This is a genomic window from Streptomyces sp. NPDC050704 (assembly GCF_040654355.1).
In the GTDB taxonomy this organism is placed as follows: domain Bacteria; phylum Actinomycetota; class Actinomycetes; order Streptomycetales; family Streptomycetaceae; genus Streptomyces.
This window is the reverse complement of sequence record NZ_JBFAHW010000086.1, coordinates 1-44,712: the sequence shown is the minus strand read 5'-3', so window position 1 is coordinate 44,712 and position 44,712 is coordinate 1. Positions and strand designations below refer to the sequence as shown.

General features: G+C 70.0%; 33 protein-coding genes and 3 pseudogenes. 19 read left to right on the top strand and 17 right to left on the bottom strand.

The features are described from left to right. Positions 1 to 189: 189 nt before the first annotated feature. From AB0I18_RS36830 to AB0I18_RS36820, 3 genes are all read left to right on the top strand, one after another. Positions 190 to 1,122: a glutaminase gene (locus tag AB0I18_RS36830; RefSeq protein ID WP_363110051.1), complete on the top strand. Its 933-nt coding sequence runs from the start codon at positions 190 to 192 to the stop codon at positions 1,120 to 1,122. Between the two features lie 116 nt (positions 1,123 to 1,238). Further along, on the top strand, positions 1,239 to 2,672 hold the full coding sequence (gene mptB / locus AB0I18_RS36825) for a polyprenol phosphomannose-dependent alpha 1,6 mannosyltransferase MptB (RefSeq protein WP_363110050.1): 1,434 nt from the start codon (positions 1,239 to 1,241) through the stop codon (positions 2,670 to 2,672). Further along, positions 2,669 to 4,105: a glycosyltransferase 87 family protein gene (locus AB0I18_RS36820; RefSeq protein ID WP_363110049.1), complete on the top strand. Its 1,437-nt coding sequence runs from the start codon at positions 2,669 to 2,671 to the stop codon at positions 4,103 to 4,105. Before mptB ends, AB0I18_RS36820 begins: the two co-directional genes overlap by 4 nt. 11 nt (positions 4,106 to 4,116) lie before the next feature. Here AB0I18_RS36820 and AB0I18_RS36815 read toward each other — a convergent pair. Next, positions 4,117 to 5,037 (bottom strand): annotated as a pseudogene (locus tag AB0I18_RS36815) (serine hydrolase); the annotation flags it as partial. 225 nt (positions 5,038 to 5,262) lie between these two features. After that, a complete protein-coding gene (gene rho / locus AB0I18_RS36810) occupies positions 5,263 to 6,405 on the bottom strand; it encodes a transcription termination factor Rho (protein ID WP_363110048.1) in 1,143 nt (380 codons plus the stop codon). A gap of 364 nt (positions 6,406 to 6,769) precedes the next feature. Here rho and AB0I18_RS36805 point away from each other — a divergent pair, with 364 nt between their 5' ends. The 5 genes from AB0I18_RS36805 (at position 6,770) to AB0I18_RS36785 (ending at position 10,674) form a co-directional block, all read left to right on the top strand. After that, entirely contained in the window at positions 6,770 to 7,960 is a 1,191-nt protein-coding gene (locus AB0I18_RS36805; RefSeq protein ID WP_363110047.1) for a flavin-dependent monooxygenase, read from the top strand. A gap of 101 nt (positions 7,961 to 8,061) precedes the next feature. Then, positions 8,062 to 8,817 carry a nuclear transport factor 2 family protein gene (locus tag AB0I18_RS36800; RefSeq protein ID WP_363110046.1) on the top strand — a complete coding sequence of 252 codons (756 nt, stop codon included), beginning with the start codon at positions 8,062 to 8,064 and terminating at the stop codon, positions 8,815 to 8,817. Continuing rightward, positions 8,814 to 9,155 (top strand): YciI family protein, encoded by a 342-nt coding sequence (locus AB0I18_RS36795; RefSeq protein WP_363110045.1) that lies wholly within the window; start codon positions 8,814 to 8,816, stop codon positions 9,153 to 9,155. Before AB0I18_RS36800 ends, AB0I18_RS36795 begins: the two co-directional genes overlap by 4 nt. Continuing rightward, on the top strand, positions 9,152 to 10,417 hold the full coding sequence (locus AB0I18_RS36790; RefSeq protein ID WP_363110044.1) for an RNA polymerase sigma factor: 1,266 nt from the start codon (positions 9,152 to 9,154) through the stop codon (positions 10,415 to 10,417). Before AB0I18_RS36795 ends, AB0I18_RS36790 begins: the two co-directional genes overlap by 4 nt. A 50-nt stretch (positions 10,418 to 10,467) precedes the next feature. Then, positions 10,468 to 10,674 (top strand): hypothetical protein, encoded by a 207-nt coding sequence (locus AB0I18_RS36785; protein WP_363110043.1) that lies wholly within the window; start codon positions 10,468 to 10,470, stop codon positions 10,672 to 10,674. Positions 10,675 to 10,748: 74 nt separating this feature from the next. On the opposite strand, the gene AB0I18_RS36780 is transcribed toward AB0I18_RS36785, so the two are convergent. Beyond that, a complete protein-coding gene (locus tag AB0I18_RS36780) occupies positions 10,749 to 12,350 on the bottom strand; it encodes an alpha-amylase family glycosyl hydrolase (RefSeq protein WP_363110042.1) in 1,602 nt (533 codons plus the stop codon). 269 nt (positions 12,351 to 12,619) lie between these two features. On the opposite strand from AB0I18_RS36780, the gene AB0I18_RS36775 reads away from it, so the two are divergent. Further along, positions 12,620 to 15,439: an AAA family ATPase gene (locus AB0I18_RS36775; RefSeq protein WP_363110041.1), complete on the top strand. Its 2,820-nt coding sequence runs from the start codon at positions 12,620 to 12,622 to the stop codon at positions 15,437 to 15,439. Between the two features lie 126 nt (positions 15,440 to 15,565). Next, positions 15,566 to 16,552, top strand: a complete 987-nt coding sequence (locus AB0I18_RS36770) for an NADP-dependent oxidoreductase (RefSeq protein WP_363110040.1) — start codon at positions 15,566 to 15,568, stop codon at positions 16,550 to 16,552. 680 nt (positions 16,553 to 17,232) lie between these two features. Here the strand turns inward: AB0I18_RS36770 and AB0I18_RS36765 are convergent. From AB0I18_RS36765 to AB0I18_RS36755, 3 genes are all read right to left on the bottom strand, one after another. Further along, a complete protein-coding gene (locus tag AB0I18_RS36765; RefSeq protein ID WP_363110039.1) occupies positions 17,233 to 18,753 on the bottom strand; it encodes an amidohydrolase family protein in 1,521 nt (506 codons plus the stop codon). Between the two features lie 70 nt (positions 18,754 to 18,823). Beyond that, positions 18,824 to 19,744, bottom strand: a complete 921-nt coding sequence (locus tag AB0I18_RS36760; protein WP_363110038.1) for an HAD family hydrolase — start codon at positions 19,742 to 19,744, stop codon at positions 18,824 to 18,826. 196 nt (positions 19,745 to 19,940) lie between these two features. Further along, positions 19,941 to 20,612: a hydrolase gene (locus AB0I18_RS36755; protein ID WP_363110037.1), complete on the bottom strand. Its 672-nt coding sequence runs from the start codon at positions 20,610 to 20,612 to the stop codon at positions 19,941 to 19,943. Positions 20,613 to 20,726: 114 nt separating this feature from the next. Here AB0I18_RS36755 and AB0I18_RS36750 point away from each other — a divergent pair, with 114 nt between their 5' ends. After that, positions 20,727 to 21,194, top strand: coding sequence for a MarR family transcriptional regulator (locus AB0I18_RS36750; protein ID WP_363110036.1), 468 nt, complete (start codon positions 20,727 to 20,729; stop codon positions 21,192 to 21,194). 156 nt (positions 21,195 to 21,350) lie between these two features. Here AB0I18_RS36750 and AB0I18_RS36745 read toward each other — a convergent pair whose 3' ends face one another. Further along, a complete protein-coding gene (locus AB0I18_RS36745; protein WP_363110035.1) occupies positions 21,351 to 24,404 on the bottom strand; it encodes a S8 family peptidase in 3,054 nt (1,017 codons plus the stop codon). 510 nt (positions 24,405 to 24,914) lie between these two features. On the opposite strand from AB0I18_RS36745, the gene AB0I18_RS36740 reads away from it, so the two are divergent. The 3 genes and pseudogenes from AB0I18_RS36740 (at position 24,915) to AB0I18_RS36730 (ending at position 27,185) form a co-directional block, all read left to right on the top strand. Further along, positions 24,915 to 25,868, top strand: coding sequence for an NmrA/HSCARG family protein (locus AB0I18_RS36740; protein WP_363110034.1), 954 nt, complete (start codon positions 24,915 to 24,917; stop codon positions 25,866 to 25,868). Between the two features lie 29 nt (positions 25,869 to 25,897). Next, a pseudogene (locus tag AB0I18_RS36735) lies at positions 25,898 to 26,023 on the top strand (SDR family NAD(P)-dependent oxidoreductase); the annotation flags it as partial. A gap of 175 nt (positions 26,024 to 26,198) precedes the next feature. After that, positions 26,199 to 27,185 carry a catalase family protein gene (locus tag AB0I18_RS36730; RefSeq protein ID WP_363110033.1) on the top strand — a complete coding sequence of 329 codons (987 nt, stop codon included), beginning with the start codon at positions 26,199 to 26,201 and terminating at the stop codon, positions 27,183 to 27,185. 640 nt (positions 27,186 to 27,825) lie between these two features. Here AB0I18_RS36730 and AB0I18_RS36725 read toward each other — a convergent pair. From AB0I18_RS36725 to AB0I18_RS36715, 3 genes are all read right to left on the bottom strand, one after another. Beyond that, entirely contained in the window at positions 27,826 to 28,206 is a 381-nt protein-coding gene (locus AB0I18_RS36725; RefSeq protein ID WP_363110032.1) for a RidA family protein, read from the bottom strand. Between the two features lie 347 nt (positions 28,207 to 28,553). After that, the gene (locus AB0I18_RS36720) at positions 28,554 to 29,366 is read right to left on the bottom strand and encodes an LLM class flavin-dependent oxidoreductase (RefSeq protein WP_363110031.1); all 813 of its coding nucleotides are present in this window, start codon (positions 29,364 to 29,366) and stop codon (positions 28,554 to 28,556) included. Then, positions 29,363 to 30,217, bottom strand: a complete 855-nt coding sequence (locus AB0I18_RS36715) for an alpha/beta fold hydrolase (RefSeq protein ID WP_363110030.1) — start codon at positions 30,215 to 30,217, stop codon at positions 29,363 to 29,365. The genes AB0I18_RS36720 and AB0I18_RS36715 overlap by 4 nt, the downstream gene beginning before the upstream one ends. Positions 30,218 to 30,288: 71 nt before the next feature. Here AB0I18_RS36715 and AB0I18_RS36710 point away from each other — a divergent pair, with 71 nt between their 5' ends. Then, positions 30,289 to 31,218, top strand: coding sequence for a LysR family transcriptional regulator (locus tag AB0I18_RS36710; protein ID WP_363110029.1), 930 nt, complete (start codon positions 30,289 to 30,291; stop codon positions 31,216 to 31,218). A 302-nt stretch (positions 31,219 to 31,520) separates the two neighbouring features. On the opposite strand, the gene AB0I18_RS36705 is transcribed toward AB0I18_RS36710, so the two are convergent. Beyond that, complete coding sequence (locus AB0I18_RS36705) at positions 31,521 to 33,110, bottom strand: phosphodiester glycosidase family protein (RefSeq protein ID WP_363110028.1); 1,590 nt, start codon at positions 33,108 to 33,110, stop codon at positions 31,521 to 31,523. Between the two features lie 812 nt (positions 33,111 to 33,922). Between AB0I18_RS36705 and AB0I18_RS36700 the strand changes: the two genes are divergently transcribed. Then, positions 33,923 to 34,936 (top strand): helix-turn-helix domain-containing protein, encoded by a 1,014-nt coding sequence (locus tag AB0I18_RS36700; protein WP_363110027.1) that lies wholly within the window; start codon positions 33,923 to 33,925, stop codon positions 34,934 to 34,936. Positions 34,937 to 35,083: 147 nt separating this feature from the next. Here AB0I18_RS36700 and AB0I18_RS36695 read toward each other — a convergent pair. Next, a pseudogene (locus tag AB0I18_RS36695) lies at positions 35,084 to 35,394 on the bottom strand (IS5/IS1182 family transposase); the annotation flags it as partial. Positions 35,395 to 35,817: 423 nt separating this feature from the next. On the opposite strand from AB0I18_RS36695, the gene AB0I18_RS36690 reads away from it, so the two are divergent. After that, positions 35,818 to 37,116: a DNA/RNA non-specific endonuclease gene (locus AB0I18_RS36690; protein WP_363110026.1), complete on the top strand. Its 1,299-nt coding sequence runs from the start codon at positions 35,818 to 35,820 to the stop codon at positions 37,114 to 37,116. A 52-nt stretch (positions 37,117 to 37,168) separates the two neighbouring features. Continuing rightward, on the top strand, positions 37,169 to 38,134 hold the full coding sequence (locus AB0I18_RS36685; protein WP_363110053.1) for a hypothetical protein: 966 nt from the start codon (positions 37,169 to 37,171) through the stop codon (positions 38,132 to 38,134). A gap of 286 nt (positions 38,135 to 38,420) precedes the next feature. On the opposite strand, the gene AB0I18_RS36680 is transcribed toward AB0I18_RS36685, so the two are convergent. After that, positions 38,421 to 39,221 carry an alpha/beta hydrolase gene (locus AB0I18_RS36680; RefSeq protein ID WP_363110052.1) on the bottom strand — a complete coding sequence of 267 codons (801 nt, stop codon included), beginning with the start codon at positions 39,219 to 39,221 and terminating at the stop codon, positions 38,421 to 38,423. 297 nt (positions 39,222 to 39,518) lie between these two features. Further along, the gene (locus AB0I18_RS36675; RefSeq protein ID WP_363110024.1) at positions 39,519 to 40,094 is read right to left on the bottom strand and encodes a CGNR zinc finger domain-containing protein; all 576 of its coding nucleotides are present in this window, start codon (positions 40,092 to 40,094) and stop codon (positions 39,519 to 39,521) included. A gap of 103 nt (positions 40,095 to 40,197) precedes the next feature. On the opposite strand from AB0I18_RS36675, the gene AB0I18_RS36670 reads away from it, so the two are divergent. After that, on the top strand, positions 40,198 to 41,370 hold the full coding sequence (locus tag AB0I18_RS36670; RefSeq protein WP_363110023.1) for an epoxide hydrolase family protein: 1,173 nt from the start codon (positions 40,198 to 40,200) through the stop codon (positions 41,368 to 41,370). 269 nt (positions 41,371 to 41,639) lie between these two features. Here the strand turns inward: AB0I18_RS36670 and AB0I18_RS36665 are convergent, their stop codons facing one another. The 3 genes from AB0I18_RS36665 to AB0I18_RS36655 form a co-directional block, all read right to left on the bottom strand. Next, positions 41,640 to 42,104, bottom strand: a complete 465-nt coding sequence (locus AB0I18_RS36665) for a hypothetical protein (protein ID WP_363110022.1) — start codon at positions 42,102 to 42,104, stop codon at positions 41,640 to 41,642. Positions 42,105 to 42,283: 179 nt separating this feature from the next. Beyond that, entirely contained in the window at positions 42,284 to 43,309 is a 1,026-nt protein-coding gene (locus AB0I18_RS36660; RefSeq protein WP_363110021.1) for a hypothetical protein, read from the bottom strand. A gap of 115 nt (positions 43,310 to 43,424) precedes the next feature. Then, positions 43,425 to 44,564 (bottom strand): hypothetical protein, encoded by a 1,140-nt coding sequence (locus tag AB0I18_RS36655; RefSeq protein WP_363110020.1) that lies wholly within the window; start codon positions 44,562 to 44,564, stop codon positions 43,425 to 43,427. Positions 44,565 to 44,712 lie beyond the last annotated feature (148 nt).

Genomic DNA, 44,712 nt, shown 5'->3' with positions numbered 1-44,712 from the left:
GGCGTGAGGGGTCGTGTCGGGGTGTCCGATCGCCGCGGCAACGTGCCATGACTGGATATCCCAGAGCGGCGATCGGATATCCCGTCGCGGCACCGCCCACCCACACACCCAGGGGCGCGAGGAACTGCGCGACCAGCCACAACGCACCCGCACCAGAACAACCGCCCAACCGCCGGAGGCACCGGCAGAATGGTGATCATGACCTCGCCCCCAACCTTCCAGCCCCTCCTCAACCGCATCGCCGCCGAAATCGAGAACACCCCAGGCCGCGGCCGCCCCGCCGACTACATCCCGGCCCTCGCGGCATGCGACCCACGCCGTTTCGGCATGGCCGTCGCGGAGCTGGACGGCACGGTCTACGGAGTGGGTGACTGGCGCCACCCGTTCTCCGCCCAGTCCATCACCAAGGCCTTCACCCTCGCCCTCGACCTGGCACGCGAGGGCGACACCCTGTGGGAGCACGTCGGCCGTGAACCCTCCGGCAACCCCTTCAACTCACTCGTACAGCTGGAGTACGAGAACGGCATCCCCCGCAACCCGTTCATCAACGCCGGCGCACTCGTCGTCACCGACCGCCTCCAGACCCACACCGGCGACGCGGCAGGCACCCTCCTCGACTTCCTGCGCGCGGAGAGCGGCAACGCCGACCTCGCCATCAACAAGGACATCGCCGCCTCCGAGGCCGCCCACGGCAACCGCAACGCCGCGCTCGGCCACTTCATGGCGTCGTACGGGAACATCGACAACCCGGTCCCGGTCCTCCTCGACCAGTATTTCCGCCAGTGCTCCGTCGAGGCATCCTGCGCCGACCTCGCCCTGGCCACCGGCTTCCTCGCCCGGCACGGCGTCCGAGCCGACGGCACCCGCCTCCTGACCCAGAGCCAGGCCAAACACATCAACGCGATCATGCTCACCTGCGGCACGTACGACGCGGCGGGCGACTTCGCCTATCGCGTGGGCCTGCCCGGCAAGAGCGGCGTAGGCGGCGGCATCATCGCCGTCGTCCCCGGCCGCTGCACGCTGTGCGTATGGAGCCCCGGCCTGGATGAGCGCGGCAACTCGGTGGCGGGCGTGGCGGCCCTGGACCGCTTCACGACCCTCAGCGGGCTGTCGGTGTTCTAGAGAGTTCTTCGGTGTTCTAGAGAGCTCCAGAGACATAAGACGCCGGACACACCACGGCTGCCGCTCCGAGAGAAGTGCGTCGCCTTCCGGCCACCCCGCATTGACACGCTTCCCGAGTGTTGGCCAAGGGTTTCACCGTCGATCTACGTCGCTGTCAGCTGCTCGGGCTCGCCGGATCGGGCGTACTCGCGGCAGGCGGCGAGACGGCCGGAGCCCTGCCCGTACGGGAGTTGCTGGCTCCCGCGTCCGCGCGGGCGGCACTCGGACTGGTCGGCGTGTACTTCGGGGTCGTGCTGCTCATCGCCGCCTGGGCCCTGCTGGGCCGGGTGATCCGGCGGCCCGAGCCGCCCAGCCCCCGGTCACTGCTGGTGGTACTCGCCCTGTGGGCCGCACCGCTGCTGCTCGCACCACCCCTGTTCAGCCGGGACGTCTACAGCTATCTGGCGCAGGGCGCGATGGTCGACGCGCACATCGACGTGTACACGCACGGGCCCGCGATGCTCGGCGGCCCGCTCGCGGACGAGGTGGCGCCGGTGTGGCGGCAGACCGCGACACCGTACGGCCCCGTCTTCCTCGCCGTCGCCTCCGCCCTGTCCGGCCTGACGCGGGGCGAGGTACCGGCCGGACTGTTCGGAATGCGGGTCGTCGCGCTGCTCGGCGTGGCGTTGATGGCGGCCGCGCTGCCCCGGCTGGCCCGGCACAGCGGCGCCGATCCGGCCGCCGCGCTGTGGCTCGGCGCGCTCAACCCGCTCGTGCTGCTGCACCTCGTCGCCGGAGCGCACAACGACGCCATCATGCTCGGGCTGCTGGGCGCCGGCCTGGTGGCCGCACTCGGCCGGTGGGCGGTCCTGGGCGCCGTGCTCGTCACGCTCGCCGCCCTGGTCAAGGCCCCCGCGGCGCTGGGCCTCGCGGCCGTCGTGGTGCTCCAAGTGCGCGCGGGGCGGGGGACGGTGAAGGCGCTCGCGACGACCACGGCCGCCGCCCTCGCCACCACCGTCGCCGCAACTGCCGCCGCCGGTACGGGATATGGCTGGGTCAGCGCGCTGAAGACGCCGGTGTCCCCGCACAACTGGTCGCCCACGAGCGTCCTCGGCCGTGCCACCGGTGCTCTCCTCCGGGACCTGGGCAGCGATCTCGCCCCCTTCGCCCTGCCGGCCTGGCACGCCCTCGGCCTCGCGGCCACGGCCGTCGCCGTACTCGTCATATGGCTACGGCGTCCCCGGCCGAGCCCCGTCTACGCACTGGGCCTCAGCCTGGCGACGGTGGCGGTCCTGGGCCCCGCCATCCGGCCCTGGTACGCGCTCTGGGGACTGTTCCTCATCGCGGCGGCCGCGCCCAGCACGTCCGTGCGGCACGGTGTCGCCGCCGCGACCGGGGTCCTCGCGCTGGGCGTCCTGCCCGGCGGAGGCCCGCCGAGCACCGAGCAGTTGGCGCTGGCGGTGTCGGGCGGAATGCTCGCGCTGGTCGTGCTCTGGCAGGCCCACCAGACGTCGACGGCGCCCGGCCTGGAGAGACCGGAAAAGCTGGAGCAGTTGGAGAGGACGGCATGAGGCTCCCGCGCACCGACCGCGGCCGGCTGCTGACCGTGCTCGCCCTCGCCACCACCGTGGCCGTCTTCACCGCGACCGTGCCACTCCTGCGGGACTGGTTCGACCTGCGCGTCTACCACGGCGCCGTCGACGCCTGGATCCACCACGGCGGCCGCATCTACGACTACCGGGTGCCGGGAACGGAGTACGGCTTCACATATCCGCCGTTCGCGGCGGTCAGCATGCTGCCGATGGCGCTGCTCGGGCTGCCCGCCGCGATCGCCGTCGGGCTGCTGCTCAACCTCGCCGCGACAGCCTTCGTCCTGCACGTCCTGGCCCCGTACGGGCTCCGCCGACACGGCTGGTTCGGCTTCGCCGTGGCCGTCTGCCTGCTCGCACTCCTCGAACCGGTCCGCGACACCTTCAGCTTCGGCCAGGTCAACCTCCTGCTGCTGGCCCTCGTACTCATCGACGCCCGGCTCCTGTCCACCGACCACAGCCGCGGCCGCGGCGGCAGCCGCTGGGCGGGTGTCGGCATCGGCCTCGCCGCCGCGATCAAACTCACGCCCGCGATCTTCATCGTGCTCCTGCTGCTCGCCAGGCGCCCCCGCGCGGCCGCGACCGCGACGGCCGTCGCCGCGGCCGCCACCGCTCTCGCGGCCTGGGCGGCGCCGGACGCCTCCCGCTTCTACTGGACGGAGGCGGTCTGGGACACGACCCGTATCGGCCGCCTCGCCTACGTCTCCAACCAGTCGCTGCAAGGCGTACTGGCCCGGCTCGCCGCCCCGGCCGAACCGAGCCACGCAGCCTGGGCGTTGGCGGCGCTGGCCGTCCTGGCGGTGTGGGCCTGGCGCGCGCACCGAGCCCTCGTCGGCGACGACCTGCCCGGCGCCTTCGCGCTCACCGGGCTCGCCGCCTGCCTCGTCAGCCCCATCACCTGGGTGCACCACCTCGTCTGGCTGCTGCCGTCGTTCGCGATCCTGGCCGAGGCGGGGCTCAGGCGCAGACGGCTGTGGTGGCTCGCGGGTGCCGCGTACGGGCTGCTGTGCAGCAGCGTGGTGTGGCTGTGGTTCGACGACGCGTCGGGCATCGACGGCTTCGTCGGCAGCAACGCGTACGTGTGGATCACCCTCGGTCTGCTGCTCGGCCTGCCCGTCGGTCAGCCGCGGGTGAACCGCCCGCCGTGGAGCCGCAGCGCCAGGACCACGACACCCGCGCCCAGACCGGCGGCGCCCGCGATCACCCCCGCCTGCGACAACCAGCCGTCGGAGCCACCGGAACCGGTGGCGCCCGCATCGGCCGCGATGGCCGCGGGCAGCGCCGCCGGGCCCGCCTGCGGTACAGGGCGCGGCGGGGCGAGTGAGCCCACCGGGTCGACCCGCCCGGCGGCCCCGAAACCCCAGTCGAGCAGCGAACGCGCCTCCTCGTACACGGCGAATCCGCCGCCCGACTGAGGGTCCATCACCGTGACGACGAGGGTGCGCCCGTCCCGGCGCGCGGCGGCGACGAGCGTGTTGCCCGCGTGGGAGGTGTAGCCGTTCTTGACGCCGATGAGCCCCCGGTAGGGCTTGACCCCGCTGGCGCCGGTCAGCAGGCGGTTGGTGTTCTGGATCTCGTACGAACCCCCCTTGGCCGGGAACTTCGCCCGGACGGTGGCGCAGTACCGTGCGAAGTCCGCGTTGCGCAGCCCGGCCCGCCCGAAGACCGCCAGGTCGTACGCGGACGACACCTGGCCGGGCGTGTCGTAGCCGTCGGGCGAGACGACCCGCGTGTCGCGGGCGCCCAGGGACTGGGCCTTGGCCTGCATCTGGGCGGCCGTCGTACGCCAGCCGCCGTTCATCTCGGCCAGCACGCGGACGGCGTCGTTGCCGGAGTTCAGGAAGACGCCACGCCACAGGTCGGACGCGCGGTAGGTGCGCCCTGCAGTGACTCCGACCAGGCTGCTGCCGGCACCGACGCCCGCCAGTTCGTCCTTTGTGGCGGTGTGCCGGACGGCCGGCGGCAGTACCGGCAGCACGGTGAGCGCGAAAAGGGTCTTGAGGGTGCTGGCGGGCGGGAGCCTGACGTGCGCGTTGCGTGCCGCCAGTACCTCGCCGGTGTCGGCGTCGGCCACCAGCCATGACCGGGCGGAGACGTTCTGGGGCACCTTGGGGGCTCCGGGACGCGGGCGTACGTGGATCCCGGGCCGGTCAAGCACCGACGGCTGCGGGACCGCTGGGCTCGGCGGACTCCCGGTGTCTGTGGCGTCCGTGCCGGTGCCTGAGCGCGCGGTGTCCGCGTCCGTTCCGGCGAGGGCGGCGACCGGGGCCGGTGCGAGGGCCAGCGCTCCGACGACGCAGGCGGCGGAGCAGGAGACGGCCGCGCGGGATGAGAATCCGATGGTCATACGGCCAACGTAGGAACGTGCAGGTCGCAAGCCGCGATGCCCGGGCCGAACGGAGACATCGAGTACCCGGATGCCGCAGCGGTCGCAGGCTTGCCCGAAGCGGCGGCGCCCGTGGGCCGGTCCGAAGCCGCAGTGGCCGTGGGCGTGTCCGAAGCCGCGGCGATCGTCGGCCCGTCCGCATCAGCAGGGGCCGTGGGCCTGTCCGCGTGACTCGCGGGACAGCGTCTACTTGCCGCCGGGCACCGTCGACTGGACCTGTCGCAGGAACGTCGCGTTGTCCGGGGTCTGCCGCATCCTGTCCAGCAGGGTCTCCAGCCCGGCCTGGCCGTCCCCGCGGGAGAGCAGGGCGCGCCGCAGGCCTCGTACGGCCGTCAACTCGGCTGCCGGGATGAGGAGTTCCTCGCGGCGGGTGCCGGACGGGGTGATGTCGACGGCCGGGTAGATCCGCCGGGACGCGAGCGTGCGGTCCAGGCGGAGCTCCATGTTGCCGGTGCCCTTGAGCTCCTCGAAGTAGAAGTCGTCGGCCCGGGAGCCGGTCTCCACCAGGGCCGTGGCGAGGATGGTCAGCGAACCGCCCTCCTCGGCGAGGCGCGCGGCGCCGAAGAGCCGCTTGGGCCCCTGGAGCGAGGCCGCGTCGACGCCGCCGCTGAGGGTGCGGCCACCGGCGGCGGCCGTGTTGTTGTGCGCCCGGCACAGCCGGGTGAGCGAGTCGAGGAGGATCACGACGTCCTGACCGGCCTCGACGAGCCGCTTGGCGCGCTCGATGGCCAGTTCGGCGAGCGCGATGTGCTGCTTCGGGGACTGGTCGAAGGTGGAGGCGAGCACCTCGCCGCGTACGGAACGGCGCATGTCGGTCACCTCCTCGGGCCGTTCGTCGAGGAGCACCACCATCAGGTGGGCCTCGGGGTGGTTGCCGGCGACGGCGGCGGCCAGTTGCTGAAGCAGTACCGTCTTGCCGGTCTTGGGCGGGGCGACGATCAGGCCGCGCTGGCCCTTGCCGATCGGCGCGACCAGGTCGATGACGCGGGTGGTCAGACCGCCCGCCGGGTGTTCGAGCCGCAGCCGCTCGCGCGGATGCAGTGGGGTCAGGTCACGGAAGTGCGGACGGCGGCGCGGCTCGTCGGCCGGGCGGCCGTTGATCCGCTCCACCTCGGTGAGAGCGCGCTGCCGGCCGCGTACGCCTGCGACGAGGTCGCCCTTGCGCAGCCCGTATCGGCGGATCAGCGCGGCGGAGACCTGAAGATCGGCAGGTCCGGGGAGCAGGCTCCCGGCCCGCAGGTGGCCCTGCCCGTTCGAGGTGATGTCGAGTACGCCGGTGGCCGACTCCTGTGTGACGGGAGCCGCCGGGCGTTCGAGTGTGGTGGTCATGGTGGGTGTCCTTTCGCGGACGAAGTCATGGGGTCATGAGAGAAGGTGGGAGAGGCCGAAGCGGGGGCGGCATGGGCACACCCCGGCATGGCGGAGACAGCACCTCTCGTACGTCGAGCACGTTGTGTACGGCGAACGGGAATGCCCCATGGCCGTACACGAGGAGAGGTGGTGCCGGGAAGCTGCTTCGCCGGTCGGGAACGACACGAGCGGATCAGCTGCGGGAGAGAGAACATGCACCGGCGCCCAGGACGGGGCGTACACAAGTGCTGATTGCACTGTAGCACTACCCTTCCGGTGGTGGCCGAATACCGAAGCGTTGACGGCGTTGACAGCGAAGACGCACCGGGCGACGGTGGTCGGCATGGTCGAAACCGGGGGGATCGTCGAACGCGTAAGGGAACTGCGGCCGTTGATCCGGCAGAACGCGTTGCGCGCCGAGCGTGAACGGCGGGTGCCGGACGAGGTCGCCGCCGCGCTGACCGGCACCGGGATCCACCGCATGAACGTGCCCCGGCGCTACGGCGGTTACCAGACTCCGCTGCGCACCCAGGTCGACGCGTTCGCCGAGATCGCCGCCGAGTGTGCCTCGACGGCGTGGATGACGCTGAGTCAGGCGGGGGTCTCGTACATCGCGGCGCTCTTCCCCGACGAGACGCAGGACGAGTTCTTCACCGGCGCCGGCGGTCCGGACGCCAGGATCGGCGGCACGCTGATCCCCGGCGCCACGGCGGTGCCGTACGACGGCGGGTATCTGGTGAACGGCTCCTCGGCCTTCGCGACCGGCTGCCACCACGCCGACTGGCAGCTGCTGACGACCGTGGTGACCCCGGCCGACGGGCAGTCCCCGGAGGGGCCGCCGGAGATCCTGTGGGCCGCAGTCCCGATGTCCGAGCTGGAGATCCTGGACGACTGGCATGTCACTGGCCTGGCCGGTACCGGTAGCAACACCGTCGTGGCCCGGGACATTCCCGTCCCCGCACACCGCATGCTCCCGGTCGGGCCACTGCTCGACGGACGGTTCCCGTCGAAGGCCAACGCGGACGACCCCTTCTACCGGATGCCGGTGCTGCTGCTGTTCTGCGCCTGGGCGGCCCCGGTGGCGCTGGGCCTGGCCCGGGCGGCGATGACGGAGTTCGGCGAACTCATTCATCGGCGCGGCATCACGTACACCTTCTACGAGCGGCAGAACGAGGCGACCGTCACCCATCTGCAGGCGGCCGAGGCGCAGTTGAGGATCTCCAGCGCCGAGCTGCTGGCCGCCAGGCTGACCGCCGAGATCGAGACCAAGGCCCGCGACGGAGTCCCGTACACCCCGAGGGAACGGGCCCGGATCCGTGCCGAGAGCGGCTATCTGACCCGTCTCTGCAAGGAAGCCGTGGACCTGCTCGCGTCCGCGGCCGGCGCTTCCTCCCTCCGGCAGGAGGTGCCCATGCAGCGCATCGCCCGCGACATCCACGCGCTGTGCCTGCACTCCTTCGTCAATCCCGGCACCAACATGGAGATCTACGGCCGCGTCCTGTCGGGCGTCGACCCGGGCACCCCGTTCCTGTGACGGCGGCCACCTCGCCCGGAGCAATCATGGGGGATGTGTCGATCCGGCGCCGGTCCGTTCGTCGGTGGGGTGCACGGACCACATGAGCACCGGGAGGAAACATGAAGTACATGCTGCTGGTCTGCGGTGACGACACCGCCGACACCTCCGGCATGGCACCCGTCGAGCCGTGGGTCGAGGAGTTGAGCGCCCAGCGCGGCGTACGACTGCACGGCCACCGGCTGCAGAACCCCGCCGAGGCGGTCACCGTACGGGTGCGCGGCGGCGAAGTGCTGCGCACCGACGGGCCGTTCGCGGAGACGAAGGAGTACGTCGCCGGGTACGACATCCTTGAGTGCGACAGCATGGAGGAGGCGATCGAGGCGGCCGCGAAGCATCCCGTGGCGACCATCGGGGCCATGGAGGTGCGGGCGTTCGGGGAGGACGAGGAGGCCGAGGGGGAGATCCGTCGGCTTGACGACGAGCTGACGCTGGCCGCCCGCGAGCGGGACATCGACCGGCGGATGGCCTGCTACGCGCCGGACGTGGAGGTGTTCCATCCCATGAGCGGACCGGAGCAGCGCGGGATCGGCGCCCTCAGGAAGGCCCAGGAGTGGTGGTTCGCCACCGTGACCGGGCCCGTGGAGCGCGAGGTGCTCGAATTCCGCGTCCGGGTGGACGAGAGCATCGCGTTCAGCCACGCGCTCGTCCGGATCCGCGCGACGGGTGTCGACGGTCAGCCGCTCGACAGCACGGTGCGCTCGACCACCGGCTACCGTTGCTTCGGCGACCGGTGGCTGATCGTCCACGAGCACGCCTCGGTGCCGTTCGACGCCGGAGTCGCCGGAACCGCCGAAAGTACGGAGGGCCGGTCATGAAGTACGTGATGTTCATCTGCACCCCTGTCGGCGGCGTGGAGCTCAGCCCCGAGGAGATCGCCGGGCATCCGGGCTTCACCTCGTACATCGACGAGGTGCGCGGCAGCGGCGTGGTGAAGGGCGGCGCTCGGCTGCGGCCCGCAACCGACGCCACCACCGTGCGCGTCCAGGGCGACGAAGTCCTGCTGAGCGACGGGCCGTTCATCGAGTCCAAGGAGTACATCGCGGGCTTCGACATCATCGAGGTCGCCGACCTCGACGAGGCCATCGCGCTCGCCTCGCGGCACCCCGCCGCGCTGGGCGGCGGCTCGGTGGAGGTACGGCCGGTCTGGGAGTGACCGACGTGGACGAGGTGGAGAAGGCGGTCGCCGCCGCCTTCCGCGAGGAATGGGGCCAGGTCGTCGCCACCCTGATCCGGGTGACCGGCGACTGGGACCTCGCCGAGGAGTGCGCGCAGGACGCCTTCACCCAGGCGCTGGACCGGTGGCGGCGCGACGGAGTGCCGCGCCGGCCCGGCGCCTGGCTGACCACGACCGCGCGCAACCGCGCTCTGGACGTGCTGCGCCGGCAGGCGGTGGGGGCGCAGAAGCTGCGGGAGGTGGCCGTGCTGGCGCGGGACGAGGGGCCCTACGACCCCGAATACGACGACGAGGGCGACGGAAGCGGGGTGCGGGACGACCGGCTGCGGCTGATCTTCACCTGCTGCCACCCCGCGCTGCCCATCGAGGCCCGGGTGGCACTGACCCTGCGGGCCCTCGCGGGCCTCACCACGCCGGAGATCGCCCGGGCCTTCCTGGTGCCCGAGGCGACGATGGCGCAGCGCCTGGTCCGGGCCAAGCGGAAGATCCGCAACGCCGGTATCCCGTATCGCGTACCGCCCGCGCATCTGCTGCCGGAACGCACCACGGGCGTCCTCGGCGTGGTCTACCTGCTCTTCAACGAGGGGTACGCCGCCACATCCGGCGCCGATCTGATGCGGACGAACCTCAGTGCGGAGGCCATCCGCCTCGCCCGCGTCCTGGCCCGCCTCATGCCCGACGAACCCGAGGTACTGGGCCTGCTCGCGCTTCTGCTGCTGCACGACGCCCGGCGGAACACGCGCGTGGATGCCGCGGGAGAGCTGGTCACGCTGGAGGACCAGGACCGCACGGCGTGGGACAGGGCCGAGGCCGACGAGGGCGCCGCCCTGCTGGAGACCGCGCTGCGCCGCGGCCGCCCCGGCCCGTACCAGATCCAGGCCGCCATCGCCGCCTGCCACACCACCGTCGCCACGGCCGAGGAGACGGACTGGGCCGATGTCGCCGCGCTCTACGGAGAGCTGGCGCGCTTCGTGCCGTCCGCCGTGGTGCGGCTGAACCGCGCGGTGGCCCTCGGCATGGCCGAAGGCCCCGAGACGGGGCTGGCCCTGGTGGCGGAGCTGGAGAAGGAAGGAGACCTGGCGGGCTACCACCTGCTGCCCGCCACCCGCGCGGATCTCCTGCGGCGGACGGGACGTACGGAGGAAGCGGCCGAGGCGTACGGAAAGGCGCTGGAGCTGGTGGAGAACGAGGCCGAGCGGCGTTTTCTGGAGAAGCGGCTCGCGGAGTGTCGATCGGCGTAGGAACGGTTCGTCGGTGGGGTGGAAGTACCCCTACGACATGGGAGGTCCCCATGACCGCCACCGTTCCCGCACCGCGCCCCAGGAAGGCACTCGCCCCGCCGCTCGCGCTGCCGTTCGCGCTCCGCAGACGGCCGAAGGCCGGCACAGCCGAGGCGTCGGCCGCCGCGAGGCCCGGTCCCGGCCCGACGGACACGCCCGAGCGCCGGGAGTCGACCTCGCCCGACATCTGGCTCGCGGGTCTCCGGCTGGGGGGCTGAGCCACGGTCGCCACCGGATCCGAGGCACTGCTCGCCGCCGCCCCGCGTCCGGCGGGCTCCACGCGCTCACGGGCTCACGGGCTCAGCTCGAAGATCCCGTACCCGAAGCCCTGGGCCGTGACCGTACGTCCGTCACTTCCGCCGCTCTCGACACCTGAAACCTCCAGGGGCGAGCCGGGCCGGATGCCGTCCAGGGAGCAACTCGCTTGACCCTGCTGGGGATTGACGACTACGAGATACCGCCCGCCGCGTACGTACACGAACGGGTATCCGGCGTGCAGGACCTCCACCGAGCCGCTCGAACCGAGCTCCGGGGTCGTCGTGCGGAGGGTGATGAGGCGGCGGACGAGATGGAGGAGGGACGTGTCGTCGGCGCGCTGGGCGGCGACGGTGGGCCGGTCGGGGGCGGGATCGACCGGGAGGTAGGGGTGGTCGGACGCGGAGAAACCGGCGTTCGGGCCCTCGTCCCACTGCATGGGGGTGCGGGAGCCGGCGCGGTTGTAGCGGGGCCCGAGCACGCTGCCCTCGGTGTCGGGCAGGTCCGGGACGAAGCGCATGCCGATCTCGTCGCCGTAGTAGATGGCGGGCAGGGTGGGCCAGGTGAGCTGGAAGGCGAACGCGGCCGGGAGCTGTTCGGCCGTGCGGGGCCCGCAGTTGAGGCGGGAGAAGTCGTGGTTGGCGGTGGGCAGGGAGATGAAGCCGCTGCTGCCGAGCGCCGAGGAAGCGCGCTGCCAGGCTTCGACGAACGGGCGCGGCGAGCCCTTGCCGCTCGGGTCGAAGAAGCAGTCGAGCGGGTCCCATGCGAGATTGACCGTGCCGGTGCCGTTGCTCCACAACGAGCGCAGCGGGAGGCCGTCGGTGGGGCCGCCGAACTGGAGGAAGAAGTCCGTGTGGAAGCCCGCCGGGACGGAGACCTCCGGATCACCCCACTCCGAGAGCAGCACCGCGTCCGGGTGCGCACGGTCCAGCCAGTGCCGCAGCTCCGTCCAGAGCCTGCTCGTCTCGGCCTTGTCCGGGTCGTCCTTGACGAGCGACGCGGCCATGTCGACGCGGAAGCCCGACAGACCGAGCCGCAGCCAGTGGTCCATGATCGTGCGCAGGGCCTCGCGGTTGGCGCGCGGGCCCTCCGCGTCCACCGGCTGACGCCACGGCTCGGCCGGATTCTCGCGTGCGTAGCCGAAGTTGAGGGCGGGTTGGAAGGCGAAGAAGTTCGGCAGATACGCGCCCGGCCGGCTGCCGGGCGAGGCCACGAAGCGGTCCGGGTGGCCCTCCGCACCCTCCGACGTCCAGATGTAGCGGTGGTCGTTCGGGTCGTTCGCCGAGGCCTTGAACCACGGGTGCTCGTCGGAGGTGTGACCGGCGACCAGATCGAGGAGTACGCGGATGCCGCGGCGGCCCGCGTGGTCGACGAGCTTCGCCAGGTCCTCGTTGGAGCCGTAGCGTGGGGCGACGGTCAGATAGTCGGCGACGTCGTACCCGGCGTCGCCGAACGGCGAGGCGAAGCACGGGTTGAGCCAGACCGTGTTCACCCCGAGCCAGGCCAGATGGTCCAGATGTTCGGCGATGCCGTTGAAGTCGCCGATGCCGTCGCCGTTCGAGTCCGCGAACGACTGCGGATAGATCTGGTAGAAGACGGCGTCGGCCAGCCAGGCGGGCGCGGGGAGGAAGGAGGTCATAGGGCGGTACAGCCTTTCCCTGGGGGACAGTTCATGACTCTCGGCCACGGCCGGTCACCTGGCAATGCGGCGAACGCGGGTGTGACAGAGCTTTCCCGAGGGTTTCTGACGCCGCAACAGGTCGGATGTATGGCATCGACTCTCCCCATGCGCGGAGGCGGTTCTCCGCTCCGCGCGCCAGGCGTCGACCGGTGTCCGCACGACCGGCCTGACCTGGCTGTCCTGGACAAGTCCTACCTGGTCATGAGGGACGAGAGGGCATCCTGCGCATGCCTTGGCCACAGGTATTCTTGGGCCGCATGGGAGACGCCCGGTCAATATCGTCAGGGGACATCCGTCCGGTTGCGGGCGGCAGTTGTACGCGGCTGATAGGCCGACGTCGTGAGCGCGAGGCCCTCAGCGCCCTCGTGGACGCCGTTCGCGCGGGGGAGAGCCGGGCACTCGTCGTCAGCGGTGAGCCGGGCGTCGGCAAGACGGCGCTTCTGGACTGGCTCGTCGACGAGACATCGGGTGTTCGTATCGTGCGCGCCACCGGTGTACAGGCGGAGATGGATCTGCCGTTCGCCGCGCTGCACCAGTTGCTGGCGCCCACGCTGGACCGGCTGGACCGCCTGCCGGCTCCGCAGCGCGACGCCCTGCGCACGTTCTTCGGTATCAGCCCGGGAAAGGCTCCGAATCGCTTCTTCGGAGGCCTGGCCGTCCTGGGTCTGCTTGCCGATGTCGCCGAGGAACAGCCGCTGATCTGCGTCATCGACGATGAGCAATGGCTTGATCGCGCCTCGGCGCAGGTGCTCGCGTTCGTCGCCCGTCGGCTGGAGAGGGAGTCGGTCGGGCTCGTCTTCGCCACCCGTCGGCCGAGCCGGGACCTAGTGGGTCTGCCGCAACTCGTCGTCGAGGGCCTGGCGGACGAGGACGCCCGCACACTGCTCGACTCGGTGGGTACCGGACCGCTGGACGAACGCATCCGTGACCAGGTCATCAGCGAGACCCGCGGCAATCCGCTGGCCCTGCTGGAGCTGCTGCACGGGATGTCGCCGGCGGAGATCGCCGGCGGTCTGGGGATACGGCGCGGTGCCGGGCCCCTGTCGAAGAAGATCGAGGAGAGCTTCCGGCGCCGGATCGACGCGCTCCCGGCCGAGCCCCGGCGCCTGCTGCTCCTCGCAGCCATGGACCCCGTCGGCGACCTGACGCTGCTGAACCGGGCGGTTGCGCTGCTCGGCATCCCGTGCGAGACCATAACCGCCGCGATGGAGACCGGTCTGGTCGAGGTTCACCCCCAGGTACGGTTCCGGCACCCGCTGGTCCGCTCGGCGCTGATGAACTCCTCCGCACCGCAGGAGATCCGGGAGGCACACCGGGCACTGGCGGAGGCCACCGATCCGGAGCAGGATCCCGACCGCCGCGCCTGGCATCGCGCCCTGGCCGCGACGCGGCCCGACGAGAACGTCGCCGAGGAACTCGAGCGCTCCGCCGACCGCGCACTGGCACGCGGCGGCCTCACCGCGACGGCGGCGTTCCTCGAACACGCGGCGCTCCTGACACCGGGTCCCGCGCGCCGCGCGGAGCGGATGCTCACGGCGGCCCGCGCCAAGCTCGACTCCGACGCCCCCGACGACGCGCTGAGGCTGCTGGAGGCGGCCGAGACGGGTCCGCCGGACGTCCTGCGGACGGCCCAGGCTGAGCACCTGCGCGGTCGGATCGCGCTGGAGCAGCAACGCATGCCCGAGGCGGCTCGGATCCTTCTCGGCGCGGCCCGGCACAGGGAACCGTTCGATCCCGCCCTGACGCGTGAGATCTACCTGGAGGCGCTGGTGGCGGCCGTGATGGGCGACGCGCTGGAGGGCTCGAGCAGCTTCTCCGCGGTTGTCGAAGCCGCGCGCAACGCGCCTGCCGCTCCCGAACCGCCGCGCGCGGTCGACGTGTTGCTCGACGGTTGGCTGGCGCGGGCCACGAAAGGGTACGCGGTGGCGGGGCCGATGCTCGCCGAGGCACTGCGCATGATCAGCGGACCGGACGGCGACGGGGGCCGGCTCGTGAGCGGCAGAGCCGCGGTCATTCTCGCCATGGAACTGTGGGACGCGGAGGCGTCGTTCACGATCGCCACACGCCAGGATCGGGTCGCTCGCGGGACGGGTGCGCTGGGGCAGTTGCGGGTCGCACTCAGCGTCCTGGGCCTTGGGCAGGTTCTCGCCGGAGAGTTCGCGAGCGCGCGGGAGGTGATCGCGGAGTACTGCATTCTCACCGAGGCGACGGGCAACCCGTACTTCCCGCTTCCCGAGATGATGCTGATGGCGTGGCGCGGGCAGGAGACGCGCGTGCGGGAACTGGCCGATGCGAGCCGGCGGGCGGTGCCTGATCAGGGGAACGGGGCCGTCATGCCGTTCGTGGGCTGTATGAACGCGATCCTCCACAACGGCCTCGGCCGCCACGGTGAGGCGCTCGTCGCCGCCCGGGAGGTGTTCGAACAAGACCCGTGCGGACTGGGACCGTTCGTCGTGCCCGAGCTGGCGGAGGCGGCGGCCCGCACCGGTGACCGAGGGACCGTGGACCACGTACTCGAGTGGCTGTCCGAGCGCACGCGTACGGCGCCGACGGACTGGTCGCGCGGGATCGAGGCCCGGGTGCGTGCCTTCCTCGCCCAGGGGAGTGACGCCGAGGGGTTCTACGAGGAGTCGATCGAGCTCCTCGGCCGTACCCGCATTCGGGTGGAACTCGCCCGGGCGCACCTGCTGTACGGCGAATGGCTGCGTCGCGAGAAGCGGCGGGCCGATGCGCGGGAGCAGTTGTCCGCCGCCCACGACATGCTGGTGACGATGGGCGCCGACGCCTATGCCGACCGCGCCCGGCGCGAGTTGCTCGCCACCGGGGCCACTGCTCGCAAGCGCACCGACGACACCCGGAAGGAACTCACGCCGCAGGAAGCCCAGATCGCCCGACTCGCCCGTGCGGGGTTGTCGAACGCGGAGATCGGTACGCGGTTGTTCATCAGCGCGCGGACCGTGCAGTACCACCTGCGCAAGGTCTTCATGAAGCTCGGCATCGGCGCACGCGGTCAGCTCGACGCCGTACTGCCGGACGACGGGAGCTAGTGTCCTGACCCGTTCGGGGCGCCGGTCATGACTGGCCATCCGCACTGTGCGTCGGCTGATACGAGCGCCCCGTTGCCGGCACGACACTTTCCCGCGAGACGGCCCCACCCGTCCGCGAGGAGAGCCATGCGCGCGGTGATCGTGAACGACTACGGACAGACGGCGGTCCTGGGCGAGGTGCCCACCCCACGACCAGGGCCCCGCCAACTGCTGATCAGGCTGCGGACAGCGGCCGTCAACCCCATCGACCGGAGTCTCGCGAACGGCGACTGGCGCATCATGCTCCCCGGCACGTTCCCGATGGTGCTGGGCACTGACGGCGCGGGCATCGTCGAGACCGTCGGCGAGGGCACGACCAGGTTTGCTCCGGGGGACGTGGTCTTCGGGCAGCTGATGATCCCGCCGATCGGGTCGACGGGAACGTACGCGGAGTACGTCGCCGTCGACGAGGACGCGCCGCTCACCCGGGTCCCGGACGCCATGGACCTGGACGTGGCGGCGGCACTGCCGACGATCGGCATGACGGGTCTCGCCGTGACGGACATGCTCGCACCGCTCCAGGGCAGGACGGTCCTGATCGTGGGTGCCCGGGGCGGTGTCGGCTCCATGGTGACCCAGTTCGCGGTCGGGGCGGGCGCGCACGTGATCGCCGTCGCGCCAGGCATCGCCGCCGAACGGATGCGCCGATACGGCGCCGCGGAGATCATCGACCCTACGACGGTCTCCCTGCCGGAAGCGGTGCAGCGGGCGCATCCCGACGGCATCGACGCGCTGATCGACCTCGTGAGCGAAGCGGACCGCTTCGCCTCGCTGGCCAAGCTAGTCCGCCCGGGCGGCTCGGCGGTCACGACGAGGTTCGTGGCCGATGTGGGAGCGCTCGAAGCCGTGGACGTCACCGAGATCAACTTCGTGCTGTCGGCCTCGGGCCACCTCCTCGACCGTGTCGCGGAGGCCATCGGCACCGGACACGTCGCCCCGCCGCCGATCACCCGGGTCCCATTGGAGGAGGCACCGGCCGTCGTGAACGGCACCGTACGAGGGGCGACCGAGGTCAAGACCGTCATCACGGTGCGCACCGGCATCGGCGGAGCCAGAACGCGGCGGGCTCGGTGACCGGTCGTGAGGCGGTCGTGATCACCGGGATCGGCCTGGGGCCTTTGCAGGGTGTGGAACGAAGTACCGGGCCATACGCGGACCGGCTGACCGACATCGCCGGACGGGTCCCCGCTCCGGTCCGTCTCTCCTTGGACGACGGCGCTGAACTGGCTCGCCGCCTGCCGGTCAAGAAGCTCGGCACCTCGCGGGAACCCCCGCATCGAGTCCGCCCAGCGCGCGTAACCGGACCCATGACCCGCCGGCAATCTCGCCGTCCGCAGAGGAGTGCCATGCCCTTTCTGCCGCGCAGGGAGCCCTGCGCCCTGCCCGCAGGGACAACGGCGGCCACCGTCGCGTCCGCGGAACCCGTCGGCCCGGAACCGCGGCACACGCTCGTCATGCCGCTGTGGGACGCGGCCAGAACGCACCGCCTGACACTCCCGCCCCCGCGGACCGGGAGGGCAAGGCGCTGCTGGAGATGCTGGTCAGGGGCCCTTGTGGTGACCGTGGCCGTCCATTTCGGCCTGCTGACCACGACCGTGAAGAACGGCTCCGCCCCCGGAGTCGAGCGGGTGATATCCGTCGGGAAACGCGCGGGCCACTCCTGGGAGACATGGCTGCGAGGCCGCCCGGCGCGCCGGGCGGACGAGGCCCGGAACGACTTGCACCCGCCGAGATGAAGGCGCGCGCCGACGGGTTCAGGTGCGAGGCGGGTCGACGAATCGCTGCCAGGCTGTTTCCCCGACGGCGGCACGGAAGTGGTCGCGCGACGCCTCGGCGAGTCGTCGCGCGCGTACGAGGTCGAGCCCGATCAGTTCGCCGCGGTGCTTGAGCACCCGGCCGCCCACGATCACGGTGTCGATGTCCCCGCGCCCGGCCTGGAACACCAGGTGCCCGACGGGATGGTTCACCGGTGTCATGGACGGTGTGTCCTGCCGGAGCAGGACGAGGTCGGCGAGCTTGCCCGGGGTGATGGAGCCGATCCGGTCGGCCATGCCCAGGGCCTCGGCGCCGCCGAGCGTGGCGTAGTGCAGGACGTCGGCGGCGCGCAGGTCATGGCCGGTCACCTGCTCGCCGCGGGCGTGGGCCCGCAGGTGGGTCAGTCCGCGTTCGGCGCTGAGGGTCGCGCGCATCGCGGAGAACATGTCGCCGCTCCACCACACCACGGTGTCCATGGACAGGGAGATGGGGATGCCGAAGCGGCGGGCCGCGCCCGTGGGCGGATAGCCCTGCCCCGCGTTGAGTTCGCTCTCCGCCGACAGTGACACGAACGCTCCGCTGTCGGCGATCCGGCGGTAGGAGTCGTCGGTGAGGGTGGCGGCGTGGACGAGTGTCGTGGTGGGGCTCAGGAAACCGTTGTCCGCCAGGTGGGCGATGAGTGCGTCCGGGTTCAAGCCGAAGATTCCGGTGTGCATGGTGACGGGCAGGGACTGCCGCCCGGCGTGGCGCAGGGCGGCGACGGCGGCGGCGGCGGCGAAATCGTCCGATGACAGGTCCAGGGCCAGCTGCATGGTCACGAGTTGGTCGTCGCTGCTGAACCGCGCCGCCCGGATGCGCTCGACCTCCCCGCTGGTGACCCAGGAGGTGTCGAAGCCGAACCGGCCGTACGCCCACCGCGCTCGCCCGGGCACGGCCGTCAGGGCGTCGACCGCGGCGTCGGCATGGGCGGGCGTGGAGCTCCCGTGGGACCAGTCCACGACGGTGGTGACGCCGTCGGCCACCGCCTCGACCATGCCGAGGTGGTTGCCGGCGTAGACGTCTTCGGGGCGGAGGTGGGGGAGCAGGGCCTGCATCGCGCCGAAGTAGTCGTTCAGTGTCCAGTCGACGCCGATGCCGCGCAGAGTGGACTGCCACATGTGGCGGTGGGTGTCGACGAAGCCGGGGATCAGCAGGGCACCCTTGGCCTCGATGACCGCTGTGGCCTGTGGCGCGGCCAGCCTCTTGCCCACGGCCTTGATCCTCTTGTCCACCACGAGGACGTCGGTGTCGGGCAGGATCCCGCGCACCCTGTCCATCGTCACGACGGTGGCGCCGCGGATCAGCAGCGGCCGCCCCGCGGGGAAGCGGGCGGGCTCGGTCACCGCCGTCGTGGCGGCCTGTGCGGTGGCAGGCAGCCCGGTGGCAATGGCGGTACCTGCCGCCGCCACCGTCCCGGCCAGAAGACTCCGGCGCCCGACGGACGCGGGCCTGATCCCTCGGGCATCCGTGCTCTCAGCCATGCTCATGTTCCCTTCAGACGTTCGTCGCCCGATGGGCGCGGTCGGACTCGGGAGAGGGCCCCGGCGGGCGTCAGTCGAGCGCGTCGGCGGGGTCGTCGGAGTCGTTCCAGAGGGTCCACACCGAGGGGATGCGCCGGGACGGTCGGCGTACGAGTGCGTCGACGAAACGTTCCACCACCTGGGCGACGCCGTCCTCGTCGTTGGCGGGGGCGCGATGGCGTGCCGCCCGTAGGACGTCCGGGTGGGCGTTGGCCATGGCGTACGAGTGACCCACCGCGGTGAGCATGGGCAGGTCGTTGGGCATGTCGCCGAAGGCGGCGATCTCGTGGCTGCCGACGCCGAGCCGGTCGCTCCACGCGAGCAGGGTGGTGGCCTTGGTGACGCGGGGTGCGCTGAACTCCACCAACGACAGTCCGGTGGAGTAGGTGGTCTCGGCGTTGCTGCCCGCGGTGCGCCGCGCTCGCTCGTAGAAATCGGCGAGGGGCAGCGTCGGGTGGTAGGCGAGGATCTTCAGCACCGGCCTGCCCGGGACACGGGTGAGCAGTTCCCCGGCGGTGCCGACCGGTTCGGCGGCCTCCTCACCGAACGACCAGGTCGGGTAGGCAGGTTCGTGGCCGAATGCCGCGTCGTACTCGACGGCGAAAGCGGTCCCGGGCAGCGCCCAGCGCACGCGGGAGATGAGCCGGGTGGCCGCCAAGGGCCGGATCGGGGACAGGTGCGCCAGAGTTCCGTCAGGGGCGTAGACGGCCGCGCCGTTGGCGGCGATGACGAAATGCGGCCCGATGGCGGCCAGCAACTCCGGTACGGAGCGCGGCGGGCGGCCCGTGACCAGCACCACGCGGATCCCGGCCTGCTCGGCTGCCGTCAAGGCGGCCCGGGTGCGGTCCGACAGAGTTCCGTCGCTGCGGAGCAGCGTGCCGTCAAGGTCCGTCGCGATCAGTTTCGGAGGGACGAGAGGGCCAACGAGAGGCACGGCGGGGGCGGTTGCCATGGGGGGCACCCTTCTGGATCGACGGACTGAACAGGTGTGGTTCGGTGCCCTGCGGACACGGTGCCTCACTCCGGTCGATGGCCGCCTGACACCGCGCCATCGACGGAGCCGAGCCGGGAGGGATGCGCGAAAGGTCTCGGCGCCCGAGCACGGGGCGGCACTGGCGCCGGTGCCGCCCCGTTGCCTCGGTCCGGCCTTACATTCCGACGGCGGTCTCGTTGGGAACGGGCGTGTTGAGGAGCTGCATCTCCCAGGCGAACGCCACTCCGGCGCCGCCGGAGTACCCCATGAGCGCCGCCAGGTCTTCGGGCGCGACGAGGTCGGTGCGGGCCCAGTCGCGCTGCAACTCGGCGAGGACGGCCAGCCACGTGATCGGGACGATTCCCGCCTGGACCATGCGGCGTACGGCCATGTCGTGGGCCTCGGCCGACACGCCTCCGGAGGCGTCGGTGACGACGTAGACGTCGTAGCCCTCGCCGGCTGCCTGCAGGGCGGGGAAGGCCACGCAGATTTCGGTGTACAGGCCGGCGATGATCAGCTTCTTGCGCCCGGTCGCCTTGACGGCGTCCACCACGCGCTGGTCCTCCCAGGAGTTGAGGGTCGTCCTGTTGATCGGCTTCTGGTCGGGGAAGACGTCCTGGAGGCCCTGGATTATGAGGCCGCCGCGCTCCTCCACGACCGTGGTCAGGATCGTCGGGACGCCGTATGCCTTGGCGGTCCTGGCCAGCCCGACGGTGTTGTTGACGATCATCGTCGGCTCGTGGCTGTGCAGGTTGGCGAACTGGAACGGCTGGTGGTCGATCAGCAGCAGGACGCTCTCCTCGGGGGTCAGCAGGGCGTTCAGGCCGGTCTTCGGGGACTCGCTCATGGGGATCTCCTACGGGGGGATGGAAGGCGTATGGAAGTTGCGCCGTTCCTGTGATGCGTCAACTTCTACGCCAACTATGGATGATGTGTCAACCATCGGTTAAAGTTGGTTCGCATGAAGGTAAAAACACGCTGGCTCACCCCGCCCGAACAGCGCGCCTGGCGCGCCTTCGTCGGCGTCCACCAGAAGCTCCCCGGTGCATTGGCGCGTACGCTGCAGGACTGCGGGGACCTGTCCATCGCGGACTACGTCGTTCTTGTGGCCCTCACCGACGCACCTGACGGGCTGCGGCACTTCCAGGACCTGGCCAACGTGGTGCAGTGGGAGCGGAGCCGTATGTCCCACCATCTCCGCCGCATGGCCAAACGCGGCCTGGTGAGCCGGGTGGAGTGCCCCAAGGACGGGCGCGGCGTCCATGTGGTCGTCACCCCCGTCGGCCGTGCGGCCATCGAGACGGCCGCCCCCCAGCACGTCGCCACCGTGCGCCGGCTGATCATCGACCCCCTCAGTCCCGAAGAGCTCGACACGCTCACCGCGCTGTGTGAACGCATCCTGGATCGGCTGGAGACGGATCGCCCCTGATGCCGTAACGCCTCGGCCCGCCGTCCGAGGTCGGGCGGTGAGTGGAAATCGACGCATCGATGGTTGATGCGTCATCTCGTTCTGGTCCATGGTGGTTCCCGCCACGCTCTCCCACTGTCCGGTTCACGGACGGTCGCCCAGTGCTGTCGTCGGGTGTTACGGCGTGACGGCCAGCCTGGTGCGGCCCAAGTCCTGGGATCCGTCGCCGTACTCGACGATGCCGACATACCGCTCACCTGGGACCGCGTCCGGCCAGGCCACCGTCAGTCCGAGCGGGGCGCCCGGGGTGACGGGTTGGGCGGCGGGGGTGACGGTGGGCCGGACGGCAGGGGTGGTCTGGCCGACCTTCCACAGGAGCAGCGTGTACGGCTGGCTGCCGGTGCCGTTCGGTGCGTTGTACTGCACCACGTAGACGTCGTAGTCGCCGGGCGGCAGGTCGACGAACTCCGCGCCGTTGTCCGGCCCGGCGGTGAAGGAAACGCCGTTCTGGTCGACGGCGTTGACGTAGACGACGCTGCCGGGCAGCTGGTCCGCCGGGTCGACCGCGACCCGGGTGAACGGGGCGCCCTCCGGGACGTGCAGCGGGATCTTCGCGGCGGCGTCACCGGTGGGCGCGGGGGAGCCCGACTGGTCCTCGCCGGTGAGGGTGCCGGTGATCTTTTCAGCCTTGTACAGCTCGGCCCGAGCGGTCAGTTCACCGCTCCAGCCCGCCCGTACGGCGAGCTGGGTGGACCGCTCACCGGCGAGAGTGACCTCGTCCGGTGCGGCGAAGCGGGCGGCGCGCAGCGTGATCGGGCTGCTGACCCGGTGCCGACTGTGTGCGTCGCTCCAGGTGAGGGAGCCGTAGGACCAGGCGCCGTAGGCGGCGTCGGTGCGGGTGAAGGTGACCCGGTACGTCGCCGAACGGCCCGGGGGCACGGTCAGGCGCTTCGGGGTGACCTCGGCCTTGTAGCCGGGCGGCGTCCGGAGTGTCGCCTCGTACGTGGCGATGTCCGTGCCGACGTTGGTGACCGTACGGGTCACGGTCTGCCGCTCGGCCAGGTCACCGACCGCGATCGACGGGTGGTTCAGATCGCTGGGGTCGGCAGGACGGGCGGTCGCGCAGGCGCCGCCGTCCGTTGCGGTCGGCCGTAGTCCCAGCCCGCAGAGGTACGACGTCCAGTCCGCGGACGTGGAGTCGTAGACCAGGCCGGGGTCGGCGGCCAGGGCGGCCCGGGGAGAGCCGGCGCCGTAGTCGAGCGGGGTCGCGGGGTCGGCGTTCTCCCGGCCGATGGGCTTGCCCTCGTTGTCGGTGGTCGTCGCCGTGGTCATCAGCGCCGACTTGACCTCCATGGGCGACCAGTCCGGGTGCAGCTGCTTCAGCAGGGCCGCGAGGCCGGATATGTGCGGCGTCGCCATCGACGTGCCCGACATGAAGCCGAAGCGGTCCGGGTACCCGAGGGCCCCGCCGGGCACGGTGCCCGCCAGGACCAGGCGGCCCGGTGCGGCGATGTCCGGCTTGAGCAAGTCGCCGCCGCTGTAGGGGTCGGGGCCGCCGGAGGAGGACGCGGTGACCTGCGGAGCGCGGACGGGGGCGGTGCCGGAGGCGAGCTCGCCGGTGGCGCCGGAGCCGGCCGCGTACTCCTTGACCGTCTTCGCGTCCGCCCGGGTCAGCTGGATCATGGGCAGGCCGTAGATGTAGTAGGAGAAGTCCTGGGTACTGGTCGCCGTGTTGGCCAGGGTCACGGCCACGCCGCCCGCGGTCTTGACCTCCTTGATCTGGTACGGGATGAACTGGTCGTCGTCCCGGTCGCAGACGACGATCTTCCCCTTCACCTTGCCGGGATCGAGCGTGCCCGGCGTGCACAGCGCGGCCTGTGCGGCATCCGCGTCCGGCTTGCGCACCTCACCGGCGTCGACCAGCGGCGCGGTGGGGACGGCGGCCTGCAACTTGTCGTGGCGGAAGCGGCGGCCGTCGCCCAGGACCAGGTTCGAGGTGTAGCCGGTGTCGTCCGTCTCCCCGGCGACGGTGGTGATCCACGGTGCGGTGTTGCCCACCGTGCCGGGCCCGCTGTTGCCGGCGCCGGCGGAGACGAACACGCCCGCCTTCGCGGCGTTGAACATCGCTTCCATGGAGGTGGAGGTGGTGAGGGCCCCGCCGATGGAGTAGCTGATGACGTCCACGCCGTCCGCCACGGCCTTGTCGACGGCCGCCGTGGTGTCCGAGGTCCAGCACCCGTCGTGCCAGCACGCCTTGTACGCGGCCACCCGGGCCGCCGGGGCGATACCGCTGACCTTGCCGCGCACACCGAGGCCGGGTACCTCTGCCGGGGTGTCGTGGTTGCCGGCGGCGGTGGTGGCGGTGTGAGTGCCGTGACTGTTGATGTCCGTGGGGGACGGGACGTCCTGGGCGGTGGGGTCGGGGACGCCCTTGCGGAACCACTGGGCGCCGATGAGCTTGTTGTTGCAGGTGACCTTGTGGGCGGGGTCGTCGCCCTCGTCGCAGGAGCCGTGCCACTTCTTGGCGATGAGGTCGGCGTCGGGGCGGGGTTCCGAGAGCGGGGCGAGCATCGGGTTCGTCGGATCGATGCCGAGGTCGACGACGCCGATGATCATGCCCTCGCCGGCGTGTGCCGGGCCGCCGAGCTTGGACCAGAGGCCCTTGTCGCCGTCCAGGCCGAGGAAGTGGGGGATGTCGGGTGTGGGCAGCTCGGCCTCGGCCGCGCCTTCGGCCGTCGTCGTGTTCCGACCGGCACCGCCCGAGCTGCTGTCGTTGTCGAGGGCCGGGGTCAGACGCTCGGCCTTGTCCCGGGTCAGTGAGATCACGCCGGGGGTGGCGGCCAGTTCCATGGCCTGGCGGGCGGTGAGTTTCGCGGCGAAGCCGTTGAAGGTGTAGTCGTACTTGTACAGCTTCTGGATGCCGGGGACTTCGTCGAGTACCTCGTCGCGGCGGGAGTCGAGGTGCCGTAGGTACGCCCGGACGGTGTTCGTGCCTGTCCTGAGCCGGTCTCCCGGGGCTGGGGCGGTCCGCTTCAGATCCTTCAGGCCGCCCTGGTAGGTGGCGACCGGCTGGTCGGCGAGCTTCACCACGTAGGTGCCGGCGGCGTAGCCGGGGGTGTCGGCGGTCTCGGCCCGGGCGGGCGCCAGTGTGCCGGCGAGGACCAGGGTTCCTGTGAGTAGAGGTATCAGACGCCTGACGGCTGCCCTGTCATGTCTCTTGGTGTATGGCAACTCTGATCCAATATTCGTTGGTTTGGTGAGCTGTACTGCCTTCACGGAGGTCACACAGCGAACTGTCCGTGGACTCCCTTGAGCCCACGGACAGCCAGTTACCTCTCCATGGCCATGCAGGCTTTTCAGAAGCCCTCTTGCGTCAGATTGGGGTCACCCGTGGGCGCGGCACCGCCCCGTCAGCAGGGCGCACCATCGCCCAGGACAGGCGTCTGTGCGTGGTCGTTTCACGATCACCGGGTGCATGGCTCCCCTCGCGGACGGGTGCGGCCGTCGTCGGGGGACAGCCTCGTCCCGCCGACCGGCGTTCGTATCAGCCGACGCACAGTGCGGATGGCCAGTCATGATCGTTTGGTCCGTCTGATGCAGCGGTCCTGTTCGGGTGAAGACTCTGTCGGCCCCGCGAAACGGTCATGGCTCGATCGCGCACATCAGGTTGATGCATCAACCGACTTTAGATAGCGTGGTTGATGCATCAACTGAAGCCTCTCCTGGGAAGGGACACCTTTCATGAGCAACAAGAAGGTCATCGCAGTCGCCGGAGCGACGGGAGCGCAGGGCGGCGGTGCCGCTCGAGCGATCCTGGCCGATCCGGAGTCGGGCTTCACGGTGCGCGCGCTCACCCGGAATCCCGACTCGCTCGCGGCCCGGGAGCTCGCGGCGCTCGGAGCCGAGGTCGTGCAGGCGGACTTCGACGACGAGCCGACGGTGCGCAAGGCGTTCGAGGGTGCCTACGGCGCCTTCCTGGTCACCAATTTCTGGGCGCACGGTTCTGCGGTGAAGGAGAACGAGGAGATCCAGGTTCTGGCCCGGGCCGCCGCGGCCGCCGGGCTGCGTCACGTGGTCTGGTCGACGCTGGAGGACACCCGCGAGCTGCTGCCGCTGGAGGACGGCCGTATGCCGGTCCTGCAGGACAAGTACAACGTGCCGCACTTCGATGTCAAAGGTGAGGGTAATGAGCTGTTCAGGCAGGCCGGGGTGCCGACCACCTTCCTGAACACGACCTTCTACTTCCAGGGCTTCCTGCTGCAGGGCATGGGCCCCCAGCGCGGCGAGGACGGCGTACTGACGCTGACCCTGCCGATGGAGGACGGCAAGCTCCTGGCCGGAGTGGACGTGGCGGACATCGGCCGGACGGCCTTCGCCATCCTCAAGGGCGGCGCGCCGTTCATCGGCCAGACCGTCAGCCTGGCCGGCGACCATCTGACCGGTGCGCAGTACGCGGAGAAGCTGGCGGCGGCGCTGGGCGAGCCGGTGCGCTTCCAGTCCGTGCCCTACGACTTCTTCCGCACCCTCGACATTCCGTTGGCCGAGGAGCTCGGCAACATGTTCCAGTACTACGGCGACTTCGATAAGGAATTCACCGGCGCCCGTGATCTGAACCGGGTGCGCGAGATCAATCCGGCGCTGAAGAGCTTCGACGACTGGCTGGCCGAGAACGCCTCGAAGTTCGAGGTGAAGTGAAGAGCGCGACCACCACTGTGAGCGGGTAGCTGGGCGGCAAGGTCGCCCTGGTGACCGGCGCGAGCCGCGGTATCGGCGCGGCCATCGCCCGACGACTGGCCCGGGAGGGCGCGGCCGTGGCGATCACGTACAAGTCATCTCCCGGCCACGCCGAGGGGCGAGCCACAAACGACAAGGGTTGGTCGAGTCATGCCATCACGGTTCATTCCTTACGCTCCGGGCGTTGACGTACCTGTTGATCCTCAGTTCGACGAGAACCTCCGGACGGTGATCGCGAAGTCGGAGCAGTACATCACCGAATCGGTTACGGCCGAAGGCAATGGCCTTGCAGTGCGCGACGCACATGCCAAGGGTTACGGACTGGTCAGGGGCGAGGTCGAGATTCTCGACCAGCTGCCCGCTGAGTACGCGCAGGGCATCTACGCCACACCAGGACGACATGACGCGCTCATGCGCTTCTCCAACGCCTCACCGCATGCCGGAGCCGACAAGCAGCTCGGCAGCGCGACCGGATTGGCACTCAAGATCTTCGACATCGACGGCCCGACTCTCCTGGAGGACGAGCCCGATACCCGCACCTTCGACTACGCCCTCGTCAACGCGCCGATCTTCTTCTGCAACACCGTGGAGCACTACCTGTTCATCCAGCAGCTCGCCCTCGAACTACCGGCCTATTTCGCCCAAGGTGCGCCCGGTCGGCATCGCTTCTACCGCGACTTCGTGACCGGGAAGGGCACCCTGAGCGAGGACGAGTGGGCATGGGACGAGTTCCTGGCCTTTCTTAAGGCGTCACAGCGGCCCTCAGTGCCCCTCCTGCTGTCGACCCACTGGACGATAGGCGCGGTCCGACACGGTGACTACATCGCCAAGGTGCGTATCGCCCCCGACCCCGCCTCCGCCGATGCAGTGGTCCAGCGCACCATGGACCTGGAATCGGCGGCGGCGGAGGTCTTCCGGCCGGCCTTGGTGGCAGAGCTCCAGGACCGGCCCTACGCGTTCGACATCCAAGTCCAACTGTGCGCCGACGTGGATCGGATGCCCGTCGAGGACCTTACCGTCGAGTGGCCCGAGCAGTTGTCCCCGTTCGTCACGGTCGCCAAGCTGCGCCTCCCACGGCAGGACATCTCGGGGGACGACAACCTCAAGAGGATGGACGCGCTCTCCTTCAACCCGTGGCGGGTGACAGACGCTCACGCGCCGCTGGGCGACATCATGCGGGCACGCAAGGAGGTCTACCGCCACTCCTCCGTCCTGCGCCACCGGCTCAACCATCAAGAGCGCCAGGAGCCGCGCAGCGCAGACGAAGTTCTGCCGTAGACGACGCACCGCGCCGCTGCTCCTACAACCCGGCGAACCTTCCCGGTCAGAGCACTACCCAGGTTGAACTCGTGGACCCCGAGGGGGTGTGACGGTTCGTGATCCCTGCGGTACGGCGGGTTCATGCGGTACGCGCGGAGGGGCGGGTACACGTCCGCCGAGCAGGAACGGAGTGAGCGACTGCGGCTGAAAGCTGCCGGGTTGTTCGAACCGGGCGAGAGTGCCGGTGCGGTCGCGGCCGGGTTACGGTCACCTCGCGCACGGTGCGGCAGTGGCGCCGACGGTGGCGCGAGGGCGGGGCGCAAGCCCTGCGTTCCAAAGGGCCGGTGTCGCCCGAGCGCCTGTCGGCGCGGCAGTTCGCGCGCCTGGAAATGGACAACGGCCTTAACCTCCCCACCCGGCATGGCATCGCGCCATCCAGAGTCAAGCCCTTCACAGCATTCGGAGTGGGGCCAGATCAGTCGTTCACAACACACCGGGAAGATCGCCTATCGGGGCCAGAAAGCGTTTAGACGGGCCACAAGAGTCGTTCGAAGCCAAACGTCGGCTGCTCCAACACGAGGCCTCGACACCCGAGGTCGGCGGCAGGCAGGGACAGATGACACACCACGTTCGGAGCGGCACCCAGCGTGCGAGTCGCTCAGTCTGTGACGGCCACCATGGCAATCGACACCAGGATCCCTGGCCGGTCGACACCCAGCTTGCTCACACAGCGCGGCGGTCGCACGTCGGGGAAGAACTCGTCGAAGACCTCGATGATGCCGTCGGCGTCTTCGGGTCGCATGAGCAAGGTGTGGACCATGACGGCGTCGCTCAGCTCGGCGCCACCGGCGCGCAGGATCGCCTGGCAGTTGAGCAACGACTGGCGGGTCTGCTGCTGGATCGTGGGTCCTGCCAGCTCACCGGTCGTCACGTCGACTCCCACCGTTCCCGCAACGTAGACCGTGTTTCCGACCTTGACCGCCTGGCTGTAGCTGGGGTATTCCGGCGCCTCGGGGGTGGAGATGATTTCTCGGGGCATCGCATGGGCTCCTGCCTGGAAGGTTTCTGCTCGCCGTGTACAGATCGACCTTGGACTTCGGTGGCACCACTGCCCCCTGACCGTGCAGGGCACTTGGATGCTCCCACGCAAGTCCTGAGGCGTTGTCAGAAAGCGCAGACATCACCTGTCGTGAAAATCCTGCGCTCTTCACACTGAGCGCCAGGTACTCGCGGATTCCGCCTACACAACCAGCCCTTGCTGCTGCATTCCTCGTACCCGGCGACGAAGAGCGGTCAGAGTAGGGGGAGTTGGCCTGTCTTCCAGTCTGCCGGGCATACCGGGGCAATGCCGGAACCGACGGGAGGCCGGCCCATCCGATCGCCTCCTTACGCCGCGGGGCCGTCGCGGAGTACGCCGCGCACGGTGTCGAGTCGTACACCCGGGTCGAACTCCTGCAGGCACCACGTCGCGCCGGCTCTCGCGTACGGCTCGGGAGTGACACCTGGCGGCAGGGCGACGGCGATGTCGTACGAGGCCATCTCGCCATGACGCAGTTCGGTGAGGGTGTCGACGACCTCGGCGAGCTGGTCAGGGTGCTCGAGATTGGCCGGGAAGAAGCCGTCGAGCCGGGCGGCCCGGCGGATCGGCTTGACGTTGCCCGGGAATCCGGCGGCCCACACCGGCACGCCGGGTCGCTGAACCGGCCGCGGCAGGAACGTGATGTCGTCGACGGTGTAGTGCTCGCCGCGATGGCGCACCGGCTCGCCCGACCAGGCGGCGGCCAGGATCGTCAAGGACTCGTCGAGCATCTGCCCGCGCCGCCGGTCGTCGAGCTGCTCGCCGGTCTTGGACAGCTCGCCGGCGAACCGGTCGCTGCCGAGGCCGACGCCGAGGGTGAGGCGGCCGTCGCTGAGCCGATCCAGCGTGGCGGTCTCACGCGCGACCTTGGCGGGCCGTCGACGGGCAAGCACCGACACCATCGGGCCGAGCCGCAGCCCCTCGGTCGCGGTGGCGATCGCCGCCAGCGCGATCCACGGGTCGGCGACCTGTCGGACCGGCGCCCGCCAGCACAGCTGATCCCACACGAAACAGCCGTCCCACCCGGCTTCCTCCGCGTCGGCGGCGAGACGCGCGACCACCCGCGGGTCGGCGAGGTCGTCGAAGAGCGGCAGCCACAGTGCCGACCGCAGCCGGTTCATGGGCGGCCTCCTTCCGTGTGCCCCACCAGAGCCGACACGAAGTCGTCCCACACCGGACTCGGCAGGTCATGTCCGGCCCCTTTGAGGACCAGCAGCTGTGCGCCGGGGATCGCGTCGCGCAGCGCCTCGCCGTGCGGTGGCGGCAGGAGCGGGTCGTGGTCGCCGTGGACCACGAGCGTCGGCGCCGTGATGTCGCCGAAGCCGCCTCGGGCCGGCTCGTCGAACTCGATGGCGTAGTGATTGACCAGAGTTGACGAGTAGTTCCGGGCGCGCGCCACGTCACGTTCGACCAGCGTCCGGATCGCGGCCTCGTCGAAGTACGGCGAGCCTCCGGCGTACGCCCTCGCGCCGGCGACCACGTACTCGGCGACCGCGGCCGTGTCGGAGGAATCCGGCTCGGCCGGCATGGCCAGGGAGCTCGACGGTGGCGGCAGGTCATCGGCCCCGGTCGAACTCGAGACGAATGTCAGCGACGCGACCCGATCGGGATGGTCCACTCCGAGGATGAGTCCGATCCCGCCGAACATCGACTGACAGACCACATGGGCGCGCTCGATGCCCAGGGCGTCCTGGATGCCGAGCACGTCCAGGGTCAGGTCGGTGAACGAGTACGCCGGACGTCCGGGCGGGTAGCAGATCGAGCGGCCGGTGTCCCGATGGTCGTAGCGGACCACGAACCGGCCGCGGGTGGCGATCTGTTCGCACAGGTCGCTGTCCCACCACAGCATCGAGGCGGCCGATCCGGCGACCAGCATGATCGCCGGGGCCGTGCGGTCTCCGAAGGTCTCGGTACACAGCTCGACGCCGTTGATCTTGAGGAGTTGCTCTCCGTGTGATTGCTGAGAGGTCATGTCTGGCAGGCTAAAGCCCAGACTTCATCGTGAAAAGCGATGAATTCCGATCGATTCGATCGCTCATGGCAATGTACTTGGCTACGCTGAAACACGTGAACAACGTCGAGCTGCGCCACCTGGCGGCGCTGGCCGCCATCGCTGAGGAGGGCTCGTTCGGCCGGGCGGCCGCCCGTCTCGGGTACACCCAGTCGACGGTCAGCCAGCAGATCGCCGCGCTGGAGAGGGCTGTCGACGGTCCGCTGTTCGACCGACCGGGCGGTCCCAAGGCAGTACGGCTCACCCCACTCGGCTCCGTGGTCCTGGGCCAGGGCCGCGAACTGCTGGCGAAGGCAGCGGCATTGGCCGACGCCGTGGACCGGTTCAAAGCGGGAGACGGCCGCATCGACATCGGCACGTTCCAGAGCGTGTCCAACGTGATCCTGCCCTCGGTCGTACGCCGACTGCGAGACGAGCACCCCGGCTGCGACATCAGGTTGTCCGAGGAAGAGCCGGAGCAGCCGCGGATCGGTGACCTTGACCTGCTGTTCTACGACGGCCGCCTCGACGGCGACGTCGAGCACCGCAAGCTGCTCGACGATCCGTACCTGCTGGTGGCAGGCGCCGGCACCTTCCCCGACGGCCCGGTACCGCTGGCGGGGCTCGACGGCGCACCGATGGTGGCCTGGCCGCTGACCTGCGACCAGCCCTTGATGGAGCAGGCCCTCGCCCGCAGCGGCGCCCGCCCGCAGGTCGTGTTCCGCAGCGCGGTCAACGACACCCTGTTGTCGATGGTGCGAGCCGGCTTGGGATCGGCGGTGCTGCCCTGGCTCGCCATCCGCGGTGCCGGTGTCCCGTCCGACGACAGGCTCCGCGTTCACGAGCTACGGCCGTCCCTGCCACCACGGGAGATCTACCTGCACTGGCGGGCCGGGCATACCCACTCACCACTTGCCGGCCGGGCCATCGAGATCGCCGTCGAGGTCGCGGCCGAGCTGGCGCCGCCGCCGGCCAGTGCTTGACGCATGCCGGTTTCCCTCGCCTGGGCGCTGTTCACCTCCACCTCCCGCGCTTGAACATCCGAGCCAGCAGCCTGCAAGAGCGATCTGAGCTGTGTGTTGCCGAACCGCACGCTCGCGGTGCCCCGGAGAAACAGCGGCGACTTCGACTGCTCCGGCAAGGACGTCGTACGCGATTGCGTGACCCGGGCCCTGCTCACCCACGACCAGGTCCAGCAGTACGCCCTGCCCGCGACCGCAGGCAAGCGCGACGACCCGAGTCGGCCGGCCTCAGAAGACCTGACAGCCTGTCTGCCACCCGGCCGTCAGCGGGTGAGCAGCAACGCGTCGCCCACCGCCCGTTCGGTGCCGTCCGACGGCGAGTTGATCACCTTGCCGTTCACCACCGTGGTGACCGAACCACCGCCGTCAAGAGCCATGGCGCGCACCGCACCCAGCGACTTCATCAGCTCCGCCCCTTCGCCCAGCCCGAATCCGTCACTGTGGCCGGGCTGGCGGCCGTCCGCGGCGACCAGGAGCACACGGCCGCGTCGGTCGACGCCCAGGAGCATGCGCGGGTTGCGCTTGATGCCCCAGGTGTACGCGAAGGACGGGTCGCCGATCCGCTCGATGCCGTCGGCTCCGTAGTTTACCGCGACCTTTCCGTCGCGCACCAGCTCGGGGCCGCCGTTGACGATGTCGTCCCGCGGGCCGAGTTCGAGCTCGCGGCCGCGCTCGTCCAGGATCCGCTGCCGCACCTTCAGCTCGCTGCCCGGCGTTGCGTGCGTACGCAGCCAGGAGGCTCCTGTGCCGACGCCGGCCAGGACACTGCCGCCATCCGGCACGGCACCGCCGCGCGACCGAACCTCCCGCACCCGGCCGCTCGCGTCGAGCACTGCCTCAATGCCGTCACCAGCCGGGGTGCTCGCGCCCAACTCGTCGGTGAATTCGACGATCTCGTCGGGATCGATGCAGGTCACATCGTGCTGCGGCCGCTCGGTGGGGGAGTCGCCGCCGACACCACCGCAGTTGCGGATCAGGCCAGGAACGCGGTTGACGCCATCCACGATCGCGGACGCCCCGCCCGCTCGGACGCTGAGCTCCGTGCGGAGTTTCTTGAACTCCGGGTGCAGACCGTCGCCACGCAGCACCGCCGCGATCCGGCCGTTGGTCGCCGCGCTCTGCAGCTCCCCATCGTACGCGGCAATGCCGGCCGAGGCGCCCGGTACGCCGTCCTTGCCCTCCATGACGAAGAACCCCGCGTTGACGCCGAGCAGGGTGTCGTCGCCGACGGCCATGTCGCTCACCTTCTCCCGGCCGGCGACACCCATGCCGTACGTGGCCTTCAGGGCACCGCCGTAGCGCTTCGGGTCGATGATCGCCACCTTGACCTGGGCAAGACCGGTGCCGGGCACACCGTCTGCGCCGGTCCACTCGCTGACCGCGTCGAACCCCGCGGCCGCGAGGGCCTGACGCCGCGCGTCGGCCTCGGTCCGGCCGGCGTACTCGCCCACCCGGACTCGTACGCCGACCAGCCCACTGCGGTCCGAACCCCGCGGCCATTCGACCGGCTCACTACGAGCACTGAACCCGGCGTCACGCAGCCGCTCCGCCAGCGTCTCCGCGCCCTGCTCGGTGGCGAGGTGAGCGCCGTTGGCACGCACCGTGACCGTCCAGTGGTCCGCGCCGGGACGGCCCGAGATCCTCCCCTGGTACAGGTCGACGCCGGAGGCGAGGCGATCGTGCTGCCAGCCGGCGATCGGCCGAGGGACGGCGGTCGTCGAAGCGGCGGCCGCGGTGGTTGCGGTGTTGTCGTACTGGTCGACGACAAGGCCAGGAGAGACAAGTCCCGCCGCGGCGACGGCAACCACCGACGCCTTCACGGCAACTCTGAACGGACGGTGTGCGAGGGCCACAGGCACTCCTAGGTCGCGGACGAGCATCGCGTGCACAGCTGACTGCCCACATGACACGGTTTCGGAACGCGCGTTCATGCGTGGCAAGGGCAACTCCTGCGCAGGCAACGCGAGTTCCCGAGCGGCGATTGAACCCACGAGTGAATACCAGAAATCCGGCCGGTGAACTCGCCTCACGCCAACCATGGGCAAGTTCGTGTTCATGGATGGATTTCCCCCTGCCAGCGCTCAGTTCATTTCCCGGACCTGTTCTCGGCCATCGCGTTGAGGTGGTGTGCGTGGTGAGGAGTGCATCCGGTGGGGCGCCGAAACCAGGCGGCGGGGTGCGGACCCGTGTGCGTGTGACAGGCGTGGCTTGGCCCGGGCGGAGGTCCGTGACCGGCAGGCCGTGCTCGGCGCGCAGGCGCTCCGGCCGCTCCGCCCGGCCAAGCTCATCCAGGGCAGCGTAGGTGGGGTGCTTCGGGCCGTCGCGCGTAAAGCGCCGCAGCATCTGCTCGGCCTCGGCCGTACCCAGGCGCGGCGCGCGTCGGGCCCGGACGCGGCGAGATGGGCGGCGAGTTGGAGGGGTCCGCCGGCTTCTGGTTGAGCCCGTCGTGAGGTCGTCTGCTCACCGATTCATCGGGTGTACGGCTCCGTTGGCCGTGAATGACGGTGCGGTCAGCGACGCCCACCGCCGGAGCCGCGGTGCTGATCCTGGCGGGCGTGTGCAGACGGTACGAGAGGGCCGTCGGCCGATCTCGAACTCTCCACGTGGACCCGCCCGTTCCCTGTGATTGACTGCGGCGATGTTGCATGAGTCGGTATTCCGCACCATGGATCTGCCCAGGGGGGACCGGTTCGAGGCGTGGACGCAGCAAGTGGGCCGGACGCACGCTCCGCTGCAGCTGTCCAGTGAGCGCGCGGCGAACTACCGGGGACACCAGCGCCTGATCGGGCTCGGTGAGGTGACGGTGTGGCCGGCGACCTTCGACTCCCTGATCTTCCGCCGGACACCGAAGCTCGTCCGCCAGTCCGATCCCGAGGTCTACCACCTCTCCCTGCTGGTCAGTGGCGAGGCAGGGGCTACCTGGGGCAGGCAGGAGGCCACGTACCGGAACAGTGACATCCACATCAACAGCTCGTCCCGCTCGTACGAGATAGTCACTGGCTCCGAACCGGTGACCATCGTCGGCGTCGAGATGCCCCGGGCGCTGGTGGCGCTGCCGGCCGGCCAGGCAGAGCAGGTGGTCGGGCGCCAGATGTCGGGTCGTGAGAGAGTTGGTGCGCTGCTGGCGCAGTTCCTTCTCCAGTTCGTCTCGGACATCGGCCCTTACCAGCCGCAGGACGCACCCCGGCTGGGAACCGTCGTCGCCGATCTGGTCACCGCCGTCTTCGCCCACACCCTGGACGACGACCTCCTGATGCCTGCGGAGACCCACCGACGGACGCTGGTCCTGCGGATCAAGGCGTTCATCCGCCGGCATCTGGCAGACCCGGAACTGACACCCGCCCGGATCGCCGCCGCGCACGACATCTCGCGCAGCCACCTGTACCGCCTTTTCCAGGCCGAGGGCGTCAGTGTGGCCGCGTACATCCGTGACCAACGTCTGGAGAACGCCAGGCGCGATCTCGCCGACCCGGCCCTGCGCGCGATGCCGATCCATGCCGTCGCCGCCCGCTGGGGTTTTCCCCGTCAGGCCGACTTCACGCGAGCGTTCCGTACCGTCTATGGGATCCCGCCGAGCGACCTTCGCCGAGCAGGCGCCGTCGGCGGTTTCGGGGGGGCCATGGATTGTGCGCGAACTGACTATTTCGGCATGAGGTGCGGAGGCGACTCAAGACGCTGATGCGGTAGCCGAGTTCGACCTGGACGGCCTCGCCGAAGGCAGGCGTCCCTCGTGTCCGCCGTCTCCACCCTCACCACAGGGCCGATCCAGCGCTTCGGCCATGGGCGCGGCTGCTCTGAGTGGTCACGATGGCTTGGTAGGCGGTGTTCATCTCGGCCGGTTCGGCTGGAGGGTGTCGCGCCAGGCGGGACTCGGTGTGGTGAGGCGGCGGGTCATGTTCGCGTTGGAGGCCCAGTGGACGCGCGAGGCGTAGGTGTCGGGCCGGTGGTCGTACTCGCGGGCCAGTCGGCGGTGCAGCGGCAACGTGCCGTTGGCCTGCTCCGCGATCCACCTTTTCGGCTGCGGGACGAAGCCTTGCTCTGGTCGTCGGGGTTGCGGCGGACGATTTCGACGTCGATACCGGCCAGGGCGCCGTGGATGACGACGTGGTCTTTGAAGCCTTGGTCCACCAGCCCCTGTGGACTGCCGCTTTCAGAATGCGCAGCCCTCAGTCAGCACCCGCCCATCTCGGTCAATTCCCTTATGCACCAGTGGGGTTGACAGTGCATGAGATGGCGTCGGCGCGTTCTGATACGCGCAGGGAGCACGTGAAGGTGTTGTGTGCCGGCGGCCGAGACACGCGTATATTCCGCCCTTCGTGAAGGTGGCGTTCCGTCCGGGTCGTCGGACCTTCACCGGGGCGACGCCACCTCTATCATATCGGCACTTATGCCCCCTGGCGTCATTGAGTCGCCGACCCTGCACATGCCAAAACAGGCACCTTGTCGCGTCCATGACTCGGTGCCTAGCGTGTCCCCACCGTCAGACCAGACGCAGTGGGGGACACGCGCCTTTCGGTGGCCCTCCACACCCATGGCCGCGACCGGAAGGTAGGGAAGAACGTGCAGCGAAGAAGAGAGTTAACCCGGGTCCGCCCGCTGGCCGCGGTGATCGCCGTGGCAGCCGCGCTCGCGATGGCGCTCGGCGGCACCTCGTCGGCGGCCGCGGCACCGGCGGACTCCGGCAGCCGCACCGGCTCCGCATCCGCATCCGCCGGCGCCACCGACACCGCCCGGAAGGGCGCCGACCGCACCGCCAAGGCCACCATGCGCGAGGTGCCGGTGGAGAAGCTGGTCACCCGCACCCCGGACAGCAAGGGCAACCTCAAGGTCCTGCTGGAGAACGGGAAGACTGCTCAGATCCCCGCCTCCGCCAAGGACCGGGTCACCAAGGCCCTGGCCGCACACGACGCAGACGACGACGTCAGCACCAAGGGAACCGTCTACGGCAACTGCGGCAGCTCCTACGTCACCCTCCACCAGAAGTCCAACGACTACCCGGTCCGCATGCGCACCGGATTCGATCTGAACCAGTCGGCCGTCGCCTACGCTTGGGTCGCCGCCCTCACCGGTCCCGACTTCGCCGACTCCTACACGAGCACTGGCAGCCTGTTCTTCCAGCGAAGCTGGGACGGCGAGTACAACAGCGACGACGACGAGTCCGAGGGCTGGTACTTCGCCGCGGTGGCCCCCGCCTCCAACGCCGTGCTGTGGAACGGCAACGTCTGCACCAGCGGCGGCCCGACCGAACTCGAGTACCTCACCGAGCCCAAGGCCGCCTGCCTGGAGAACGTGCCCTCCGGCACCGAGTCCGCGGGCGACGGCTGGATCCGCAACACCAGCGTCGGCGTCGACCACCGCAACAAGACCACCACCCCGCCGGACGGCCCCGGCCAGCGCGCCTCCGCAGCCACCGCCTGCCTGACGCAGACCGGCGGCGGCAACGCGGCCCGCGGCGACATCACCGGCTGGCGCGACGCCCAGATCTTCCGGGACGCCAACGCCCCCGGAGCCGGCCTGGCCCGCTGCCACCTGATCGCCAACATCCTCGGCGGCAAGGGCCAGTCCGCCCGCCATCAGCAGACGAACCTCGTGCCCTGCTTCCAGGTCGGCATGAACACCGGCGCCGGCAGCATGCGCACCTACGAGTCCATCGTCCAGGCCGCGGTGGACAACGATCTGGGCCGCAACGACGCCGTCTCCTACAGCGTGACGCCGCTTTATCGGGACGATACGAGCACCATCCCGTCCTCGGTCATCATGAGCGCCACGCTCCAGCGCGCCGACGGCAGCTCGCGGTCGCTGTTCTGGTTCCGCATCGTGGGGAACACCGGCCCGGGTGGCGTTAACCTCGGAAACTGATCCGGAGCAAGGCGAGCAACGCGTCAGAAGGGAGCCGGACATGGGAACCACCCTGCACCGCACCACCCCGCCGCGGCCGTACGACGCCGCAGCGGTCGTCCCCGACCTGGCTCCCCTGGCGCGCACGGCGACCCGGCTGCACCCGCGGCCCGGGTCGCCCACCCCGCGCGACAGCTCGATCGGCGGGCCGCTGCTGTGGCCCGCCGACGAGCCCTGGCCCCACTGCGAGGGCCCGCATGAGCCGGACGGTCGCCACATCCCGACGCCCGACGACGTCCGCGTGCTGCGCCGTCTGCGCGCGGCCGCGGCCGGGCGCGCGCTCACCCCGCAGGAGCAGGACCAGCGCGAACGCGCGCGGGCGGGCCGCGCATGGCCCGAGCCGGGCGAGCCGGTGGCGATGCTTCCGGTGGCGCAGCTGTACACCGCCGAGGTCCCCGACCTGCACCCGCCGCACGGCGCCGACCTGCTGCAGCTCTTGTGGTGCCCCTTCGACCACCCCGGCCAGGCCGAACCCGCTACCCGCCTGCACTGGCGCACCGCCGACGCGATCGCCAAGCCGCTGCAGGAGCCCGCCCCGCAGCCCCCCGCCGTCCAGTACGAGGGCTGCCTCCCCGAACCTTGCCTCCTCGCCCCCGAGCAGGTCACCGAGTACCCCGACCCCATGGAACTGGAGCCCGACCTCGCCGCCCGCCTCGAGGACCCCGACACCTGGGACGGCGACGAGCTCGCCTACCTCAACGACCTCTCCTACGCCCCCGGTTCGAAGGCCGGCGGCTGGCCCGCCTGGGGCCTGACCGACCCCGAACCCGTCCCCTGCCCCGCCTGCGAGGCGCGGATGACCCCGCTCCTCACTCTCGCCTCCACCGAGTGGACCGATGAGTCCGCCTCCTGGACCCCCCTCGAAGACCACGGGTCATCGCCCACCCCCGCAATGCTTCAGGTAGCCGACGCCGCCACCCTCCAGCTGTACGCCTGCCCCACCGACCCGCACCACCCCCACCAGGCCCGGGTGCAGTAACCGCCGACCCCATCCCTCAGCCGCGCCCCTCAGCCGCCCTCGCGCGGGAAGTCCGCCGCCCCCAGCACCAGCCCGACCGGGGTGTCCGCCCCTCCCGACGGCGACGGCGAGCGACATAGGCCCGCACCATCTGATATGAGATCGAGGAAGATCGGGCTTATGGGTGCCAACCAAAACAAAGCGCAGAAAGAAGGGCCCGACGGAACTCTACGACGCCTCCCGTGCCATCGATGAGTTCATGGCCGCAGCCAGCGCCTTCGGTTGAGTCATTGTCAGAATTCGTGGGTCAGGTGAGGTCTTCGAGGAATCCCAGAAGCATGCTGTGAAGTGCTTCGGGCTGTTCGAGATGCAGGTCGTGGCCGGTGCCGGGGACGCTCATCGCCCGTGTTTCAGGCCGTTGCTCGAGCATCGCGTCGATGTCCGATTCGGAGATGAAGCTCGACTGGGCGAGCACGACCAAAGCGGGGCAGGTGACGTGCCGCCAGGCGGGCCGGAACGAGCGTTGGGCGTTGTCCGCCAGTGAGGCGACCATCACGTCACGGTCTATGCGTGGATGCCATCCGTCATCGCGTTCTTCCAGCCCCGCCGCCCAGCCTTCGCCCACCGGTCCGCCGCCGAAGAAGGCGACCGCTGCTTGGCGGGAGGGAAACGGGATCGGCCATGAGCCGAGCCAGGTGCCGATGTCCTTGGGAGTCTGGGGATTCGGGTCGCCGGGTGCGGCTTCGATGAGGACGAGCGCGCGGACCAGTTCGGGGTGGGCGGCGGCAGTGAGCATCGCCGTGTGACCGCCCAGCGACTGGCCGACCAGAACAGGCCGTTCCAGCTCCAGTTGATCAATGACAGCCGCGATGTCGGCCACGTAGGCCGAGCGCGAGACGTCGTGTGGATAACGGTCGCTGGCGCCGTGCCCGCGCTGATCGACCGCGACCACCCGAAACCGGCGGGTCAAAAGTCGTGCCGGCACGTCCCATTCGCCCGCGTGGCCGGCCAGCCCGTGCAGCAGTACAACAGGGTGTCCCAATCCGCCCCAGTCGCGACAGACCAGCCGGACGCCGTCGCGCACGACCATGCGTTCCGACCACAACACTTCAGCCAACCTGGTGTGCCTCCAGACACGCTCGTCAACCCCGATCGCGGTGACCAGGACACCCCCAGCCTCGCGGCGCCGTTACCTTCGAGGTGTCCTGCCGTCACGTCCTCTCACACGAGTCGCACTGATAGCGGCGTACCGCACCAGCAGCGTCCACGGGTCCGGTTCGGCGAAGACGGGAGCCGATGAACGTCGCCGATCAGTAAACGTAGACGTACCGATTGAGGACGTTGATCGAACGCGACAGATGTGTCGCAGGTGCGCGGGGCCCACTGGGATGTACCGAGGTATCGATCACTTCGCTGATTTGGGGTTTTTGCGCTGGTTGGCATTGAAGCGCGCCTTCTTCTGACGATTCCCGCACGTGTTCATGTCGCACCATTTGCGGGTGCGACTCTGGCTGGTGTCGAAGAAGGCGGCTTGGCAGGTTGGAGATGCACACAAGGCCAGTTTTCCGTCTCGTTCGCCTGCGACGATGCTGATCGCGTCGGCGGCGATCACGCTGAGGGCATCTTCCACGCAGGAAGCCGAGCTGAGCCGCCATTGCCGCTCACCCTCGGGCGTCAGGATCGCCGCGGCCCGACCCTGAGTGCTGCGGTCATTGATGACTTGGACAGCAGACGCGGGGAGAGCTTCCTGGATCGCGGCCGCTGTCGCGGCGGCGTGAATCGACTCCCTCAGTTCCCGAGCGAGGTCGAGCTGGGCGGTGGTGCAGGAGTCCACGGCGAGGCCGTTCACTGCCAGCCAGTCGACGAGTCGGTGCGGCGTGGGAATGCGCTCCACAGCGTCGCCATGACGCTCCGACAGAGTCCCCGTGAAGCTGGTCGCCAGCACGTTGCCGAGGCGGAAGTCAGGGAACCCAGTACGCATGGAACCACCTTAGCTGGTTGCGTGCTGACACGAAGGCTTGGTAGAACCGTCTTAGCCGGTTCGCGAAAGGTCGTAGCCGGTTCCGCGACGGCCAGGAGGTCTCATGCCCCGTCTCACCGGCGACGTGCAAGCATTTGAAGCCCACGCGACTGACGCCGACCTCGACGATCTGCGCGCGCGACTGGCCGCAGTGCGGCTGCCGGAGGCCGAGACGGTCTATGGCGCCGCGCCCGGCCCTCGCCGATGGGAACAGGGCGTTCCTCTCGCCGACCTCGTCGATGTCGTGAACTACTGGCGCACCGGGTACGACTGGCGGTCGTTCGAAGCGCGCCTCAACCGGATCGGCCAGTTCCGCACGACCATCGATGATCTGGGAATCCACTTCCTGCACCGCCGATCCGCGCGCGCAGATGCCACTCCTCTGATCTTGACGCACGGCTGGCCAGGCAGCATTGCTGAGTTCATCGATGTAGTGGACGAACTCGCAGATCCGAAGGATGCGGACGCGCCGGCGTTCCACGTCGTGGTCCCGTCGCTGCCAGGCTTTGGTTACAGCGACAAGCCGGCCATCACCGGGTGGGGAACCGAGAAGATCGCGGCGGCATGGGTGGAACTGATGGGAAGGCTCGGCTACCGCAAGTTCGCCGCCCACGGCGGCGACTGGGGAGGTGTGATCACCACGGTCCTCGGCGGCAGGTTCCCGGCGCACGTTCTCGGCATCCACACGACGCTCGCGCAGGCACCACCCGGGTTGACGACAGACGGGCTGACGGCGGTCGAGCGCAAGTGGACCGAGGAAACCCGCGATTTCTGGCGCCACCGCGCGGCGTACGCGAAGCAGCAGGCGACCCGACCGCAGACCATCGGCTACTCGCTCGTCGACTCGCCGGTCGGGCTTCTTGCCTGGATCCTTGACAAGTTCGCCGAGTGGTCAGACACCGAAGACAGCCCGTTCGAGACGATTTCCAAAGACAGGGTTCTTGACGACGTCACCCTGTATTGGCTGACGCGGACCGGCGCATCGGCGGCCCGCATTTACTACGAAAGCCACAACTCGCTTGATCCCGAACTTCGGGTCGACGTCCCGTCAGCAGTCACTATGTATCCCCGCGACATCGAGAAGTGTCCGCGACCCTGGGCACAGGAGCGGTACCGACAGATCCTCCGATGGAGGTCCCCCGAAAGCGGGGGGCATTTCCCGTCGCTGGAGGTTCCCGAGTATTTCGTCAAAGATCTGCAAGAGGGCCTCGCGGCAGTGCTGGCCGCTGATCGGTGAACGCGGCTGGGTGCCGGCACTCGATCACCGCCTGATCCGGCTCGAGGCGTTGCCCGACGGCTTCTGGACCGAGTTCATGGAGCCACCACCTACGACGATGCTCCTCCATCCATGCGCCCCCGGGCAGCCGCCTCTCGGGGCGACCAGGGCGGGCGGCTGTTCCATGAGCGCTCCACGAATACTTCCTGGCGCCATGTCTGGTGAGGGCGGGCGGCGGGAGCCAGTGCTCCCCGCCGCCGCACCCCGCCTGCCCGGATGGGCGACCGTGCCTACGCCCGGATGTCTATGGGGCCGGTGCATGCTTCAGGCCCGGCGGACTTCCCCAGGCAGCCGTAGAGGTCCAGAGAGGTCCCTTCGGCGAGGTTTCCGGTGTTCCACCCGGTGTAGTACGGGTAGGCGTGTCCGTATGTCGAAACCGTGCGCTCGGTGCCGTTCGTGCTCGGCCATCTGGTCACCCCTCTGATGCCGTTCCCGTCGGCCGCGCCGTCATACGCCCGCAGCGCGTCTCCGGGGGTGCCGAAGCTGTCCGGGTCCGCGTTCCAGTTCACGTATCCGGCATAGTCGCCGTTGAGGTAGAGGTATATGGTCGCCGACTTGTTGCCGTCATAGTGGCTCACCGTGTAAGTGACGTTGAAAGCCGCGCTGGCGGTGCCCGCGCCGACGCTGAGGGAGACGCCGACCATCATGGTGGTCGCAGCCAGCAGGGTGGCGACCCGGTTCCTCATCTTGGCCATCAGAAGCCCTTCCCTAGCGGAAATGATCGAAGCGTAAGGATGTCGGGCCGTCTTCCCGATGTCGTTGGCACTCCGTCCACACTTCCTTAGCAATGCGTCTCAAGGTGTCCTGTGGCAGGCCGTGTGCGGCACCGCCCCGCCGTCGGGTCGCGCTGGCCAGGATCATCCGCCAGTCCAGCTCAACGGGAGTTCACCATGGTGTACCGGTGGGTGAGCACCTCGGGTTTGCCGGTGGGGGTCAGTGTCGCGAGGGCCTGGCCCTGGTATTCGTCGGTGATCAGGGGGCGCTGCTCGCTGTTGTAGAGCGCTTCCGTTTTGCCGGGGATGATGGTGCCGCCGTTCATGAACCGCTTGTGGAGGTATTCGATGGTGTAGGCGCTGGGGAAGAGGGCGAGGACGCCGCCGTCGTTCAGGCGCAGTGCGTACACCTTGGGGTGGGCGGGCTTGTCGTCGAAGTGCTTGACCGTGGCGAAGTCGGCCTCTTTGGCGTTGGTGCGGTCCGTGTAGCGCTTGGTGAACTCCTTGGTGGCCTGGGTGGGGGCCAGGTGCCGGCCGTTCTTCTTGCCGCCGGTCTCGGCCAGGTCCTCGAAGGCGTCGGCGAGTTGGTTCGGGGTGAGCGTTCCCACGCGCTTGGCCGGGTCGACGGCCGTGGCGAGTCCGCGGTCGACGGCGATCTGGGGGAGCGGGGTTTTGGCGTCCGGGTACACGGCGGCGACCATCTTGAAGCGGCCGTCGACCTTGTCGAAGATCAGGAGGCCGGGTGACTTGGTTTCGCTGACTGTCGCGGTGACCGCGAACCAGCTCTGGCCGGCGTCCGGGATGTAGTACTTCCGGGCGGTGTAGTACAGGGGCGTGGCGTACTCCGTCTGGTCGGCCTTCGACCAGGTTGTGATCTGCTTGTAGTCGGCCAGGGACTGCTCATGGACCTGGCCTGCTTCTACCGTGCCCAGGAGCTTTTCGCCCCGGCTGCCCCGGATCTTGTTGGCCTCGTTGTTGGCCTTCTGGAACGCGTCCACGGCGGCGGCCGCCTCGGCGGCGGTGACGACACCCTTCTTCGGGGCGGGGCGCGCGGCGGCACGGTCGGTCCCGGGCTCGTTGGTGCCGGCACTGCACCCGCTGAGGGCGACGGCCGCGATCACGCTGAGCGAGAGCAGCGCGGTAGGGCGTCGGCGCGTGGTGGGGGAGGGGCGGGAGGGGGACATCATTGCTGTGCTTCTCCTGAGGCGTGATGTGCAGGTGAGGGGGCTGAGTTGGTTCCGGGGTCTGCTGGTGCTCCCGTTGGCCCGGGGCGCCAGGGGCGCAGACATCGATGGCACATGGTCACAACGCACTGACCGGGCTGGACGTGTTGCGTGAAATGCGTGCGGTGACCTGCTCGCCGATGCGGCCGAGCCGCACGTCGCACTCCGCGCTGTCGGCTCCGGTGACGACCCAGTGCGCGAGGCGGTCTTCGGTGTCGCTGAGTGGCGGTCCCAGTACGGTGTTTCCGGTCTGCTGGGTCCAGGCGAAGCGGTCCAGCCAGGGCTGCGCGGTGAACGCGGCAGGTGCTTTGCGCCGGACCAGACGGCCGGTGGCGTCCGGGTAGAGGAACCGGATGGCACAGGCTCGTTCCCGGGTGGGGGAGAGGTCGGGGACGGCGCCGGTGGCCAGTGCGGCCGCCGCACGGGCGAGGTTGATGCCGGTGGCGCGGTCGACCAGGAGCGGAATGAGGTCGTCGGCGGGGCCTGCACTCACCTGCAGGAGGCGGGGACCGCGCGGGGTCAGCCGCACCTGTGCGTGTACGACGCCGATCGTCAGACCGAGCGCGGTGACCGCCTGGGCGACCAGTCGGGTGAGTGCGGCGTCGTGGAGCAGCTCATCGTAGGCATCGACGCTGTAGCCGAGAGGGCTGGAGGCGAGGGCCGGCCTGGCGTCGACGCGGGTGACGGCGATCGTCCGCACGTCATCGGGCGAAACGATCACCACCTCGACGCCGACGGTCGGGCCGAACTGTTCGACCGTCACCATGTGCGGTGCGGCCGTGTTGTCCTCGCACATGGTCCGGAACTCGGCCCGGACCTCGTCGGTACTGTCTGCCCGCGCACGATCGCCGGTATCGGCTGCTTTCAGGGCGACGGGAAAGCGCAGTTGTTGTGCCACGGTGACGGCGCCGGCCTCGTCGCCGACCGTGTGGGACTGCGCCGAGGGGACGCCGTGGTCCTCCAGCAGGCAGTGGGCCCTGGCCGGGTCCTGGCAGGCCGTCACGGCCGCGGGCGCGTTGCCGGGCAGACCGAGGTGCTGCGCGAGTCCGGCGACGGGGCCGGCACGGCGGGGGTCGTAGGCGACGAGCCCGCTGACGGGGTGCTCGTCGGTGAACTCCGCCACCGCTGCGATCACTTCGCCAACGTCGGAGAGCCCGGCGGTGACCTCGCCTTCCAGATAGGGGCGGGCCCAGGCAGGTACGGCGTGGTCCACCAGCACCACCGGGTGGGTGGCGGCGATCTGCAGGAGGCTGTGCGCGTGGTACTCGCGGTCGCCGGCACCCAGGAGCCGGCGAGAAGGGCGGTGCCGGGGTCGTCATGTGGACCGCGGACACCATCCGGCCCGGCGGCCTGCGCGTGGTGATCAG

Coding starts and splice junctions, on each gene's coding strand:
- AB0I18_RS36830 (WP_363110051.1), top strand. CDS start 190: ATGGTGATCATGACCTCGCCCCCAACCTTCCAGCCCCTCCTCAACCGC.
- AB0I18_RS36820 (WP_363110049.1), top strand. CDS start 2,669: ATGAGGCTCCCGCGCACCGACCGCGGCCGGCTGCTGACCGTGCTCGCC.
- rho (WP_363110048.1), bottom strand. CDS start 6,405: ATGACCACCACACTCGAACGCCCGGCGGCTCCCGTCACACAGGAGTCG.
- AB0I18_RS36805 (WP_363110047.1), top strand. CDS start 6,770: ATGGTCGAAACCGGGGGGATCGTCGAACGCGTAAGGGAACTGCGGCCG.
- AB0I18_RS36800 (WP_363110046.1), top strand. CDS start 8,062: ATGAAGTACATGCTGCTGGTCTGCGGTGACGACACCGCCGACACCTCC.
- AB0I18_RS36795 (WP_363110045.1), top strand. CDS start 8,814: ATGAAGTACGTGATGTTCATCTGCACCCCTGTCGGCGGCGTGGAGCTC.
- AB0I18_RS36785 (WP_363110043.1), top strand. CDS start 10,468: ATGACCGCCACCGTTCCCGCACCGCGCCCCAGGAAGGCACTCGCCCCG.
- AB0I18_RS36780 (WP_363110042.1), bottom strand. CDS start 12,350: ATGACCTCCTTCCTCCCCGCGCCCGCCTGGCTGGCCGACGCCGTCTTC.
- AB0I18_RS36775 (WP_363110041.1), top strand. CDS start 12,620: ATGCCTTGGCCACAGGTATTCTTGGGCCGCATGGGAGACGCCCGGTCA.
- AB0I18_RS36770 (WP_363110040.1), top strand. CDS start 15,566: ATGCGCGCGGTGATCGTGAACGACTACGGACAGACGGCGGTCCTGGGC.
- AB0I18_RS36765 (WP_363110039.1), bottom strand. CDS start 18,753: ATGGCTGAGAGCACGGATGCCCGAGGGATCAGGCCCGCGTCCGTCGGG.
- AB0I18_RS36760 (WP_363110038.1), bottom strand. CDS start 19,744: ATGGCAACCGCCCCCGCCGTGCCTCTCGTTGGCCCTCTCGTCCCTCCG.
- AB0I18_RS36755 (WP_363110037.1), bottom strand. CDS start 20,612: ATGAGCGAGTCCCCGAAGACCGGCCTGAACGCCCTGCTGACCCCCGAG.
- AB0I18_RS36750 (WP_363110036.1), top strand. CDS start 20,727: ATGAAGGTAAAAACACGCTGGCTCACCCCGCCCGAACAGCGCGCCTGG.
- AB0I18_RS36740 (WP_363110034.1), top strand. CDS start 24,915: ATGAGCAACAAGAAGGTCATCGCAGTCGCCGGAGCGACGGGAGCGCAG.
- AB0I18_RS36725 (WP_363110032.1), bottom strand. CDS start 28,206: ATGCCCCGAGAAATCATCTCCACCCCCGAGGCGCCGGAATACCCCAGC.
- AB0I18_RS36720 (WP_363110031.1), bottom strand. CDS start 29,366: ATGAACCGGCTGCGGTCGGCACTGTGGCTGCCGCTCTTCGACGACCTC.
- AB0I18_RS36715 (WP_363110030.1), bottom strand. CDS start 30,217: ATGACCTCTCAGCAATCACACGGAGAGCAACTCCTCAAGATCAACGGC.
- AB0I18_RS36710 (WP_363110029.1), top strand. CDS start 30,289: ATGTACTTGGCTACGCTGAAACACGTGAACAACGTCGAGCTGCGCCAC.
- AB0I18_RS36700 (WP_363110027.1), top strand. CDS start 33,923: ATGGATCTGCCCAGGGGGGACCGGTTCGAGGCGTGGACGCAGCAAGTG.
- AB0I18_RS36675 (WP_363110024.1), bottom strand. CDS start 40,094: ATGCGTACTGGGTTCCCTGACTTCCGCCTCGGCAACGTGCTGGCGACC.
- AB0I18_RS36670 (WP_363110023.1), top strand. CDS start 40,198: ATGCCCCGTCTCACCGGCGACGTGCAAGCATTTGAAGCCCACGCGACT.
- AB0I18_RS36665 (WP_363110022.1), bottom strand. CDS start 42,104: ATGGCCAAGATGAGGAACCGGGTCGCCACCCTGCTGGCTGCGACCACC.
- AB0I18_RS36660 (WP_363110021.1), bottom strand. CDS start 43,309: ATGATGTCCCCCTCCCGCCCCTCCCCCACCACGCGCCGACGCCCTACC.